General features: G+C 62.8%; 43 protein-coding genes (1 of these 43 running past the window's edge). 23 read left to right on the forward strand and 20 right to left on the reverse strand.

Annotated features, from left to right (window positions below):
- Both HMPREF2698_RS09820 and HMPREF2698_RS09825 read right to left on the reverse strand, forming a co-directional pair.
- Positions 1-855, reverse strand: partial view of an FtsX-like permease family protein gene (locus HMPREF2698_RS09820; protein ID WP_070564126.1) — the 5' portion only. The gene continues 546 nt to the left of window position 1, outside the view; the window shows 855 of its 1401 coding nt (coding positions 1-855); the start codon lies at positions 853-855; its stop codon lies off the left edge, out of view.
- The gene (locus tag HMPREF2698_RS09825; protein WP_070445863.1) at positions 852-1538 is read right to left on the reverse strand and encodes an ABC transporter ATP-binding protein; all 687 of its coding nucleotides are present in this window, start codon (positions 1536-1538) and stop codon (positions 852-854) included. The genes HMPREF2698_RS09820 and HMPREF2698_RS09825 overlap by 4 nt, the downstream gene beginning before the upstream one ends.
- A gap of 98 nt (positions 1539-1636) precedes the next feature.
- Between HMPREF2698_RS09825 and HMPREF2698_RS09830 the strand changes: the two genes are divergently transcribed.
- Both HMPREF2698_RS09830 and HMPREF2698_RS09835 read left to right on the forward strand, forming a co-directional pair.
- On the forward strand, positions 1637-2341 hold the full coding sequence (locus HMPREF2698_RS09830) for a sensor histidine kinase (RefSeq protein WP_070564129.1): 705 nt from the start codon (positions 1637-1639) through the stop codon (positions 2339-2341).
- Positions 2342-2344: 3 nt separating this feature from the next.
- On the forward strand, positions 2345-3001 hold the full coding sequence (locus HMPREF2698_RS09835; protein WP_070564132.1) for a LuxR C-terminal-related transcriptional regulator: 657 nt from the start codon (positions 2345-2347) through the stop codon (positions 2999-3001).
- 162 nt (positions 3002-3163) lie between these two features.
- On the opposite strand, the gene HMPREF2698_RS09840 is transcribed toward HMPREF2698_RS09835, so the two are convergent.
- The gene (locus tag HMPREF2698_RS09840; RefSeq protein WP_070564135.1) at positions 3164-3976 is read right to left on the reverse strand and encodes an endonuclease domain-containing protein; all 813 of its coding nucleotides are present in this window, start codon (positions 3974-3976) and stop codon (positions 3164-3166) included.
- A 91-nt stretch (positions 3977-4067) separates the two neighbouring features.
- Between HMPREF2698_RS09840 and HMPREF2698_RS09845 the strand changes: the two genes are divergently transcribed.
- From HMPREF2698_RS09845 to HMPREF2698_RS13450, 4 genes are all read left to right on the forward strand, one after another.
- The gene (locus tag HMPREF2698_RS09845; RefSeq protein ID WP_070564138.1) at positions 4068-4367 is read left to right on the forward strand and encodes a rhodanese-like domain-containing protein; all 300 of its coding nucleotides are present in this window, start codon (positions 4068-4070) and stop codon (positions 4365-4367) included.
- 54 nt (positions 4368-4421) lie between these two features.
- Positions 4422-4898 (forward strand): MarR family winged helix-turn-helix transcriptional regulator, encoded by a 477-nt coding sequence (locus HMPREF2698_RS09850; protein ID WP_070445848.1) that lies wholly within the window; start codon positions 4422-4424, stop codon positions 4896-4898.
- Complete coding sequence (locus HMPREF2698_RS09855) at positions 4899-8885, forward strand: Pls/PosA family non-ribosomal peptide synthetase (protein WP_070564141.1); 3987 nt, start codon at positions 4899-4901, stop codon at positions 8883-8885.
- Positions 8886-9255: 370 nt separating this feature from the next.
- Positions 9256-9402 carry a hypothetical protein gene (locus HMPREF2698_RS13450; protein WP_168164027.1) on the forward strand — a complete coding sequence of 49 codons (147 nt, stop codon included), beginning with the start codon at positions 9256-9258 and terminating at the stop codon, positions 9400-9402.
- Between the two features lie 94 nt (positions 9403-9496).
- Here the strand turns inward: HMPREF2698_RS13450 and ppk2 are convergent, their stop codons facing one another.
- From ppk2 to HMPREF2698_RS09875, 4 genes are all read right to left on the reverse strand, one after another.
- Positions 9497-10396, reverse strand: coding sequence for a polyphosphate kinase 2 (gene ppk2 / locus HMPREF2698_RS09860; protein WP_070564144.1), 900 nt, complete (start codon positions 10394-10396; stop codon positions 9497-9499).
- Positions 10397-10955: 559 nt separating this feature from the next.
- On the reverse strand, positions 10956-11138 hold the full coding sequence (locus HMPREF2698_RS09865) for a PorH family porin (RefSeq protein ID WP_070564148.1): 183 nt from the start codon (positions 11136-11138) through the stop codon (positions 10956-10958).
- A gap of 495 nt (positions 11139-11633) precedes the next feature.
- Positions 11634-13280 (reverse strand): chaperonin GroEL, encoded by a 1647-nt coding sequence (gene groL, locus HMPREF2698_RS09870; protein ID WP_070445838.1) that lies wholly within the window; start codon positions 13278-13280, stop codon positions 11634-11636.
- Positions 13281-13558: 278 nt separating this feature from the next.
- A complete protein-coding gene (locus HMPREF2698_RS09875) occupies positions 13559-15532 on the reverse strand; it encodes an OPT family oligopeptide transporter (RefSeq protein ID WP_070564151.1) in 1974 nt (657 codons plus the stop codon).
- Between the two features lie 96 nt (positions 15533-15628).
- Between HMPREF2698_RS09875 and HMPREF2698_RS09880 the strand changes: the two genes are divergently transcribed.
- The 8 genes from HMPREF2698_RS09880 (at position 15629) to HMPREF2698_RS09915 (ending at position 24911) form a co-directional block, all read left to right on the forward strand.
- A complete protein-coding gene (locus tag HMPREF2698_RS09880; protein WP_070564154.1) occupies positions 15629-16996 on the forward strand; it encodes a dipeptidase in 1368 nt (455 codons plus the stop codon).
- A 228-nt stretch (positions 16997-17224) separates the two neighbouring features.
- Positions 17225-20146 (forward strand): Na+/H+ antiporter subunit A, encoded by a 2922-nt coding sequence (locus HMPREF2698_RS09885; protein WP_070564157.1) that lies wholly within the window; start codon positions 17225-17227, stop codon positions 20144-20146.
- A complete protein-coding gene (locus HMPREF2698_RS09890) occupies positions 20146-20646 on the forward strand; it encodes a Na(+)/H(+) antiporter subunit C (protein WP_070564160.1) in 501 nt (166 codons plus the stop codon). The genes HMPREF2698_RS09885 and HMPREF2698_RS09890 overlap by 1 nt, the downstream gene beginning before the upstream one ends.
- Positions 20639-22435, forward strand: coding sequence for a Na+/H+ antiporter subunit D (locus tag HMPREF2698_RS09895; protein WP_070532193.1), 1797 nt, complete (start codon positions 20639-20641; stop codon positions 22433-22435). Before HMPREF2698_RS09890 ends, HMPREF2698_RS09895 begins: the two co-directional genes overlap by 8 nt.
- Positions 22432-22950 carry a Na+/H+ antiporter subunit E gene (locus tag HMPREF2698_RS09900; RefSeq protein WP_070532191.1) on the forward strand — a complete coding sequence of 173 codons (519 nt, stop codon included), beginning with the start codon at positions 22432-22434 and terminating at the stop codon, positions 22948-22950. Before HMPREF2698_RS09895 ends, HMPREF2698_RS09900 begins: the two co-directional genes overlap by 4 nt.
- Complete coding sequence (locus HMPREF2698_RS09905) at positions 22950-23222, forward strand: monovalent cation/H+ antiporter complex subunit F (RefSeq protein WP_010188770.1); 273 nt, start codon at positions 22950-22952, stop codon at positions 23220-23222. The genes HMPREF2698_RS09900 and HMPREF2698_RS09905 overlap by 1 nt, the downstream gene beginning before the upstream one ends.
- Entirely contained in the window at positions 23219-23599 is a 381-nt protein-coding gene (locus tag HMPREF2698_RS09910) for a monovalent cation/H(+) antiporter subunit G (protein WP_070522648.1), read from the forward strand. The genes HMPREF2698_RS09905 and HMPREF2698_RS09910 overlap by 4 nt, the downstream gene beginning before the upstream one ends.
- A gap of 88 nt (positions 23600-23687) precedes the next feature.
- Complete coding sequence (locus HMPREF2698_RS09915) at positions 23688-24911, forward strand: glycosyltransferase 87 family protein (RefSeq protein ID WP_070532189.1); 1224 nt, start codon at positions 23688-23690, stop codon at positions 24909-24911.
- A gap of 165 nt (positions 24912-25076) precedes the next feature.
- On the opposite strand, the gene HMPREF2698_RS09920 is transcribed toward HMPREF2698_RS09915, so the two are convergent.
- Genes HMPREF2698_RS09920 through HMPREF2698_RS09930 form a run of 3 tightly spaced genes read right to left on the reverse strand, consistent with a single transcriptional unit; the run spans position 25077 to position 27292 of the window.
- On the reverse strand, positions 25077-26213 hold the full coding sequence (locus tag HMPREF2698_RS09920; RefSeq protein ID WP_070564163.1) for a glutamate--cysteine ligase: 1137 nt from the start codon (positions 26211-26213) through the stop codon (positions 25077-25079).
- Positions 26214-26261: 48 nt separating this feature from the next.
- Positions 26262-27011 carry a LytR C-terminal domain-containing protein gene (locus tag HMPREF2698_RS09925; RefSeq protein WP_070564231.1) on the reverse strand — a complete coding sequence of 250 codons (750 nt, stop codon included), beginning with the start codon at positions 27009-27011 and terminating at the stop codon, positions 26262-26264.
- 26 nt (positions 27012-27037) lie between these two features.
- On the reverse strand, positions 27038-27292 hold the full coding sequence (locus tag HMPREF2698_RS09930) for a DUF3263 domain-containing protein (RefSeq protein WP_070564166.1): 255 nt from the start codon (positions 27290-27292) through the stop codon (positions 27038-27040).
- Positions 27293-27308: 16 nt separating this feature from the next.
- On the opposite strand from HMPREF2698_RS09930, the gene HMPREF2698_RS09935 reads away from it, so the two are divergent.
- From HMPREF2698_RS09935 to cls, 4 genes are read left to right on the forward strand one after another with little or no spacing between them, the layout of a single operon-like run.
- The gene (locus HMPREF2698_RS09935) at positions 27309-27923 is read left to right on the forward strand and encodes a peptide deformylase (RefSeq protein WP_070522995.1); all 615 of its coding nucleotides are present in this window, start codon (positions 27309-27311) and stop codon (positions 27921-27923) included.
- The gene (locus tag HMPREF2698_RS09940; RefSeq protein WP_070564169.1) at positions 27923-28921 is read left to right on the forward strand and encodes an N-acetylglutamate synthase, CG3035 family; all 999 of its coding nucleotides are present in this window, start codon (positions 27923-27925) and stop codon (positions 28919-28921) included. Before HMPREF2698_RS09935 ends, HMPREF2698_RS09940 begins: the two co-directional genes overlap by 1 nt.
- Before the next feature lie 5 nt (positions 28922-28926).
- A complete protein-coding gene (locus HMPREF2698_RS09945) occupies positions 28927-29736 on the forward strand; it encodes an exodeoxyribonuclease III (RefSeq protein WP_070564172.1) in 810 nt (269 codons plus the stop codon).
- A 6-nt stretch (positions 29737-29742) separates the two neighbouring features.
- A complete protein-coding gene (cls, locus tag HMPREF2698_RS09950; protein WP_070564175.1) occupies positions 29743-31206 on the forward strand; it encodes a cardiolipin synthase in 1464 nt (487 codons plus the stop codon).
- A 101-nt stretch (positions 31207-31307) separates the two neighbouring features.
- On the opposite strand, the gene HMPREF2698_RS09955 is transcribed toward cls, so the two are convergent.
- Genes HMPREF2698_RS09955 through HMPREF2698_RS09980 form a run of 6 tightly spaced genes read right to left on the reverse strand, consistent with a single transcriptional unit; the run spans position 31308 to position 36576 of the window.
- The gene (locus HMPREF2698_RS09955; RefSeq protein ID WP_070564178.1) at positions 31308-31772 is read right to left on the reverse strand and encodes a hypothetical protein; all 465 of its coding nucleotides are present in this window, start codon (positions 31770-31772) and stop codon (positions 31308-31310) included.
- Positions 31772-33121 carry an AAA family ATPase gene (locus tag HMPREF2698_RS09960; protein WP_070564233.1) on the reverse strand — a complete coding sequence of 450 codons (1350 nt, stop codon included), beginning with the start codon at positions 33119-33121 and terminating at the stop codon, positions 31772-31774. The genes HMPREF2698_RS09955 and HMPREF2698_RS09960 overlap by 1 nt, the downstream gene beginning before the upstream one ends.
- A 52-nt stretch (positions 33122-33173) precedes the next feature.
- Complete coding sequence (locus tag HMPREF2698_RS09965) at positions 33174-34349, reverse strand: multidrug effflux MFS transporter (RefSeq protein WP_070564181.1); 1176 nt, start codon at positions 34347-34349, stop codon at positions 33174-33176.
- Entirely contained in the window at positions 34346-35110 is a 765-nt protein-coding gene (locus HMPREF2698_RS09970; protein WP_070564185.1) for an ABC transporter permease, read from the reverse strand. Before HMPREF2698_RS09970 ends, HMPREF2698_RS09965 begins: the two co-directional genes overlap by 4 nt.
- Entirely contained in the window at positions 35110-36048 is a 939-nt protein-coding gene (locus HMPREF2698_RS09975; protein ID WP_070564186.1) for an ABC transporter ATP-binding protein, read from the reverse strand. Before HMPREF2698_RS09975 ends, HMPREF2698_RS09970 begins: the two co-directional genes overlap by 1 nt.
- Positions 36049-36087: 39 nt before the next feature.
- A complete protein-coding gene (locus HMPREF2698_RS09980; RefSeq protein WP_070564189.1) occupies positions 36088-36576 on the reverse strand; it encodes an NUDIX domain-containing protein in 489 nt (162 codons plus the stop codon).
- A gap of 84 nt (positions 36577-36660) precedes the next feature.
- Between HMPREF2698_RS09980 and HMPREF2698_RS09985 the strand changes: the two genes are divergently transcribed.
- From HMPREF2698_RS09985 to HMPREF2698_RS09995, 3 genes are read left to right on the forward strand one after another with little or no spacing between them, the layout of a single operon-like run.
- The gene (locus HMPREF2698_RS09985) at positions 36661-38097 is read left to right on the forward strand and encodes a hypothetical protein (protein ID WP_070564192.1); all 1437 of its coding nucleotides are present in this window, start codon (positions 36661-36663) and stop codon (positions 38095-38097) included.
- A complete protein-coding gene (locus HMPREF2698_RS09990) occupies positions 38097-39188 on the forward strand; it encodes a glutamate ABC transporter substrate-binding protein (RefSeq protein ID WP_070564196.1) in 1092 nt (363 codons plus the stop codon). The genes HMPREF2698_RS09985 and HMPREF2698_RS09990 overlap by 1 nt, the downstream gene beginning before the upstream one ends.
- A complete protein-coding gene (locus HMPREF2698_RS09995; RefSeq protein ID WP_070564199.1) occupies positions 39188-41806 on the forward strand; it encodes a tetratricopeptide repeat protein in 2619 nt (872 codons plus the stop codon). The genes HMPREF2698_RS09990 and HMPREF2698_RS09995 overlap by 1 nt, the downstream gene beginning before the upstream one ends.
- Before the next feature lie 12 nt (positions 41807-41818).
- Here HMPREF2698_RS09995 and HMPREF2698_RS10000 read toward each other — a convergent pair whose 3' ends face one another.
- The gene (locus tag HMPREF2698_RS10000) at positions 41819-43039 is read right to left on the reverse strand and encodes an acetate kinase (RefSeq protein ID WP_070564202.1); all 1221 of its coding nucleotides are present in this window, start codon (positions 43037-43039) and stop codon (positions 41819-41821) included.
- A complete protein-coding gene (gene pta / locus HMPREF2698_RS10005; protein WP_070564205.1) occupies positions 43040-44404 on the reverse strand; it encodes a phosphate acetyltransferase in 1365 nt (454 codons plus the stop codon).
- 348 nt (positions 44405-44752) lie between these two features.
- Between pta and HMPREF2698_RS10010 the strand changes: the two genes are divergently transcribed.
- Together HMPREF2698_RS10010 and HMPREF2698_RS10015 are read left to right on the forward strand one after the other, a co-directional pair.
- On the forward strand, positions 44753-46843 hold the full coding sequence (locus tag HMPREF2698_RS10010) for a glucose PTS transporter subunit IIA (RefSeq protein WP_070564208.1): 2091 nt from the start codon (positions 44753-44755) through the stop codon (positions 46841-46843).
- A 115-nt stretch (positions 46844-46958) separates the two neighbouring features.
- A complete protein-coding gene (locus HMPREF2698_RS10015) occupies positions 46959-47786 on the forward strand; it encodes a PRD domain-containing protein (RefSeq protein WP_070564211.1) in 828 nt (275 codons plus the stop codon).
- 34 nt (positions 47787-47820) lie between these two features.
- On the opposite strand, the gene HMPREF2698_RS10020 is transcribed toward HMPREF2698_RS10015, so the two are convergent.
- Positions 47821-48717 carry a class F sortase gene (locus tag HMPREF2698_RS10020; protein WP_070564214.1) on the reverse strand — a complete coding sequence of 299 codons (897 nt, stop codon included), beginning with the start codon at positions 48715-48717 and terminating at the stop codon, positions 47821-47823.
- A 204-nt stretch (positions 48718-48921) separates the two neighbouring features.
- Positions 48922-49360 (reverse strand): hypothetical protein (locus HMPREF2698_RS13455; protein ID WP_371325937.1); only part of this gene is annotated, 439 nt, incomplete at its 5' end.

Here is a 49360-nt window from a genome sequence, read left to right on the forward strand (position 1 = left end):
TCGCTGGCAGGCCACGAAGTGCGCGGTGCCAGGAAAGAGAGACATGATGTGTGCGCCGAGCTGCAAGATAAAAGGGGAAATGAGGTTGATGCTCATCACCATGCCAAACATGACGACGATGACCATGGCGGTCGGCGGGCCCGCCTTCCCGGAGAGCAACACACCACCGATACCCGCGATGATGAGGAAGACGATGACGCGCCACCAACGATAGGCCGCGGGCATCTGGCGCTTGGCCACACCCAGGGGGCTCACGCGCACGCGCTGCATGCCGACGAGTGCCGCACCGATGGCCAACACAAAGAGCACACCGGCCACGGCTAGATAACCCCACCACGGGAGAAGAATCTCGGATACAGCAATAGAACGCATCTGGAAGTCCACCTGCGTAAAGACCGGCGCGATGAGCAGGCTGATCAGCCCACCGAGCACGATGCCGATGATGGCTTGCAGGCCCGTCTCCACGATGGCCATGCGCTCCACCTGGCGGGAGCTCAACCCCAGAAGACGCAGGGTGGCCAGGCGCTGCTCCCGGCCGGAGGCGCCGAGGACGGCGGCTTGGGCTGTGAGGTTAAACAGCGCCGGAAGAATGAAGGCGCAGGCCAGCAGGGCCAGGGCAAACCAAGGATAAAGAAAGGCCTCCATCTCGTTACCGAAGGCCTCCTTGAGCGCGGGCGCGGCTTCCTCGACGTGCTGGGCGCGTTGCCAAAACATCCACGTACCGCCCGCGACGAGGAAGGCAATGGCGGAACCAATGGTCAGGCTCACAATGGCCAGCAAGGAAACAATTCCTGTTCCGGAGCGCGCACGAATGGATTCGCGCTGCAGGTCAAAGACTAAAGTCGCGGTGTTCATCGGATCACCTCGAGGCGGCGGTCATCGTGGATGATGCCATCGCGAATCTCCACGCGGCGCTGCATCCAGTCGGCCACCTTCGGGTCGTGCGTGACCATGACCAGGCTCGCCCCGGACTGGCGCACGATGGTGGTCAGCATCTGCATGACCTCGTGACCCGTGGATTGGTCCAGCGCACCGGTGGGCTCGTCGGCGAAGACGACGCCCGGATTGGCCACCAGCGCACGCGCGATAGTCACGCGCTGCGCCTGGCCACCGGACACCTGCGCCGGGCGGCGATCCGCCAGGCCGCCCAGGCCCAGCTGGTCCAGCAGCTCCATCGCGCGCTTGCGTGCAGCACTCCGACCCATACCGTTAAGCATGGCTGGCAGCGCCACGTTATCCACGTTGCTCAGCTCCGGCAGCAATTGACCATCCTGGAAGACGAAGCCGAAGTTGCGCAGGCGGAGGCGGGAGCGGGGGCCGTCGCCAAGCGCGGAGAGCTCCTCATCTCCGTAGTGCACGCTGCCGTGCGTGGGGGTGAGCACGCCGGACATGCAGTGCAGCAGCGTGGACTTGCCGGAGCCGGACGGCCCCATGACGGCCACGAGCTCGCCCGGCGCGATGTCGAGGGAGATTCCGGCGAGCACCGGGCCGCCGCCAAAATCCTTGGTGATGTCTGTCAGGGAAAGTGTCTGTGCCATGTCTCTCATTCCACCGTGAAGGGCCCGCAGAAAGAACAGCCCTAGCGTTGCTCTTTACGGTAGTGCCAGCACTACCCCTGTAGTCGGTGGCGCCCGTTATGCTGAAAGCCGTGTTCCGAAGAAAGCCCCAGCCCGCCAACCATGAGCAACAGCAAGCACAGAAGATTGCGCAGCTCACGGCCTCGCGCCGCGCCATCGCGGATGCCTATGAGGTGGAGCGCGCACGCATCGAGCGCGACCTGCACGACGGCGCGCAGCAATACCTCGTGGCCGCGAGCATGAAGTTGGGTGAGGCACTTCTCGACGCCCCCGCAGACCTCGCTGAGCTGCTTACCGCCGCCAAACAGGACGTGGAGCGCGGCCTGCACTCCCTGCGTGCCACGGTGCACGGCATCCACCCGCAGGTCCTGCAGGATCATGGTTTGGTGGCCGCGCTTGCCGACGTCTCCTCTTCCCACGGCCCCCACGTCAGCGTCTTCGCCCCGCATCCTTTGCCAAAGCTCTCCGCTTCCGTGCTGGCCTGCGGCTACTTCTTCGGCACGGAAGCTCTGACGAATGCGGCCAAGCACGCGCCCGGCGCGCCGGTCTCCGTTTTAGTGACCGCAGATGCCTCTTTAAAAATCACCGTGGTGGATGAGGGGCCGGGCGGCGCGCAGGTTGTACAAGGCCACGGCTTGGCGGGGATGGCCGAGCGCCTCGCCGCTTTCGGTGGCGAGATGACGCTGTCCTCTCCCCCGGGCGGGCCGACGAGGCTGGCGTGCTCGATTCCCCTTCTTCTCGATCGTGGACAGTCAGGAGTGTAAGAAATGGGTTTGAGAATCGTGGTGGCGGATGATTCCGCCATTCTGCGCGAGGGCCTAGCCGGCCTTTTGGAGCGCCGCGGGCATTCGATTGTGGGCCAGGCGGATTCCGCGCCGGCGCTCGAGGCCGTGGTGGACAAGCTGCGCGATGAGCTCCCGGATATCGTCATCACGGACGTGCGCATGCCACCAGGCATGGGCGATGATGGCTTGAAAGCCGCAGTGAACTTAAGAAACGCATACCCGGGTTTACCCGTCATGGTGCTCTCCCAGTATGTGGCCCCGGCATACGCGGTGGAACTCTTCGATTCCCCAGATGCCGGCACGGGCTACCTTTTGAAGGACCGCGTCTCCGAGGTGCGAGACTTCCTTTCCAGCCTCGACGTGGTGGCCCAGGGGGGCACCGTCATCGACCCCACCGTGGCGCAGGCTCTCATGAGTTCTGGGCGCAGCGGCTTGGGCGAGCTCACCCCGCGCGAGCGCGAGGTCCTCGAATTGATGTCGCGCGGCAAGTCCAACAAGGACATCGCCGCCGAGTTGGTCCTTTCTTCCGCCGCGGTGGCCAAGCACGTCTCCAATATTTTCACCAAGCTGCGTTTAGATCCCAGCGAAGACAACCGCCGCGTCAAGGCAATCTTGGAGTACCTCTCCGCGCACCGCTAAACCGGCCGCTGCCGTTTTGACCCCGTACTCCACACGGGTAGCAGCTGTATGCTTTCGCCCCTCGAGCACGTTATCTTGACTACGTTCACGGTAAATAAGGCCCAAATTTTCGCGATTTTTCGGCCTTATTTACCGTGAACGACATCAAACCCCCTCGCACACTCACACAAAGAACCGGTGCCACATCCACGGCGGGTCCAGATACCGTTTCGTCCCTTGTGCCACCCCGCGCACCTGCTCCACCACCTTGTCCAAATGATGCTCAATCGTGGTCGCGGTGAAGTGGAGGGGCGTATAGCCGCGATGCACCACATCATTCAACTTTTGGCGGTCAAGCTCGAACTGCCGGCGGTTTTCCCCGCGGTGATAAGCGTAGCCGTCGACCTCGATGGCAATCTTGTGCTCTTCCAAAAGGAGATCCCACCGGTAGGGGCCAATTTTCGCGTTGTTGAGCACCTTAAAGAAGGGCTCCAGAGCACGAGTAAGGGCCCGCTCGGGCACACTATCCGCACCGATGACTGCTTTCTCTAACACTCGCCGAGTGTGTTGCGGGAACCGCCGAAAGTCCATGGAGAGCAACTTCAGCCGCTTTTCCGCGTCCCTACCAGACAAGAACGTTTCCAGGAACTTCACCGCATGCGTTTCTTCTATGGCCTCCACCGCCTGCAGTGGATTGCAGACGTTTATCCCGTCATAGGGGAATACCCCCTTTGGGCGGGCACGGCGACCGACATAAAAGCGCGTATCCTCTAAGCCTTTTTCGCGAATGAGCTGCAGTGGAAAGCCAGGTTTCCGCTCAAGAAGCACCATCGCTGCGGAATATCCGTCCAACGCACTGTCTGGCCAATGCCGGCTGAGCACCTGCGCTAGCTCGTATGCCGTTGGTTCACGCGGTAGGTACAGCCCCCGCGTAATTTTGATCGCCTCACCTTTGGCCGCTGCCGCTGCGCCTGCGCGGCCGACAATCTCCTCCATTTAGCCCCCTCCGATTGATTACCCCACCCCGTACTCCTCACAGTAAAGTGCCCCAACCAGTCCCGCAAGAAAACCCCGTAAGCTGGTGCGCATGCAGAACGTACAACCCACTGAAGTACCTGAAAGCGCCCAGCTCATCGACGTCCGCGAGGGCCACGAGTGGAACACTGAGCATGCCCAAGGCGCCACGCACATCCCGATGGGAGACCTCGTAGAGCGCCTCGACGAGATTGACCCAGACCGCGATATCTACGTCATCTGCCATGCAGGCGGGCGCAGCATGCAGGTCTGCCAGTACCTCGAGCACGCGAAAGGCTGGGACGTCATCAACGTCGACGGCGGCACGGACGCATGGAAGGCCCAAGGCCGCCCCATGGTTTACCCAAACTAATGGGCCATAACCCATGATTTAAGTTTGCTACGGTAGGCGCGTAGTATCGTCGGCATGCCTACCTTTAACTCCGTATCGATTCCCACCTCGCTCCTCGAGTCCCCCTCCTTCCAGCTGGAGCGCCTCCGCCGCCGCACCCGCGAAGGCGTCGAGGCCGCACTACAAACGCAGAAGACCACCCTGCGCGAGTACTGGGTTCTCACCTGCCTGGTTGCGGAAGCCGCGTCCTCCCAGTCCGCACTATCGGAAACCTTGGCCATTGACGCTTCCGACATGGTGCGCCTGCTGGATTCACTGGAGTCTCGCAATTGGGTTAAGCGTGAGCGTGACTCCAAGGACCGCCGCCGCCAAATCATTGCCTCCACCAAGAAAGGCGTGAAGGCGCACAAAGAGCTCACCGTTTTGGTAGCGAAGGCCGAGGACGAAGCCCTCGACGCGTCCACCAACAAGCAGCTCAAGCACCTGCGCAAACTGGCCACCGCCATCATCGCAGCGGACGCACCGGCTGATGCAGAAAGCAGTGATGCTTAAATGACGGAACCCGATAATCTTCCCAGTACAGGGGGCCGCCACGCCCTGCACACAGACGAGCCCGAGATCCCAGTAATGCCCGAGGTCCCCGAGCACTACCTCCTTGGTGATGAGGCCGCACCGGCGCGCACCCTCTGGGACATCGTTAAGACCACAGCCGAGCACTTCCCCGAGGCCGCGGCCCTCGACGACGGTGAAATCCTCACCTACGCCGAACTGCTTGCCGACGTCTCCGCATGGGCCACCGAACTCCACGCCAGCGGTGTGCGCCGTGGCGACCGCATCGGCATCCGCATGACCTCGGGCAAGCGCGAGCTCTACCTGGCCATCCTGGCCACGCTCGCCGCCGGCGCGGCCTACGTGCCCGTCGATGCCGACGACCCCGACGAGCGCGCCGAGATGGTCTTCGGCGAGGCCGACATCGATGGTGTGTTCACCGACGAAGGTTTCCGCATGTTGCGGGAGGGCGGGGCGCGGATGGCGCGCCCCGCGTTCGACGAAAAGGATGGCGGTGGAGATGGCGTCCCCTTCGAGGAACCGCGACCCGAAGACACCGCGTGGATCATCTTCACCTCCGGCTCAACGGGTAAGCCCAAGGGCGTGGCCGTAAGCCACCGCTCCGCGGCCGCCTTCGTTGATGCCGAGGCTGCCCTCTTTTTGGTGGATAGCCCGCACGGTCCGCTCGGTCCGGAGGACCGCGTCCTGGCTGGCCTTTCTGTAGCCTTCGATGCCTCCTGCGAGGAAATGTGGCTGGCCTGGGGCCACGGTGCCTGCTTGGTTCCGGCCCCGCGCTCGCTGGTGCGCTCCGGCATGGACTTAGGTCCCTGGCTGATTCGCCGTGACATCACGGTGGTCTCCACCGTCCCAACCTTGGCCGGCCTCTGGCCCGCCGAGGCCCTGGACAACATCCGCCTCCTCATCGTCGGCGGCGAAGCCTGCTCCCAAGAGCTCACGGACCGCCTGGCCACCGAGGACCGCGAGATGTGGAATACCTACGGCCCCACCGAGGCCACGGTCGTGGCCTGCGCGCAGCGCATGCTGCCGGGCAAGCCCGTGTCGATTGGGTTGCCGCTGAAGGGCTGGGACCTGGTGGTCGTCGACAAGCACGGCGTCCCCGTGAACATCGGTGAGGTGGGCGAGCTCGTCATCGGTGGTGTGGGCCTGGCTGCTTACCTGGACCTGGTGAAGGATGCGGAGAAGTACGCGCCGCTGGAGTCCCTGGGCTGGGAGCGCGCCTACCGCACCGGTGACCACGTGCGCCTGGAAGAGGACGGCCTGTACTTTGTGGGTCGCGTCGATGACCAGGTCAAGATTGGTGGCCGCCGCATCGAGCTCGGTGAGGTCGAAGCTAACGTCGCCGCGTTGCCGAACGTGTACAACTCCGCCGTGGCCGTGCAGAAGACACCGGGCGGCGAGTCCGTACTCGTCGGTTACGTCTCCCTGGATGACCCGGATGCCGGATTCGACCACGAAGCCGCGCATGCCCGCCTGGCGGAATCCATGCCGGCAGCGCTCGTCCCGCGCATCTGCGTCATGGAGGAGCTGCCGATTCGCACCTCCGGCAAGGTGGATAAGAAGGCCCTGCCGTGGCCGCTGCCCGGCGTGGGCGTGGAGGCCGACGGCCTCAACCCCACAGAGCAGTGGTTGGCGGAGCTATGGGTGGACACTCTGGGTGTTTCCGTCGAGGACGTCAATGCTGACTTCTTCTCCCTCGGTGGCACCTCCCTGGCCGCGGCGACCTTGGTCGGCCGCATCCGCGAGCGCTTCCCCACCGTGGCTGTGCGCGATCTCTACGACCACCCGCGCCTCGGCTCCCTGGCGGAGCAGCTTTCCGACGCCGAGTCCGTCGAGGACGTCGGTCCCGCCCGCGAGGTCAAGCCCGTCGGCGCTGGCACGCGCATCGCGCAGACGCTCATCCAGATCCCCGTGATGACGCTGGCCGCTACGACATGGCTGGCCTGGCTGTTGTTGGGCTCCAATGTGGCGAACCTGCTCGGCGTGGAGTGGGCCATGACCACACCGTGGTGGCTGGTCATCCTGCTCCTCATCGTCTTCGTTACTCCCATCGGCCGCATCCCCATTGGCGGTTACGGCGCGCGGCTAATCACCGCCGGCATTAAGCCCGGCGAGTACCCGCGCGGCAGCTCCACGCACCTGCGTATTTGGGCAGCGGAGCGCTGGGCGGATGCTTCTGGCTCGCGCTCGATCGCGGGTGCGACGTGGGTCAACAACTATGCCCGCGCGCTGGGAGTGAAGATGGGCCGCGGAGTGGACCTGCACTCGCTGCCGCCTGTGACTGGCCTGCTGACCTTGGGCAAGCACGCTGCGATTGAGCCCGAGGTCGATCTCTCCGGCTACTGGCTCGACGGCGATATCCTGCGGGTTGGCGCCATCGAGGTCAAGGAAGGTGCTCGCGTGGGCGCGCGCTCGACGCTGCTTCCGGGCACCGTCGTGGGTAAGGATGCCCACGTCGAGGCCGGCTCCACCGTGACTGCCCGCAAGAAGATCAAGGACGGCCAGCGCTGGTCCGGCTCGCCCGCCAAGAAGGTGGGCCGCTCCAAGCACCGCTTCCCGTCACATGCCCCGAAGCGCCGCCCGTGGTGGGTGGCCATCTACGGTGCCACCTCCATCCTGCTGGCGCTTCAGCCGATTGTGGCACTCGCCGTGGGCGCAGCCGTGGTCGTTGCCCTCATCGCGGCCACCAACGGCTCCGCCTTCGTCGGCTCCATCTTCTTCGCCCCGCTGGGCGCGCTTGCGGCATTTGCTACCTTCATGCTGCAGACCTGGCTGGGCGTTCGCATCCTGTCACTGGGCATCAAGCCCGGCGTGGCACCGGTGCGCTCCGCCAAGGGCTGGCGCCTGTGGGCCATCGAGCGCCTCATGGACGAGGCCCGCACGCAGCTCTTCCCCATCTACGCCTCGCAGCTCACCCCGGCGTGGCTGCGTTCGCTGGGCGCGACGATTGGCAAGGACGTGGAGATTTCTACAGCCGTCATGGTGCCCAAGCTCACTGAGGTCAAGGACGGTGCCTTCCTGGCAGATGACACCATGATCGGCGGCTATGAGCTCGGCGGCGGTTGGATGCTCACGGGCGAGACCAAGGTGGGCAAGCGTTCCTTCGTGGGTAATTCCGGCATCACCGGACCGGGCCGCAAGCTGTCGAAGAACTCGCTGGTTGCCGTGCTTTCCTCGACGCCGAAGAAGACCAAGCCCGGCGCGAACTGGTGGGGTTCCCCGCCGGAGCGCATGCGCCGCGTTGAGGCCCACGTGGACGGTGTGGAGGGCGAATCCCTGACCTATAACCCGGGCTTTGGGGTCAAGGCCGCGCGTGGTGCGATTGAGACCATGCGCCTGTTGGCGCCGATGACCTCGGCCATGTTGCTGGCAGGAACCCTTGCATCGCTGTACGCGCTTGCCGACTCCCTCGGCATCGCCGCCGCCTGGGCCCTCGGTGGTGTCGTCCTCATGGTGGCAGGCGCCATCGCCATGACCATCACCGTCGCGGTGAAGTGGATCTGCGTGGGTACGCAAACCGCCGGCGACCACCCGCTGTGGTCCGCTTTCGTGTGGCTCAACGAGCTGCAGGACACCTTTGTTGAGGCTGTTGCTGCACCGTGGTTCTTTAGCCACACCTATGGCATGGGTGAAATCAACCAGGGCCTGCGCGCGCTGGGCGTGACGATTGGCCGCGGCGCGTGGATCGATTCTTACTGGTTCCCGGAAACGGACCTGTGTTTTGTGGGCGAAGGCGCTTCCGTCGGACCCGGCACCGTGGTGCAAACGCACCTCTTCCAGGACCGCGTGATGAGCCTGGACACCGTGACCATCAAGGCCGGGGCCACGCTTGCCTCGCATTCGGTGGCTCTACCGGCCTCAGTCATTGGCAGCGTGGCAACGGTGGGCCCTGGCTCCCTGGTGATGCGCGGCGACCAAGTCCCAGGCAACTCCGAGTGGCAGGGCAACCCGATTGAGCCCTGGAAGCACTAGGAAAACAGAGAACACGAGGCAGCCCCCGCTTGCACTGTATGCACCTGCGTACAGCGCTAAGCGGGGGTTTCCTTTTTCATTAACATCATTTACCTGCAGAAGAAGCACTGCGTGCTGACCCACCGGGTGTTATTCTGACAATGAAACTGAAGCAAGTTCAAGCCACGGTTTCGGTCTCACACTAACCCTCTAGCTCGCAAGGAGTTCAATAACAATGATCGGCACGCTCCTCTCCTCTTTCGGCCTCTACAACGTTCTCACCCGCTTGGGCCACATGGCAGAAATCCCGGCCATCGAGAACTTCGTACAGTCCTTCCACGTTTAAACTTTCCACCCGCATTTTTCTAATTCTCTCAAGGAGACTTTTCTTATGGGCACCGTAGCAACCATCATCAGCTCCATCATCGGTTCCGTCGCTAGCGCCGTTGGCCTTGGCCTTTCTTCCTTCGGCGTTTACTCCCTCCTGCTGGAAACCGGCCGTATCGCGCCGATCGTTCAGCTTGAGGCCCTCTTCTAAGCCGGCCAATACCAAAGCCCTAGCCCAGAAGTTGGGCTAGGGCGTTATTTCTATCCGCGGGACGAGGCTGGTACCCTCCCGCGAGATACGCTATTTAGTCACCGATCTGGTCGCGGCCGCGCTTCACAATCTTGTCATCCACCTGACCAACAACCTCATGGTCCTTGTTGGTGTATTCAAACTTGGAGAGTACGTAGCGCATAGCGTTGATGCGGGCGCGCTTCTTATCGTTGGACTTAATGGTGATCCACGGGGATTCTTCGGTATCCGTGTAGCGGAACTGCTCTTCCTTCGCGCGGGTGTAGTCATCCCACTTATCCAGGGAGGCCAGGTCCATGGGCGAAAGCTTCCACTGACGGACCGGGTCGATCTGGCGGATGGCGAAGCGCGTGCGCTGCTCCTTGCGGGTCACGGAGAACCACAGCTTGGTCAGGGAGATTCCCGAGCCCAAGATCATGTTCTCCAGCATCGGTACCTCGCGCAGGAACTCTGCGTGCTGGGACTCTGTGCAGAAGCCCATGACGCGCTCCACACCGGAGCGGTTGTACCAGGAGCGGTCGAAGAAAACGATTTCACCACCGGACGGGAAGTGCTGAATATAGCGCTGGAAGTACCACGCCGTGGACTCGCGCGGGGAAGGCTTCTCCAGCGCCACGGTGCGCGCACCACGCGGGTTGAGGTGCTCGTTGAAACGCTTAATGGTGCCGCCCTTACCCGCGGCATCGCGGCCCTCGAAGAGGATAATGTGGCGCTGGCCGGTTTCCTTCGTCCAGTTCTGCCATTTCAGCAGCTCAATCTGCAGGGCGCGCTTGATGGATTCGTACTCATCGCGCGTCATGCGCTCCTCGTACGGGTAGTTCTCGCGCCAAGTCTCGACAGGCGAGCCATCCGGCATGATCAGCGAGGGATCATCTTCATCAGAGTCATCGACGACGTAGCCGTCGGTCTGCGCAAGGTCGATCTCGGGGAGTTCGTCGTCTTTAATGTCAGCCATACCTTTAATTCTATCTAGGAAGCAGACATCTGGCGCGATAAAAGAAGTTGTAGCCGCGTGATTTACCCCCGTATGCCCGATGGGCGGCAGCATCCGCCCAGAATGTACGTTTCTAACAATTAGTGCCCCCGAAAGTTCTCGAAGATCTGGGGGCTTAAATGATCGTTTCGTACCCGCCGCGCGTACACGTTGGTACGTTTTCGCACGCAAGCTCATGAAACCGCCTGGTTTCGGGGGCTTATTTGCGAAAACGTACCATGCCACCGTGCTAGCCGGGCTCCATCCGGCGGCCCGGCCCTGGGCGTCCGTCCGGCGGCGAATTTCGGAAATGGGAAACCCCGCTGCCCAAATGGGTCAGCGGGGTTAGCGCTTAGTACTGCGTGAGCAGCGTGCTTTTTAGAGCAGGCCGATCAGCTTGGAAGCGCCGGAAGCCATGTCGCCCAGGTTGTAGAAAATGTTGAGCAGGAGGCCGATGATGCCGGAGGAAGAAAGGGTACCCATTTGAAATCTCCTTGGGATTGAAAGTGTGTGTTTAGTGCTGCCCTAAAGGGAAGCTAGTTTACTTCTTGGAGGACAGAGCCTCGAGAGCGGAGGTGTTCGGCTTAACAACGAAGGAGTCACCCTGCTGAGCAGCGCCGGAGATAGCGTCGAAGACGCCAGCGAAGCCGGTGAAGAGCTTCTTGATGCCGTCAGCGAAGGTAGCGAAGTTACCGAGCTGGTCACCGATGAAAGAAAGATCCATTGTGGTCTCCTCTTGTGAAGTCCGGGTAAAGAGATTGCCCGGAGGGGGTTTGCGGTTTTGCAGACACCCTCAGCGGGCGTCACAAGGAACTATTTTGGCACACCACTGACACATTGCAAGTGAATTCGTGGGTGATTTTTCGCGCAAAGCGCTCCGAAAATCAGAATCACTTTTCAGGTTATTAATTCATCTTCTATTAACCTAGCCTGCAATAACGCGCCTATCTGCAGAAATAGGGAGCGCTCGAAATGAAAGCTTAAGAAATCTTCCTCAGAACGTAACGTTAGCTCCCTGAACCACGATTCATAGGCTTGCTTTACAGAGTAAACTCGCGAAATATTTTTCGCAGGAGCTCCCCGAATTACCCCTATTCGGGGTGCTATAAGGACACAAAAGTGTCTCAAGAGGAAGAAAGCTCCCCACGGTCAACCGTGGGGAGCTCGTAATTTGCTAAGGCCTGAAGCCGCAATGCACTTCAGGCCGGGAAGCTAAGGACTAGAAGCCCATACCGCCCATTGCGTCAGCGTCCGGCATGCCAGCGCCTGCACCGGCCGGCTCCGGCTTATCAGCCACAACCGCCTCGGTGGTCAGGAACAGGGCTGCGATGGACGCAGCGTTCTGCAGCGCGGAGCGGGTGACCTTCACCGGGTCGTTGATGCCCGCAGCCATCAGGTCCACGTACTCGCCAGAAGCGGCGTTGAGTCCCTGGCCAGCCGGCAGGGAGGCAACCTTGTCAGCGACAACACCCGGCTCCAGACCAGCGTTCTGAGCAATCTGCTTCAGCGGAGCAGAGAGTGCCTCGCGCACGATCTTGACGCCAGTAGCCTCGTCACCGGTGAGGTCCGAGAGGGAATCCAGAACCTCGGCTGCCTGCAGCAGAGCCACGCCACCACCGGCGACGATGCCCTCCTCTACGGCAGCCTTAGCGTTGCGCACGGCATCCTCGATGCGGTGCTTGCGCTCCTTGAGCTCAACCTCGGTAGCGGCACCAACCTTGAGGACTGCCACGCCGCCGGCCAGCTTGGCCAGGCGCTCCTGCAGCTTCTCGCGGTCGTAGTCAGAGTCGGAGTTCTCGATCTCGGCACGGATCTGCTTGATACGGCCGTCGATCTGCTCCTGGGAGCCGGCACCCTGAACGATGGTGGTCTCATCCTTGGTCACGACAACCTTGCGTGCCTGGCCAAGGTACTCGATCTCAGCGGTCTCCAGGGAGAGGCCAACCTCTTCGGAGATAACCTGGCCGCCGGTGAGGATAGCCATGTCCTGCAGGGTGGCCTTGCGGCGGTCACCGAAGCCCGGTGCCTTCACAGCAACGGACTTGAAGGTGCCGCGGATCTTGTTGACCACGAGGGTGGACAGGGCCTCGCCCTCGACATCCTCAGCGATAATCAGCAGCGGCTTGCCGGTCTGCATGACCTTCTCCAACAGCGGGACGAGGTCCTTGATGTTGGAGATCTTGGAGGAAACCAGCAGGATGTACGGATCCTCGAGGACTGCCTCCTGGCGCTCCATGTCGGTAGCGAAGTAGCCGGAGATGTAGCCCTTGTCGAAGCGCATACCTTCAGTGACCTCAAGGTCCACGCCGAAGGTGTTGGACTCCTCAACGGTAATAACGGAATCCTTGTTCACGGAGCCGTTACCCACGGTGTACATAGCCTCGGCGATCTTCTCGCCGATTGCCGGGTCAGCGGCGGAGATGCCTGCGGTGGTGGCAATCTCTTCCTGGGTCTCTACTTCCTTTGCGGAGGAAAGCAGGGAGTCAACAACCTTCTTGGTGGCGGCCTCGATGCCGCGCTTGATGCCCATCGGGTTGGAACCAGCGGCTACGTTGCGCAGGCCCTCACGCACGAGAGCTTGTGCCAGAACGGTAGCGGTGGTGGTGCCATCACCGGCGACGTCATCGGTCTTCTTGGCTACTTCCTTGACCAGCTCAGCGCCGATCTTCTCGTACGGGTCCTCGAGCTCGATCTCGCGCGCGATGGAGACGCCGTCGTTGGTAATGGTCGGGGCGCCCCAGGACTTCTCCAGGACGACGTTGCGACCCTTGGGGCCGAGGGTGACCTTGACGGCGTCGGCAAGCGTGTTGAGACCACGCTCGAGGCCGCGACGTGCCTCTTCATCGAAGGCAATGATCTTTGCCATGTGTTTGTGCTCCTTAAGCTTTGTTGAGGACGACACTCACGTCTGATCTATGACGGACGCCCGCGACGGCACGGCTGGCGAGTGTTCTCCAGCCCCAACCACATAGATGATTCTGTTTATTTCTGGCACTTGCCATGTGGAAGTGCTAGCGACCATTCTGGCACTCAGCCCCCGCGACTGCAAGGTTCAACACGAACGGGCGGTGCATAAGCACCGCCCATCAAAGTAAACTGCCCGCTAAATCGAACCACTCGTTAAAAAGAACCAATCACACTGTCTTAGGAAGCAGCCTTCTTCGCCGTCCACTTGTATGCCGCAGCAATACCGCCAACGAAGAGGATGACGCCAACAACCTTGGCTGCCGTGCCGCCCTCGAAGATCTCCAGCGGGGACTCGCCGGCCGACGCCGCGATGATGCCCGCGTTGACCACGCCGAAGAGGGACTCGCCCACGATGAGGCCGGTGGCCAGCAGCGTGCCCATGCGCTTCACAAAGTCCGGCTTGGACTGGCGTGCCGCCCAGCGGTTGTAGAAGTAGCCCAAGAACGCACCAATCGGCACCACAATGGTGATGGCTGCCGGCAGGTACATGCCCATGCCCACTGCCAGCGGGGACAGGGAGTATTTGTCGGTGAAGTGGCGCAGGCACTCGTCCACGATGATGATGACGGCGCCGATCGCCGCGCCCAGACCAATCAGGTCCCACGGCAGGGAGTTATCGAAAATACCGGAGGCCACCGAGGACATCAGTGCAGCCTGCGGGGCAGCCAGCGCATCCTCGCCAGCACCTTCCATGCCCTGGAAACCAAAGCCGGTGAGCATAACCTGCAGAATCGGCGGAATCACCAAGGAGCCGAAGAGAACACCAATGATGAGCGCTACCTGCTGCTTCCATGGCGTCGCGCCAACCAGCTGACCGGTCTTGAGGTCCTGCAGATTGTCATTAGAAATAGTCGCAATGCCGAAGACGATGGCCGCGGTAAACAGCGTGTAGGCCACCAGCGAGAGCGGCTCTGCATCCGTGCCGCGGGTGACGGCGGCAATCAGGAGCGCAGCGGCAATGACCGCGATGATGCCGATGGAGGAAATCGGCGAATTAGACGCACCGATGAGGCCAGCCATGTAGCCGCACACCGATGCGATAACGAGGCCCACCAGCAAGGTGAAGAGCACGGAGACCGTAATCAGCACGCCCATGTGCTCATGAATATCGGTGCCGCGAACGAAGTTCCACAGCAGCAGTCCAATCGGAATCATCAGGACCAGGATGGTGCCAATGACATAGGGCGCTGGAATATCGCGCTCCTCCACTGCCACTTGCTGGCCGTCCTTGCGGTTGCGGGAGGAAGCAAAAGACTCTGCCATGCCCTTGGCAATCGGGCCCGTAATCTTAATCAGCGTCCATACGGCGGCAATCGCCATGGTGCCCACGCCGATGAAGCGGATCCTATCGGAGAAGACCGTATCGACGGTCTCCATGATGGCGGCCGGATCACCCAGGCCCTCACCACCGGTGAGGATGGGCAGCAGGATGAGGTAGGAAATGACCACGCCGACGAGCATGGCGATACCGACGGCCAGGCCCACGAGGTGGCCCACACCGACCAGTGCCAGTGAGAGGGAAGTACCCAGCGTCGTCGCGCCCGAGCCGAATTTGAAGTAGGTGGCTACCTCAGAGGCAGCAGCCTTCATTGCCGCAAGCAAAGCCATAAACGCGGACAAGATACCGCCAAAGACGATGACACGCAGGCCCTTCGCGTTCTCCTCGTGGGCAGCCTCGCCGTCCTCACCGGAGCTATCGCCCACCTTGAGGACCTCGGCCGCGGCCACGCCCTCCGGGTAGGGCAGGTCCGAGCCCGTCACCAGCGCGCGGCGCAGCGGAATGGAGTACATCACGCCGAGCACACCACCGATGGCGCAGACCGCGGCGGTATCAATGAAGGAAAATCCCTGCCAGTAGCCCACCATCACCAAGCCCGGGAGGACGAAGATGATGGCGGACAAAGTACCGGCTGCTGACGCGATGGTCTGCACAATGTTGTTCTCTTTGATGTTGTGCCCGGCAAAGCGGCGCAGCACCGCCATGGAAATCACGGCGGCAGGAATGGACGTGGCAAACGTCAGGCCCACCTTGAGGCCGAGGTACACGTTGGCGGCAGTAAAGATCAGTGTGATGAGTCCACCGATAACAATGCCGCGCAGCGTGAGCTCGCGGAGCGCGGACTGGGAACCTTCGGCGGTCGTCGTCGCCATGTCAGGTCCTTTCTAAGGAATAGTTACTAGAACCCGGAATATATTACTCCCTACTTGTCGATAGACCGATTCGGGGATACGAGTAGGTTGGAGGGCATGACCAAGATTTCTGAATTTGTCAGCACTGACCGCGATACCATTTTCCAGCAGCTCAAGGAGCTCGTCTCCTTTAATTCCGTCCACAACGAGCCGGGTCTGGAGGACCAGACCGCGAAGGCGGCGGAGTGGGTTCACGCCGCGCTTGTCGACGCCGGCTTCACCCCCGAGGCCATCACGACTGCTGATGGTTCCACGGCAATCGTCGCCAAGCGCCCCGGCAAGGAGGGCGCGAAGACGGTGCTGCTCTACTCGCACTACGACGTGGTGCCTGCCGGCAACCCGGAGGCCTGGGACTCCGATCCTTTCACCCTGACTGAGCGCGATGGCCGCTGGTACGGCCGCGGCGCCGCGGACTGCAAGGGCAACGTTGCTATGCACCTGGCGGCCCTGCGCGCGCTCGACGCGAACGGTGGAACCGACCTCAACCTCACCGTGCTTATCGAGGGCTCCGAGGAACGCGGCGGCGAGGGCCTGTCCGCGCTCATCGAGGAGCGCCCGGAGCTCTTTGCTGCCGACGCCATCCTCATCGCCGATGCCGGCAACGCTAAGGTGGGCGTGCCGACGCTGACGACCTCCCTTCGCGGCGGATCCCAGATCAACGTCAAGGTCTCCACCCTCCATTCTGCTGTGCACTCCGGCCAGTTCGGTGGCGCGGCTCCCGACGCCGTCAAGGCGCTCATGCGCGCGCTGGATTCCCTGACGGATGAGTACGGCCGCACGACTATCGACGGCGTCGATTGTGCGGGCACCTGGCCGCTGGCCGAGGGACAGGACACCGCCTACAGCGAGGAGAACTTCCGCTCGGATGCCCAGATGCTTGAGGGCACCGAGGTCATGGGCGCGAAGGACCCGGCCGGTGCCACCGCCATCGCGGATATGATTTGGGCCCGCCCGGCGGTTACCGTCACCGGTTTTACCTCCACCCCGGTGGCCGAGGCCGTCAATGCCGTGCCCGCTACCGCTGAGGCCAACATCAACCTGCGCACCCCCGCCACCATGGATCCCCGCGCCACCGCGGAGGCCGTGGCCGAGCACCTGAAGAAGCACGTTCCGTGGGGCGCGCACATCGAGGTCACCATCCTCGAGGCCAACCTGGGCTTCGAAACCGATCCGTCCAAGCCCGCCGTCGCCCTGCTCGGTGAGTGCCTGGGCGAGGCCTACGGTTCCGAGACCATCACCCAGGGCATGGGCGGCTCCATCCCGCTGACCGTGGAGCTGCAGGAGAAGCACCCGAACGCAGAGATTGCGCTCTTTGGTGTCGAGGAGCCGCAGTGCACCATCCACTCCGCTAACGAGTCGGTCGACCCGACTGAGATTGAGAAGATTGCGATCGCTGAGGCGCTCTTCCTCCAGCGTTTCGCTTAGGCGAAACGATCCCTGCCCGACCGCGCAATCCACTGGGCAGGGATCGTCTTCTTTTCAGTTGGCCGCTTGGCGACGTGGCGGAACGCCAACAGGAGACACAGATATAACTGTATGAAACGAAAATGTGAAAATTGGGATTTCAGACTGTATCGTGAGCACTAGTGAACGCCCGCCGCTGCGGTGGGTTTTGCCCAGTCCCCGACAAGGAAAGGACGCCACCGCAACCTCGTGCTCACTCTCTTCAGCGCCTTGGTACTTGCTACCATCGCCGCTCCATTCCTCCTTTTCTATCTCGGCCGCCGCGCCTTCGGCCTCCTTGCCGTCGTGCCCGCGGTGGGCTTCTTCTGGGTGCTCCAGCAGCTCACCACCGGAACGCTGCGCGACGGCAACCAGCTGGCATACGACCTCAACTGGATGCCCGCCGCGCACCTAACGATTAACCTGCGCATGGACGCGCTTTCCGCGCTGTTCAGCCTCATCATTTTGGGCGTGGGTGCGCTGGTCTTGCTGTATTGCTGGGGTTATTTCGACCACTCCCGGCGCCGCCTGGCCCTCTTCGGCAGCCAGATGGTGGGCTTTGCCACGGCCATGTACGGCCTGGTCATTTCCGATAATTTCCTGCTGCTTTATGTCTTCTGGGAAATCACCTCCCTGCTTTCCTTCCTCCTCGTGAGCTATTACGGCGAGCGCGCCTCATCCCGGCGCTCAGCGCAGCAGGCACTCATGGTCACCGTCCTCGGCGGCCTGGCCATGCTCGTGGGCATTACCCTCCTCGGCCGCCAGACCGGTGCGTGGTCCTTCAGCGATATCGCCGCCACCGAGGACCTGGCCAACACGCCTTTCCTCACCGTGGCCATCGTGCTGATTCTCTGCGGTGCGCTCTCCAAGTCCGCCATCGCCCCCGCGCACTTTTGGCTGCCCGGGGCCATGGCCGCGCCGACCCCGGTCTCTGCCTACCTACACTCCGCGGCGATGGTGAAGGCCGGCATCTACCTCGTCGCACGCCTAGCGCCTTCGGTACATGACATCCCCACCTGGCATCTCGTGGTCATCCCCTTGGGTGCGTTCACCATGCTGCTCGGCGGTTGGATGGCGCTCAAGCAGCGCGACCTGAAGCTGGTTCTGGCCTACGGTACCGTCTCGCAGCTGGGTTTTATCACCGCCATCATCGCCATCGGCTCCCGCGAGGCCATGCAGGCAGGCCTGGCGCTGACCTTTGCGCACTCCCTCTTCAAAGCAGCGCTCTTCATGATCGTCGGCGCCATTGACCACTCGGCGGGCACGAGGGACATCGACAAGCTGGCAGGCCTGGGCAAGAAGAAACCCGCGCTGTACATCCTGGCCATCCTCCCCGCGATGTCGATGGCCGGTATCCCGCCGCTGCTGGGCTTTGTGTCCAAGGAGGCCACGCTCGAGGCGATCATGCACGAGGAGCTCTTGGTCGGCATGCCACGCAACATGCTGCTCGTGACGGTCGTCGTCGGCTCCGCGCTGACCATGGCCTATGCGCTGCGCTTCCTCTGGGGTGCGTTCTCCTCGAAGGGGCAGGAGGAGCCCTCTGAGGCAGTAGCGAATATGCACCACATCGGCCCCTTCCTGTGGATCCCTCCGACGGTGCTGACTCTGCTGACCATCTTCTTTGGTCTGCTGCCACTGCCTTTGTCCCACGGCATCACGCAACACCTGGACAACACCTTTGGGGCGGAGCAGGCCTCCGAACTAGCGCTGTGGCATGGCTTCACCATCCCGCTGCTGCTCTCCGTGCTCATCATCGTGGCCGGTTCTCTCCTGCACTGGCAGCGCCAGGCCCTCACGAAGGCCCAGTTCACCTACCCGGCCTTGGGCTCGGCCGATGACTCCTACGACGCCGTCATCAACGCCCTGCGCCAACTCTCCCTGCGCATCACCGCCTCCACGCAGCGCGGTTCGCTGCAGTTCAACCTCACGGTCATCTTTGCCACGCTCATGGTGCTGCCCATCGTCATGCTCATCCGCGGCGACCTCACCAACGTGCACATGATCGTGGCCGAGAACCCCTGGCAGGCCATCGCCGCGGTGGTCATCATCATCGCCGCCATCGCCGCCACGGTGCTGGATAACCGCCTCTCCGGCGTCATCCTGGTCGGCGCGACGGGCTACGCCTTGTCCTTCATCTTTGCGCTTCACGGCGCGCCGGACTTGGCGCTGACGCAGCTCCTCGTGGAGACCATCATCATGGTGCTCTTCATGCTCGTGCTGCGCCGCATGCCGGCGAATACCGAGTGGAAGCAGGACCCCAAATCCGGCCGCCTGCGCGCGTGGCTGGCGGTGGGCGTGGGCCTGGCCGTCACCGTGGTGGGCATGTTCGCCATCAACGCCCGGCGCGAGGAACCCATCTCGCAGTACATGCCGGAATTGGCCAAGGAGATCGGCCACGGCGCCAACACGGTCAACGTCTTGCTCGTGGACCTGCGCGCGTGGGATACCTTCGGCGAAATCACGGTGCTCATCATCGCGGCGACGGGAATCGCCTCACTGATCTACCGCACGCAGAGCTTCACCCGCTCCTCCCGCCGCCCGACTTTGCAGGTCACCGGCCGCCGCTGGCTGGCCGCGGGTGTGGAATCGGAGAAGGCGCTCAACCGCTCGCTCATGGTGGACGTGAGCACCCGCATCCTCTTCCCCTCGATGATGGTGCTCTCCCTCTACTTCTTCTTCGGCGGCCACAACGCCCCCGGCGGCGGTTTTGCCGGCGGCCTCGTGGCGGCCTTGGCGCTGATTCTGCGCTACCTGGCCGGCGGGCGCGCGGAGCTCGATGAGGCGCTGCCTCTCGACGGCGGCCGCACCATGGCGGTCGGCCTGCTGCTCTCCCTCAGCGCAGTCATCACCCCGATGCTCTTGGGCTACCCGCCGCTGACCACCGGGTACACGAAGGTCGGCGTGCCACTCATCGGTGATGTGTCCCTGCCTTCGGCGCTGATTTTCGACGCCGGCGTCTACCTCATCGTCGTCGGCCTCACGCTCTACGTCCTGTCCTCCTTGGGCGCCAAGCTCGATGAGGAAGAAGAGATGCGTAAGCAACGCGCCCGCGACCGCGCTCGCTCCTTGGCACGCCGCACGAAAGAAAAAGAGAAAGAAAAAGCTGCCACCGCAGAGAAAGGACGCGCCTAATGGATGCCAACCTCATGCTCCTGCTCGCTGCGGGCGTGCTCTGCGGCGCCGGGGTCTACTTATTGCTGGACCGCGCGATGACCAAGATGCTGCTCGGCATCTTGTTGCTGGGCAATGGCGCGAACCTCTTCGTGCTCATGGCCGGCGGCAAGGCGGGCTCGCCGCCTATCGACGGCCGGACCTCCCTGCCCTATGGCGAAGAAATCGCCGATCCGCTGGCCCAGGCGATGATCCTCACCGCGATCGTCATTTCAATGGCGCTGACCGGCTTCATCCTCACGTTGGCCTACCGCCAATACCGCTACCGCACCGCGGACGTGATTGAGGATGACACCGAGGACACCGCCATCGCGGCGATTGCCTCGCGCCCGGGCAATGCCTCGGCCGCCCCCGACCACGACGCCTCCAATGATCCGACCACCGGCCGCACCACGAAGGAAGGCGATAAGTTTGGCCCCGAGTTCTTCGAGGCTCCCGTGAAGGAGGCCACCGATGAGTGAAACTATCTCACCCCTGGTGAACCTGCTGCTGCCCTACGTCAGCTTTCTGATCCCCCTTCCGATCATCATCCCCGCCCTGGCGGCCGCGCTGGCGATGCTCTTTGCGCGCAATGCTCATGCGCAGCGCCGCATCGCCTTCTTCTCCCTCCTCACGCTGGCCGCGGTCAACGCCGCCCTGATCTTCATCGCGGATACCACCGGCATCCAGACCCTCCAGGTGGGCGGCTGGGACGCCCCGGTGGGCATCACGCTCGTGGCGGACCGTTTGTCCACGGTCATGCTCTTTACCTCCTCCGTCGTCCTGTTCTCCGTCATGTGGTACGCCATCTCACAGGGCGTGCGCGATGGCACCAAGGACGAACCGGTGGCGGTATTCCTGCCTAATTACATGTTGCTGACCATGGGCGTGAACGTGTCCTTCCTGGCCGGTGACTTGTTCAACCTCTACGTAGGCTTCGAGATCTTCCTCGTGTCTTCCTACGTGCTGCTGACCCTCGGCGCATCGCCCGCACGTGTGCGGGCGGGCGTGGGCTACGTCATGGTCTCCATGGCTTCCTCGCTCATCTTTGTGCTGGCCTTGGCCTATGTGTACGCCGCGGTGGGCACGATGAACATGGCCCAGATCGGCCTCCGGATGGAGGACATCCCGGCCGGTACCCGCTCCGCGGTCTTCTCCGTGTTGCTCATCGCCTTCGGCATCAAGGCAGCCATCTTCCCGCTCGATGCCTGGTTGCCGGACTCCTACCCCACCGCGCCCTCGCTCGTCACCGCGGTCTTCGCGGGCCTGCTTACCAAGGTCGGTGTCTACGCCATCATCCGCGCGCGTACCTCCATCTTCACCGGCGGCGGCCTCGATGGCCTGCTCATGTGGGTCGCACTGGCCACGATGCTCGTGGGTATCTTGGGCGCCATCGCGCAATCGGATATCAAGCGCTTGCTGTCCTTCACCCTGGTCAGCCACATCGGCTACATGGTCTTCGGCGTTGCCCTCGGCACCGCGCAAGGTTTGTCGGGCGCCATCTTCTACGCCGTGCACCACATTCTGGTGCAGACCGCTCTCTTCCTGGTGGTAGGCCTCATCGAGCGCCAAGCCGGCACATCCTCGCTGCGGCGCTTGGGCTCGCTGATTTATTCCGCACCGCTCATCGCCATTTTGTACTTCATCCCGGCCATGAACCTGGGCGGCATCCCGCCCTTCTCCGGCTTCCTGGGCAAGATCATGTTGATCCAGGCCGGCGCGAACGAGGGTTCCTGGATGTCGTGGGTGCTCATCGGCGGCGCGGTCCTCACCTCGCTGTTGACCCTCTACGTCATGATCCTCGTGTGGACCAAGGGCTTCCTGCGTGACCGCAGGGATGCCCCCGAAGGCAACCTCGCCATGGCGCGGCCCTCCCCGCTCGGGGAGGTCACCGAGTACGTCGAATTGGAGGAGCGCGCCGATGTCGGCCGCGTGCCCTTCGGCATGCTGGCCTCCACGTCCCTGCTCGTCATTGCTTCAGTGTCGATGACCTTCCTCGCCGGCCCCATCTCCGGGGTCACCACCCGCGCGGCGACGTCCGCACAGGATGACTCCATCTACCGCTACGCCGTGCTGGGGGATTCCGCCGAGGACCCAACGCGGCACTTGGACCCCGCCGAACGCTACGAGGAGGGCGCCGATTCGCGGAAGAACCGCAGCGAGCCCCTCCCGGATCCGGAGCCGGTGGCGCCGACAACGAGGACGTCGCCAAGCGCCACGCCCGCATTGCCCACCTCCGTGGATAAGGAAGAAAAGGAGGTGTCCCGATGAGATTTTCCGGAGTTAAGCACCGCTTCCGCCCGTGGTTCATGGTGTGGATCATCGTCATGTGGTGCATGCTCATGGGCGAAGTCACCGTGGCGAACCTGGTGGGCGGTCTGCTGGCCAGCCTGTTCATCGTCTTCGCGCTACCGCTGCCGGCGATGCCCGTGGCGGGGATATCGGTGAGCTGGGGCAAACTCTTCATCTTCATGGTGCAGTGGTTTGTGGAGCTGATGGAAGCTTCTATCAAGGTGGGCTGGCTGGCGGTGCGCCCGCAGGAGGTGCCCAAGACGGCGATTGTCAGGCTCCCGATGCGCTTGGAGAATGAGTTCGTTCTGGCGCTGGCGGTCAGCCTGTACAACCTGCAGCCGGGCGGCACCGTGTCTGATATCGACATTGCGAATCGCATGCTCACCATCCACCTACTCGACGCCGATTCTGAAGCCCACCTAGAGCGTGAGATCGCGGCGGTGCGCAAGCTGGAGGCCGATATGATTGCCATCTTCGAAAGGAGCCACCCCTGATGGATACTGACGTGTATAACATCCTACTCACCGTGGCCGCGGGCTTCCTCGTGGTGGCCTTCCTCATCACCACGTGGCGCATCGTCATCGGGCCCAACTCGCTTGACCGGCTCATCGCCATGGACGGGCTCGTGGCCATGTTCCAATGCGCCCTGGCCACCTATATCTGTTGGACGCTGGACACGACGGTCTCCAACGCGATGTTGGTCGTGGCGCTCCTCGGGTTCATTTCGACGGTCTCCGTTACTCGCTTTAGGAAGAGGGACTCATGAGTTACGCAGTAGTTGCCGATATCCTCTCCATCATCCTCATCCTCCTTGGCTCGATACTCACCTTGGCGGCCGCGATTGGAGTGGCGCGTTTTAAGGACACGATGGCGCGCGTGCACGCCATTGCCAAACCCCAAACCACCGGGCTCATCTTCACGATTTTGGGTGCCATCATCAAGGTGACGGGTTCGGAGAGCTTCAGCGTGGCTGAGCGCGGCGACTTGGGCATCCTGGTGCTGCTCGTCCTTTTCGCCATGATCACCAGCCCGGTGACCGCGCAAAGAACCACGCGTATCGCCCGCCGTGAGGGCCTGTACGGCCCGCCGGAGTCAATGCTGCGCAATGAGGCCCCTGCCGCGCGTTCGATGCGCCGAAAGTAGGGACACGGGCGCCTTCTCCCAGGAAATGAGGGGGAATTAATATAGGCTGCAAAAGGCAATAATTGGTGGTCATCCGAGGAGAGTCGACGTGAAGAAGCTGCAAGGCGTACCAACGATATGCGCTGTCCTCGCGCTGTGCATCGCTGTGATGGTGTACAAGTTCAGCCAGTTCGATGGGCCCCATGCCTTCATCAATATCCTCCCCTTCGACCTCTCCATCTACCGCATGGCGGGCGAAGACCTCAACGCGGGCGGCCTGCTTTACGACGCCCCCTATATCTTCGAATTCCCCTTCACCTACCCGCCCTTTGCGGGTTTGCTGTTTAAGGTTTTGCCCTTCTTCAGCAAGGGTGCGCTGACCTTTATGTGGCCCTCGCTCATGTTCCTGGCGGTGTTGGCGATCATCATCATGATCTTCCGTGAGCGGGGCATGAAGGTGACCCCGGCGGCCGTCCTGGTAGCGGTGCTGCTCACCGCCCTGACCCCGGCGAATGAGGCGATGCACGGCTCGCTGTACTACGGGCAGGTCAACGTATTCTTGATGCTGCTCGTGGCCCTAGATTTCCTGCCGATTAAGCGCCGCCTGCCGGGCGTGGGTATTGGCTTGGCCGCGGGAATCAAGCTGACCCCGGCTTATATGGGGTTGGCTTTGCTCTTTGAGAAGCGCTGGTGGGCCGCCGCGGGGGCGGTCATTACCTTCCTGGTGACCGTCGTGCTCGGTTTCCTCTTCGTGCCCGATGCGATGGATTTTTGGACCGACGCCATGTTCAACTCCTCCCGCGTGGGCGAGCACGCCAACCCCGGCGCGAAGTCGCTGCGCTCGCTCATGTACCGCGTTCTAGGCGTCGACGGCGGCATCTGGTGGCTGCTGGCGGTCATCGTGGTCTTTGCGCTTACCTGCCTGGCGCTTCGCACCGCATACCTGCGCGGCAACCGCTCGGCGGCTTTCGCGTTGACGGGCCTGAGCACCTGCTTGGTCTCCCCCTTCTCGTGGTACCACCACTTCGTGTGGACCATCCCCTTCGTGGTCATGGTCTTCGTATCGGTCAACCAGGCGCTCAGCGCGCGCCTGTCCGGTAAGTTCGGCGAGCAACTCGCCGGCCTCGCCTCCGTGGCGGCACTGTTCGTGGTGTCGCTGCCGTTTATGTCGGTGCCAGTGTGGTTCACCATGTCCACGGCCAACCTCGATGCGATCGAGTCCTTCCAGCCGTGGGCGACCTCGCTGTGGACGCTGTCCTGCGTTGCCTTCATCGCCGTCTACGCGGTGTGGGGCTTCGTCGCGCCGCGCAAGCGCGCGGTGGCGGAGAGCTAGGGGACGTTTCGATCAAATAAGGGGGCAAAACCCGCCCGTTTTAGCGCACTATTTGATCGAAACGTCCTCGTCGAGGCGAGGCAGCTTCCCAAAAGGACGTTTCGATCAATTAAGGCCCGGAAAACCATCAGTTTCCGGGCCTTGATTGATCGTTCGGTACTCAGGCTAGAGCGGCAGCAGCTGCTCCATCTCATCCGCGGTGGCCTTGACCACCTTCTGCCAGCTGCCGGTCTCCTCGTACAGGCGGCGCTGGCGCTCGTAGCCCGCCCCGGAATCGATGATTTCCTGCACCAACTGCAGCTCCCGGGCACAGCCCAGCTCCTCGGACAGCGGGGCCAGCTCCACCAAGAGATCCGCCAGCTCATCCTTGATCCAACGCTCATCGGTCTCGCGTGAGGTGATGACCAGCGCGTCCATGCCATAGCGCGCACCGCGCCACTTATTCTCCGCCACGTGCCACGGCTGGAGAGTCGGCAGCTTCTCGCCCGCGTCGATCATGCGGTCATAGTGCACCACCAGGCAGTGCGTCAGCGCCACGATGGCGGAAAGCTCGCGGAGGTTGGAGGCAGCGTCGGAAATGCGCACCTCCACCGTGCCCCACTTGGAGGCCGGGCGAACATCGAAGTGCATCGAGCCGGTGTGGTTGATGACCCCCGAAATAGCCTGGTCCCGCATGTAGGCCTGCCACTGCTCCCAATTCTCAAACTGGTAGGGCATGCCCGCGGTGGGCAGCTGTTGGTAGAGCATCGTGCGGTTGGAGGCATAGCCAGTATCGAGCCCCTCCCACCCCGGCGAACAGGCAGAAATGGCCAGCAGGTGAGGGTACTTCGTCATCAGCGCGTTGATGATGGGCCACACGCGTTCCTCGTGGCTGATGCCGACGTGCACGTGCGTGCCCCACAGCAACATCTGCTGGCCCCAGTACTGGGTGCGGTTGATGATTTCGGAATAGCTCTCCTTGGCGGAGACGGGGTTCTTCCGGAAGTCCGTAAAAGGGTGCCCGCCCGAGGCCCACAGGCGCACGTCCATGGAATCGGCCGCCTCACGCACTGCGCTGAGCGACGCCCGAAGGTCCCCCATCGCCTCCGGCACCGTCCGGCACACCCCGGTCACCAGCTCCACCGTGTTTTGGAGGAATTCCTTTTCCAGGTGCACGGAGGGGTGGGAGGCGCGGACAACGTCGATAAGCTCGGCGCCGCGCGGCACGAGATCCCAGGTCACTGGGTCAACGAGGGCAACTTCCCACTCAACGCCCAGCGTGGGCTCGGGTGAACGGGCGAAGTTCTCTTCCGGAATATTCACCCATTCATCCTATCCACCAACAGGGTGAATTTAATAAGTTTTTATTCCCTAGGCTTGGGGAACGGCGAGGACCACGACGACGGCATCGCCCTTGGTGTAATCCCCGGTCAGCTCGGCCGGGTACGGCGCAATGGCTTCTGCCGGAACGTTGCCGCCGTAGTACTGGGCGGCGACTTCCTTAGCCAGGTTCTCGGCCGCGGCATCACCCTGCGGGAAGAAGATGGTGGTCTTCGGCGCGACGAGGACCTCATCGCTGATGTTTCCTACCTCGGCGACCTTAAACTTTTCGCTCTTGAGGCGCTCGGCCTCATCGGCGGCGTAGTTGACGCGGCCGGAGTTGTTGTAGACGTTGACGGGGATTTCCGCCTGCGGGCGATCGGCATTGCCTGCGGGTGCACCGGCCTCGGCGTTCTCACCATGCTCAGCGCCGGCCTCAGCAGCGTTCTCCGAGTCGGCGTCGGTATCAGCCGGGCGCTCGTTCTCGTCGGCGTCCTTGGTCTTGTCGGCTTCGCCCGCAGCGCCGCCGGTATGGGCGTCGCCCTCGGCGCCACCGGTGGCAGGTCCGGACACGGCGGCGTCGTTGGCGGGCGCGTCCTGGGCGGTGTCCTCGGAGCTATCCGAGGTCATGGCGTACAGAGCCCACATGCCGAGCATGACGGCCACGGCGATGAGTACCATGGCGACACCACGCAGCGGGAGCTTGCTAGCGGAGGCCGGGGCGGCGGCCGAGTCGGACTCGGCGGCGTGGCGCGCGCGGTCAGCGGACGAGGCAGAGTTTTCCGGATTCACATTAGTCACATTGGCCACTCTAGTATCTGCGAGCCCTAGTCCGGCGCATTGTCGCGTGCGGCGCGCCGGATGCCCTCGCGGGCGTCGCGAAGCCGGCGCAAACGGGTGACCAGCAACGGGTAGGAGGCGTGCGCGGCGGGGTTGTCGAGCAGCACGTTGAGGCGTTGGTGATAGCGCACCGGAGTAATGTCCAGCTGCGTGCGGATGGCCTCGTCCTTGGCGCCGATATCGCGCGGGGCGTGGGACTCGAACTCCAAAATCGCGGCGTCTAGGTCTGACAGGGAATGCATGCTTAAACTGTATTCCATGACTATTCGTCCCATCGTTATCCACGGCGACCCGGTCCTCCACAACCCCACCGAGCCGGTCACCGAGCCCATCGACTCCCCCGAGCTGCAGGAGCTCATCGCGGACATGCACGAAACCATGGATGCCGCACACGGAGTTGGCCTGGCCGCAAACCAAATCGGCGTGAACAAGCGCCTCTTTGTCTACCACTGCCCCGACACCGACGGGCCGGATGGCACCGAGCTTCCGGAAGGCGGCATGCGCCGCGGCTGCGTCATCAACCCGGTGCTGGAAACCTCCGAGATCCCGGAGACCATGCCGGCTGACGACGGCTCCGAGGACGAAGGCTGCCTCTCCGTTCCGGGCGAGGGCTTCCCCACCGGCCGCGCCGACTGGGCCCGCGTGACCGGCAAGAACGAAAAGGGCGAGGACATCTCCATCGAGGGCTATGGCTTCTTCGCGCGCATGCTGCAGCACGAAACCGGCCACCTCGACGGCTTCGTCTACACCGACGTGCTCACCGGCCGCTACAAGCGCCAGGCCAAAAAGGCCATTAAGCGCAACGGCTGGACCGAGGCCGGCCTCACCTGGGTTCCGGGCGAGGACGAAGACCCCTTCGGGCACGAGGACTAATGTCCCGCATCTTCCGCTCCGATGCCGTCCAGGTGGGCGAGCGCGTGGTGGCCCGGCGCGATTTCGGCGGCGTGCACAGCGATGTGATTGGGCACGTGCTCAGCGTCGATCCGCTGGTCATCCGCCCACAGGAGGTGGGCGGCTACCCCTCCTCGCTTGACGCAGTAGAGATCCCGCCGGAGCAGCTCAAGATTATTAAGCGCCTCTCCCCGCGCACGGTGCGCAACTCCGATATCCGCGCCGTCGAGGTGGCCACCGCAGCCGCTTTCCCGGGCAAGGAGCACACGTGGACCTCCGATGGCCAGTGGCTCATGCGCGCGGGCGATGGCGTGACGGGCCGCTCCAATTCGGCGGTGCCGCTGGGACCTTCTGCGGGTTTCCTTCCGGTGCCTTTCGATGAGATTGAAGCCTTCTATGCACGCCACGATCTTCCGGTGCGCTTGGCCATCCCGGAGCGCATCGGCAAGTCTGCTGAGAAGCTCGTGGCGGCATCGCCCGAAGCGTGGGAGCTCGAGCCGGAAATCCTGGTGATGGTCCGAGATCTGGATGAGCTGCCGGCGCTTTCCGACGTCCACTTCGTCATCGATGAGCAACCCGATGCCGAGTGGCTCAACCTCTATCACTTCCGCGGCCAAGCCCTGCCACCGCTGGCGCTGGAGTACCTGCGCAGCCACATTGAGGGCACGATGGGCTTCGGACGCCTCCTCTCCCCTGCTGGTGAGACCATCGCGATTACGCGCGGCACGCTCACCGAATCCGGTGACGGCACCGTGTGGCTGGGTTACTCCGCCGTGGAGGTGGCCGAAGGCTGGCGCCGCAAGGGCCTGGGCACCGCGCTGGGCGCGCACATGCTGGCCTGGGGCAAGGCACAGGGCGCAGAGAAGGCCTACCTGCAGGTCGTGGCGCACAACACGGCGGGAATTCGCCTCTACGAGAAGCTCGGCTTCTTAGAGCAGCACCGCCACCGTTACGCCCGCCGCCTGCCTCAAGTACCCTAAACCACATGCGCATCGCTACCTGGAACATCAACTCCGTTCGCACCCGCGCGCAGCGCGCGGTGGATCTTCTGGCCAAGCACGACATCGACGTGCTCTGCCTGCAAGAAACCAAGGTGGCGGATGCGAAGTTCCCCCGCGAGCCTTTTGAAGAGGCTGGCTACCACGTCACCTGCCACGGGCTGAACCAGTGGAATGGCGTGGCCATCCTGTCTAAGGAGGAGCCGGAGGAGGTCCAGACCTTCTTCCCCGGTCAGCCGGGGTTCCACAAAGATCCCGCTAAGGATCAGGCGCGCGAGGCCCGGGCGGTCTCGGCCCTCATACGCGGGATTGAAATCTGGTCCCTCTACGTTCCCAACGGGCGCGAAATCACGGACCGGCACTACGACTACAAGCTGGACTTCCTCTACGCGCTGGCACGCTATGTGGAAACCCGCGCGCAGTCGAAACTCTTGCTCACGGGTGACTTCAACATTGCTCCGCGCGATGAGGACGTCTGGGATATGTCCCTCTTCCGCGGCAAAACACACGTCACCGAACCGGAGCGCGCGGCCTTCCAGATGTTGGAGGAAGCCGGGCTTGAGGAAGTCACACGCCGCTTCACCGAGGAAGACCGCTGGACCTACTTTGATTACAAGTCCTTGCGCTTCCAGAAGAACGAGGGCATGCGCATCGATTTCCAGCTGGCCAGCGAGCCGCTTGCACACCTGGTCCAAGGTGCCCAGGTGGATATGGTTGAGCGCGCCGGCGACAAGACCTCCGACCACGTGCCACTGATCGCAGATTTCGATGTCCCCGATTTCGCATCGGTGCGCTAGCCTGCCATGAACCTCAACATCGATCTCTCCGTCTGGCAGCTTGTGCTGCTGATCATTGACTACGGCATCAAAATCATCGCCATCGGCGTGGTCCCCGAAGGCCGCCGCCCGTCTAGCTCCACCGCTTGGCTGCTGGCCATTCTGGTGCTGCCTATCGTAGGCCTGCCCCTGTTCTTGCTCATGGGCTCGCCCTATATCAACCGCCGGCGCCACCGCATCCAGCAAGAGGCCAACGCACTGCTTAACGACGTCACCGCCTCCACCCCCAACCACCCCTCCGGGCGCCTCTCCCCGGAGGTGGAATCCCTCATCCAGCTCAACCGCAACCTCACCGGGCACCCGGCTCTGATTGGGCATAACAAGGGCTTGCACGCTTCCTATGAGGAGGCCATCCTGGCCATGGCCCGTGCGGTGGACCGCGCTGAGAAATACGTGCTCATTGAAATCTACATCCAGTCCTGGGATGAGGTGACCGATGTCTTCTTCCAATCCCTCGCGCGCGCCCGCCAGCGCGGCGTGGAGGTCAAGCTGCTGCTGGATCAGATTGGCAGCCTGAAATACAAGGGTTACTTCACGCTGGGCAAGCGCCTTACCGAGATTGACGTCGATTGGCGGCTCATGCTTCCGCTGCAGCTGCACAAGGGCCGCTTCCGCCGCCCGGACCTGCGCAATCACCGCAAGATCGTGGTCATTGACGGCCACACGGGTTTCTTGGGCTCGATGAACATGATCAAGCGCGAATACAAGACGAAGGACCGCGCATGGATCGACTACATGGTCGAGATGACCGGCCCTGTGGTGACGTCCTTGGCCTCGGTGTTCGCGGTGGATTGGTACCTGGAATCGGAGGAACAGCTGTCCTTGGACATGCAGCCCTATGACGACGCTATGACGGCGGACTCCAACCACCTCCAGTTGGTCCCCTCTGGTCCCGGCTACACCACGGAACCTAACCTGCGCATGTTCAACTCGGTGGTGCACCACGCGAAGGAGAAGCTCATCCTTTGCTCGCCCTACTTCATTCCGGACGAGTCCCTCTTGGAAGCGGTCACCACCGCGTGCTACCGCGACGTCGAGGTGGAGCTCTTGGTTTCAGCGAAGGCGGACCAGTTCATGGTCAACCACGCGCAGTCCTCCTACTACCAAGCACTTTTGGAGGCTGGCGTGCGGATCTTCCAATTCCCCGAGCCCTTCGTGCTGCACTCCAAGTTCATCCTGGCGGACCCGAATCTTCCGGAGCGCGACCCACTGTGCATGTTTGGTTCCTCCAACATGGACATGCGTTCCTTCGGCCTCAACTATGAATCAACGATGCTGGTGGCCAAGGGAGACCTCATCGAGGATTTCACCCAGCTGGCCAGGAATTACAAGAAGGTCTGCCACGAGCTCACCCTCGAGGAGTGGAACGAGCGCGGCCTGCTGCGCCGCTACGTGGACAACGTCATGCGCCTGACCTCCGCCCTGCAGTAACAAGCACATGTGGGCCCGCACCTTGCTGCGGTAGGGCTGACTAGAACCATCTCTGATGGATGGCAAGAGCTCGCACTGCCTCACCAACGTTAGGACGTTTACTACCCAGAATATGCACTCAGAGCGGCATCGTACGTCCACACTTCTGCGGTAATTCCGGTAGCGCGCTTATACAACTCGCGCTCAGTCAGAATACAAAGATCGCCGCCACCAATCTGCTGAGTCATCATATCCACCATTGATAGACCCGCACGATGTCGTGAGACGAGCTCGGTGATGAACTCCTTGTTCCACTGAAAGTCATGCAGGATCCATGGGGATTGTTGATGGGCGGTCAACTCGAGCATCTGGGAAAATTTTTCCGCAATATTGCGTCTCACGTCGCCCTGCGGAAGCTGCGCAATGTGATTTCCGGTTTCAATTACCGCGGTAATCGGCAGGATGAACTTCGCGTTCTCGCTTTGGCGTTCCGCAAAATCGATCTTGGATTGCTCCTTAGCTTGGCATTTGTGAGGAATCGCAAGCAGGTTATCCAACACAGAGGTATCGATGAAGTAAACGCGCATCAGCTGATCCCAAAGAGTCGATTCATGTTCTCGAAACTAGTCTGCGTTTCGGTGTCATCGACTAATTCACCAGCGGTGACCGCAGCACCCAAGCTGTGCTTGGAAATGGATTCCACAAAATCCGGTAACTCCACCAAAGGCGAGAGCTCGCTTTGCCCGGTTCCGCTATCCCGGTAGCACACTGCTACCTGACTATTCTTCTCGCCAGAAATTTGGTCCAAGATGGCAGGACTGTGGGTCGTGACAAGAACCTGCGAGTCATGTTTGCGTGCGGATTCGCTAAGCATCTGCATAACTCTTTGTGCCTGCGAAGGGTGAAGCCCGTTTTCCATTTCTTCGACGACAATTTGAGCTACTGGGTTCTCTACGTCATCACCAAGTTCAAGAGGCTGCTCGATATCCAAGTCCTTGGGCGCTGTTTTGAGCGCCGTTGCAATTGCGAGGAACCGGAGGAGGCCATCACTCATTTCACGAGCAGGCGTTCTTTCCTGCTTTCCATCCTCGAAGTGTTCCACGAGGGTTAGCATGACTTCGTCCAACGGGGAGTCAATGAAGTCCAGTGTGGAATCCACTCCAGTCACATAAGCGGCCAGCTGTCCTAACTCTTGGAAAGTCTTGGGGGAATCCTTTTGCAGCTGCCACAGCACCGCCGAGAGGTTCTCACCGCTACGCTTCAGCTGCGTGCTCTTCCTTGGGACGTAATCCCGCATAAGGCTGGGGACTGGATCGAGGTGAAACACTGATCGAAGCGCCATGGACACAATCGACGCCCCTTTCAACACCGAATTCTCCGCACGGTTCTTTCCCGCTAGCACCGCCTTAATCTGTCCCAAAATAAGGCGAGAATCACGCAGAAGTGTGGTGGGGTTTGCCCCACGCTTTCCGCTAAAAATTAACGTGTAGATCCCAGCTCGGTTGTCTGCTGCCGGCTGGGTCTTAAACAACTCTGCATCGCTAGTGCGGGTGCCGCTCTTTACGGAATATCCGGTACCGATGAGGCTTTCTTTGACAACACGCAACTCCGGATACACCTGAACCTCGACGTCATAGCGGTACGTATCTCTCCCAGATTCAACGGTACAGCCCAGTTCAAAGCTCTCGGTACCATGCGGGGCGCAACCACGAGAGCCACCTCGGATTGGGCCGGTTTGGGTCATGCGCCCATCAAGTGCGTCTCCTAGTTCTGCCCCCGATGCCAAGCGGGACAAAACCTCCAGCCCATCCAAAGCATTCGACTTTCCGGAACTGTTTAAGCCAGTCAGAAAGGTGACTGGATGCAGAGTCAATACAGCATCATGGAAAGACTTGAACTTGCTCAGGCGAAGCTCGGCGAGACGTGGGGTAGCCATGCGGCCAATAATACGCATTAACGCTCTATGCGTTGTGCACATCTGTTGAACTTCACGCAGCGCCGCGGGCCAGCCGCGTGGACGCCACAAGGCCGCACAGCGAGATGAAGCTGCAGCACACCATGCCGATGGCCATCGTCAGCGCCGCATTTGAGCCCCATCCCATGAGCGGGCTGATGGCGCTGGCTAGCAAGGACTGGCCAAAGCCCATAATCGCGGAGACGCTGCCCGCGCGCGGGCGCATGAGGCCCGTCGCCAGCGCGGTGGCGTTGCCCATGATGAAGCCGGTCGGCGCCACACACGCAAAGAGCACGACGAGGCACACCCACACCGGGGCGCCGAACAGCACCGACAGCAGCAAGAGCACCCCACACGCAAGAACGCCGCAAACACCGATGCGCAGCATGACCGCCGGGGAGACCGAATCCATCGCCCGCGAATTCACCAGCGTGGCCATAAAGAGGCCCACGGAGTTGATGCCGAAAACCAGCGAATAGCCCAGCGGCGAAAAGCCCCACTGGTCTTGCACCACGAAGGCCGAGGCCGCGATGTAGCAGAACATCGAGCAGAAACCGAAGGCCATGGTCACCAGGTAGCCCCACACCCGGGCATTGGTCAGGACCGCCCAGTAGTTGCCCGCCACCGTGCGGAACAGCCCGGCGCGGGAGCGCCCACCCGCGGTTTCCGGAACGATGGCAATCGCCAGCACCAACTGCACCGCATGCAGCCCGGCGAGCACCCAAAAGATGCCGCGCCAGCCCAGCGGCTCCGCCAGAACACCGCCGAGCACTGGGGCCACCGCCGGCGCGATGCCCTGCAGCGCCATGAGCAGCGAATACGCCTTCGCGGCAGCCGCGCCGTGCACGAGGTCAGGTACCACCGCGCGGGCCAGTACCACGCACGCGCCGCCGCCGAGGCCCTGCAGCACGCGGGCGGCCACGAGCACGGTGGCGGTCGGAGCCAGCGCCGCCAACACGGAGGCCACTAGCGCGAGGCAGGCACCGGCGATGAGGAGGCGTTTGCGCCCGATGGCGTCGGAAAGCGGGCCCATCACCAGCTGTCCCACGCCCATGCCGATGAAGAAGCCTGAGATGGTCAGCTGGACCATCGCCCGGGTGGTGCCCAGATCGGCGAGGATCTCCGGCATCACCGGCAAGTACATATCAGTGGCAAAAGGCGCTGTTGCGGACAACAGCGCCAATGTAGCCAGGAGTGGAAAAGGAATCACGCGTCGCGCTGCTCCAGCACAATGACGCCGAAAATCCACAGCACCGCGGCCCAACCGAAGAAGACGAGGGCCTCAAATCCTACCGATGACCACGGCGCGTTCTCATCTACATAGTTCACCGCCCAGTTCTGGAAGGCAGTAAAGGGCATGAAGTGAATGGCCTTATCGCCCACCGTCGGCAGCACACGCACGATGTTTTCCAACCCCAAGTACAAGATGAGGGAAATCGCCACCGTGCCGGCGGTCTGCCGCAACAGCATGCCCAGGCCCTGCACGAAGGCAACCACGCCGAAGGCCGCGAGCGGGAAGGACCACAGCATGTATTTGCCGTCCTCGCTGGCAAAGGGCTGGAAAGCCTCCGCCGCCGATTCATTCGTCGTCATATCCGCCAACGCGAAGATGTACACCAGGCTCAAGAAAGCAATAATGGCCGCGATGACGCCGTAGAGCAGCAGCTTGGCGCAGGCCACTGTCCAGCGCTTCGGGTTGGTCATGAAGGTCAAGGATTGCGTCTTATAGCGGTATTCCGTGGTCACCACCATCGCGCCCTGGATCATTATGATCGGCATGCCCATGAGCAAGAGGATGGAGGCCAAGGCCCGCTCCTGCAGCGGGCTAATGCCCAGCACCGCCTCGCCCGCGTTCAGCGAGTTCAGCAGTGTCCAGCCCGTCACGATGAGAATGATGAGGGCCGTGGTCCACCAAAAGGACTTCGTCGTGCGCAGCTTCGTCCACTCCGCATGCACAGTGTTGAAAAACATTAGCGCTGTACCCCTTCCTTCGGTGCCGCCGCCTGGTACTGCACCGCGCGTTCCGTCATAGTCACGTAGGCCTCTTCCAGCGAGGCGCGGTGGAGCGTCAATTCCGTCAGCGGCACACCCGTGGAATAAGCCAGCTGACCCACGTAATCCGTGGTTTGGTTCGGAATAACCAAGGTGCGGCGCTGCTCCTCATCGACCGACTCGCTATACGGGATGCCGGCCTCCTTCAGTGCCGAGCCGAACTCGCGCAGGTGCTCCGAGCGCACGATAACCGAGGCACTGGAGTTTTCCTTGACAAAATCATAGGTGCGCTGATTAGCCAAGAGCCTGCCGCGGCCAATCACCACGAGGTGGTCCGCGGTTTGCGCCATCTCCGCCAGCAGGTGCGAGGAGATGAGCACCGTGCGGCCCTCCGCCGCCAGCGCCCGCACGAGCGAGCGCACCCAGCGAATACCTTCTGGGTCTAGGCCGTTGACCGGCTCATCCAGGATCAGCACGCCCGGATCCCCCAACAGGGCGGCCGCCAGGCCGAGGCGCTGGCCCATACCGAGGGAGAAGCCACCGGCCTTCTTGCCCGCAACATCGGCCAAGCCCACAAGACCCAGCACCTCGTCGACGCGGGAAGTAGGAATGCCATTAGCCTGCGCCATCCACGTCAGGTGGTTGGCGGCGGTGCGGTTGGCGTGGACGGCTTTGGCGTCGAGAAGCGCGCCCACCTCGCGCAGCGGGTTCTTCAGCTCGCGGTAGGGCTTGCCGTGCACCAGAGCAGTGCCAGCGGTGGGCTTGTCCAAACCCAGAATCATGCGCATCGTCGTTGATTTTCCAGCGCCGTTTGGTCCCAGAAAGCCGGTCACTTGTCCCGGCTTCACCTGGAAGGTGAGGTCATCGACGGCGCGGACAGACTTGTACTGTTTGGTCAGTCCGGCTACTTCAATCATGTCCTACAGCGTGCCACAGGTTCCCGCCGCGCGCCTGTATCAGCTGCTGATTTCCTCCCAGCGCTCCAGCAAACGCGGCAGCGCTTCCCGGAAGGGAGCCAAGAGCTCTAGCTCTTCTACCTGGTTAAACGGCACCCAGCGCAGCTCGGCGGACTCCGCATTGGCGGTTGTCTCCAGCCGCTGGCCCGAGACAGTCCGCGCCAACACCGTGGTATAGGTCCAGCCTTCCTCGAAAGGCCCGGAGGTGGCCAGCGCATCCAGCACCTCGACGTCCGAGGCCGAGATTCCGGTTTCCTCCGCCGTCTCCCTCAGCGCTGCCTGCTCCGGGGACTCCGGCTTATCCCGCGCCCCGCCCGGGATTCCCCAGGTCCCGCCATTATTCGTCCACGTGGCGCGGTGCTGGAGCAACACCTCATCCCCCGCCACCAAGAAAAGGCCAGCAGCTCCAAACTTGCCCCATACCGGCACCCCGCCCGGCCCCTTAGACCAGCCATCACCGGAGAGTTCTGGGTTTACGCGTGTACACATGCCTTCCACGATACGTCAGAAGCAGCCCGCGCCACCCTGCCCCAAATCATCGCGCGACGCGGTCGAGGGCGCTATCCTTAGGGAATGACCGGCCCGGCCACCGAACTGCGCGAGCACTCCCCCGAATCATGGGGCGATCACTGGCTCGATGAAGTCACCGAGCCCGCCAGCCCGGCATTTGGCCGCCCGACGCAGCTGGCCATGAGCTCCTTCGCCGGCCCCGCGCGCGTCATCCGGCGCCTCTATGGCTTCGCGGCCACCACGCCCGGCAAGCTTTTTACGGTCACCGTCATCCTCACCGTCGCGCTCGCGGCAGCCGGCTTTTCTATGTCCTCTTCCTCAGCCGCCCGGCACGATGACCTGGATACCTTGCTGACCTCCACCGAGCCGATGTCGAATGCGGCGCACCACCTCTACACCAACCTATCCCTGGCGGATACCGTGGCCACCACCGGCTTCGTGCAGGCGGGTGTGGAGCCGGAGGTGAACCGCAACCGCTATAACGAGGCCATCGATGCCGCCTCCGTCGCCGCCACGGAGGCCATCGTGGGCACCTCCGCGGAGGATGAGCGCGTGCGCGAGCTCGTCACGTTTATCCAACGCAAGCTGCCGGTGTATACCGCGCTCGTGGAAAAGGCCCGCGTCAATCACCGCGCGGGCCACGCCGTGGCGAATTCCTATATGTCGAACGCCTCGGCGCTCATGCGGACCCAGATCCTCCCCGCCGCCGCGGAGCTGTTCACCTTGACGTCGGAAAAGGTGAGCCAACAGCAGCAGCGCCTGACCCGCCCGCAGTGGGTGCCACTATCTGGTCTGGTCGCCGCGCTCATCTTCCTCGGCCTGGCGCAGTGGTGGCTATGGCGGCTGACCCGCCGCCGCTTCAACCGCGGTTTCGTGGTGGCCACGGGGCTGTTGTTCCTGGCGCTGGTGTGGGCCTCCGCCTCCAACTTCGCCACGTGGGCCTCGGGCCACCAGGGTTTCGAGACGGTATCGCGCCCCTGGGACTCGCTGACCGCCTCCCGCATCGAGGCCCAGCAGATGCGCACCTCGGAGACTCTCGCCTTGGTTCTGCGCTCCTCCCAGCAGGACATGTCCGTGCACTTTAATTCCACGGTGTACTCCGTCAACCAGGCTCTGCGGGACTATGAGCAGGCGCTTGTCGACGACGACTTCCCCTCCTCCGATCCCACCCTGATTCCCCGCGCGAAGCAGGCAGTGGAAGATTGGACGACTACGCACGAGAACTTCATGGAGGATCTCTCCATGGGTGACTACGATGCCGCGCTGTACCAGGCCACCGCCATCGATCCGGACGGTGACCCCACCGCCGCCAGTGCTTTCAACGCCGTGGATAATTCCTTGGCCGCGCTCATTGACCAGGCCCGCGACGCCATGCGCACCTACCTGGTCCAGGGGCTCAACGCCATGACAATGGTGTCCACTGGCGTGCTCCTGGCTACCTTCGGCGCGATTATCGCCGTGTGGTTGGGAATCCGTCCCCGTCTGCAGGAGTACCTGTGATGCGCCGCCCTACCACGAAACGCCCAGCCTGGACCGCGGCCCTGCTCGTGCTCAGCAGCGCCGTGGCACTCAGCGCTTGCGAGCCGGAGCCGCCCAGCGCGCCGGATCCCATCCTGCCGTCTACCGCGAACCTCGATTCCACGCCGGGCCCGCCGCTACCGGAGGATGCCATCATCGAGCCCGCCGGCAGCGGTGAGGTGTCCAAGCAAAGCGATGCCGAAGCCTACGGCTCCTACCGCCCGGACGATAAGACGCCGAAGGAGCGCGTGCCCGAGATCCTGGAGCGCGGCCGGCTCATCGTGGGCGTGGACCGCTCCAATAACCTGCTCAGCTACCGCGATACCGCCACCGGCGAGGTCCGCGGCTTCGAGGTCGACATCGCCCGCGAAATTGCACGCGATATCTTTGGGGATCCCAACAAGGTGGACTTCCGCTTCGTGGAAGCTTCCGAGCGCGCGCGTGCCCTCAACGACCGCACGGTGGACATCGTCATCCGCACCATGACGATCAGCCCCACACGCCAGCGCGAAGTCGCCTTCTCCATTCCCTATATGCAAACGGATGCCCGCTTGCTGGTGCTGAAGAACTCCGGCATTCACTCCATCGCGGATACCGCCGGGTTGACCTTGTGCGCGACGAAGGGTTCCACCATGGTGGACGCGATACGCAAGCACGCGGCCACCTCCGACATCTTGGAGACCCGCGCCTGGGGCGATTGCCTCATGGCGCTGCAGCTGGGGCAAACGGACGGCATCGTGGTGGATGATGCCCTGCTCTCCGGGATGCTGGCCCAGGATCGCTACACGGAGATCGTCGGCGATCCCCTCGAAAGCCAAAGCTACGGCGTGGCCGTGCGCAAGCCCGATGGCTCTTATGACTCGCGCCCGCTCATCCGCCAGGTCAACTCCACGCTGGAGCGCATCCGCAAAGACGGAACCTGGCAGCAGCTCTTTAACGAGTGGCTCGGGGATTACATGGATCAGCCCGTACTCCCGGCGCCGAAGTACCTCGACGAGTCCCCGCCTGCGACCGAATCGCAATCGAGTTCCCCAACCAGCAATCAGCCCGGTGAGAAGAAGGAGGGGCACTAATGTCGCACCGCTTCAGCGAGGATGAGCTCGACCACCTCACGCCCGAAGAGCACGAGACTGCGCAGCCCGAAGCCACAGATCCCGGAGCCGTGGAGCCCGAAGCTGCTGCTGACGCCACCCAGGCCGTGCGCTTCGATCCCTTCGCCGATGAGGAGGACGATTTTTCGGAGGACCACCACCTCACCACCTCGCCTGCGGAACCAGGTGATCCGGGAACAACGGCTTCCGGCGCCGACAACACGGATGCCTCCGACCGCACCGCGGCCGTACCTTTCGATCCTTTCGCCGATGACTACGAGGAAGATGACCCCACTGCCACCGGCGCCGTCCTATCCCCTTCCGGTCAGCCCGGCACGCACGGCACCGCGACGGGCAAACCCGACGACGGCGAATACGTCGATTCGGATAACATCGCGGCACTCATCGAGGAGCTGGGGCAGCTGCGTGATCGTCGCAAAGCAGAGGACCCCTCGCGGGCCTCGCGACGCCGCGCGCTCGATACCTTCCGCCAGCGCCGCGCCACCAAGCGCACCGACCGTGAGGTGGCCGATGGCATGGCCACCTTGCCCTTCGTGGTCCCGGTAGATCCCAGCGAGGCGCTCATCGATCCGAAGGATGCGCCCCGCGCCGCACCGCCGCAGCTCAAGCCGGGCGACATGGTAGCCGGCCAATATGAGATCCTCGGCGTGCTCGCGCATGGCGGGTTGGGGTGGATCTACCTGGCCAATGACCACTTCGTCTCCGGGCGCATCGTGGTGCTCAAGGGCATGCAATCCACCAATTCCGCGGAGGAGACCGCCACAGCGGAGGCGGAGCGCGAGTTCCTCGCGGACATCACGCACCCGAATATCGTGAAGATTTTCAACTTCATCGATGACCCCCGCGTGCCCGGCGGCTTCATCGTCATGGAATACGTGGGCGGCCCCTCGCTCAAGCAGCGCCGCAACGACCAGGTCAATGACCGCTTCCCGGTCGACACCGCGATTGCTTACATCCTGGAAATCCTCCCCGCCTTGGACTACCTGCACGCCCGCGGCGTGGTCTACAACGACTTGAAGCCCTCCAACATCATCGTCACCGAAGACCAGGTCAAGCTCATCGATCTGGGCGCGGTCTCTGGCATCGGCGCCTTCGGCCACATCTATGGCACGCAGGGTTTCCAGGCCCCGGAGATCGCCACCCAGGGCCCCTCGGTGGCCAGCGATATTTACTCCATCGGCCGCACACTGGCCTGCTTGACGTTGAAGCTGCCGGTGGAGGATGGCGTCTACAAGCCCGGCCTGCCCTCCCCCACCGAGGAACCGCTGCTGCGCCGCTACCTCTCCTTCTACCGCCTGTTGTTGCGCGCTACCGATCCGGACCCGGAGCAGCGTTTCGCGTCCGTGTCCGAGCTGCGCAACCAGCTCTTCGGAGTGCTGCGTGAGGTCATCGCGCTGCGCGACGGCATCCAGCACCCAGCCCAGCACTCTGTCTTCTCCCCGCAGCGTACGACCTTCGGCACGAAGCACCTGGTCTTCCGCACCGACCAGCTCATCGACGGCATCGACCGCACCGTGCGCATCACCGCCCCCGAGGTGGTCTCCGCGCTGCCCATCCCGCTCATCGTCCGCTCCGATATCGGCGCCCCGCTGCTGCAGGGTTCCTCCTACACCGAGCCGCAGGAAGCGCTGGAGACCCTGCGCCAGGCCATGCAGACTCCGGAGTACGAGGAGTCCGCGGAGATTCCCCTCGGCGTAGTGCGCGCCATGATTGATCTGGGATACATCGGCCAGGCACGCGAGTGGCTGACCTCCATCGAGGAGCGCTTGGGCAAGGACTGGCGCTTCCACTGGTACTCGGGCGTGACCGAGCTGCTGCTGGATAAGTACCGCGAGGCCCAGGCCCATTTCGCCCACGTCCTCGACGTGCTGCCCGGTGAGGCCGCCCCGAAGCTGGCCATCGGCGCGGTCAACGAGCTCATCCTGCAGCAGCTGGGTTTTTCAGAAGCCGCGCTTATCGACGCCTCCGTCGCCCGCGCCTGCGCCAACCTCACTACGTCGCTGGCGGATCTGCCCAACGATGCTTTCGAGGATCAGCCCGGCATCTGGGATCACGTCACCGATGATCCGGCCCACCTGCGCTTCAACTCTCTGCGCCTCTACGGCATCGTGTGGGCCACGAACCCGACGACGGTCTCCTCCGCCTTCGGCCTGGCCCGCCAGCTGCGCGCCGAGCACCAGGTTGAGCTCGCCGTGGCCACCTTGGATAAGGTGCCCAATGCGTCGCGCCATCACCGCATGGCCCGCTTGACCACGGTCCTGCAGCTCATCGTGCACGATCTCTCCGAGTCCCGCATCCGCCGTGCCGCCCGCCGCTTGGAGGAGATTCCGCAGAACGAGCCGCGCTTCTTGCAGATCAAGATTGCGGTCATCTCCGCCGGGCTGACCTTCCTACGCGAGGCAGACCTCGACGCCGCGGCCTCCCCCAACGATCTCTTCGAGTTCCCTTTTACCCAGCGCGGCCTGCGCTATGGCCTGGCGGATACCCTGCGGGCATTAGCCCGCCAGGCACCGTTCGCCCGCCACCGCTACGCGCTGGTGGACTTGGCCAACAAGGTCCGCCCGGTCACGATGTTCTAGCCGCCGCTCGACTTAGTACAGGCCCGCTTCCCGGGCCATGGCCGCAATGCCCGCGGACTTCTGCGCGATGGCCAGCTCCTCGTTGGTCGGCACCACGAAGACCTTGACCTGGGATTCCGCGGTCGAAATCATGCGCGGCTCCTTCGAGCGCACGAGGTTGGCTTCCTTATCGAAGTCAATGCCGTACATGTCCAGGTTGTACAGCGAATCCTGGCGGACCTCGGTATCGTTCTCCCCCACGCCGGCGGTAAACGTAATCGCGTCCACGCGGCCCAACGCAATCATGTACGCACCGATGAAGCGGCGCAGCTGGTGGATGTAGATGTTGTAAGCCAGCCAGGCGTCCTGGTCCTCGTTGTTGATGCGCTCGCGCAGCACGCGGAAATCGTTGACACCCGCAATACCCTTCACACCGGAGCGCTTATTCAGAAGGTTATCGATCTCATCGATCGACATCCCTGCCTCACGCGAGAGGTGGAAGATGATACCCGGGTCAATATCGCCCGAGCGCGTGCCCATGGCCAGACCCGCCAGCGGGGTCAGGCCCATCGAGGTATCGATCGGGCGGCCGTTGCGAATCGCCGCCGCCGAGGCACCGTTGCCCAGGTGCAGCGTGATCTGGTGGACGTGCCCCGGGTCGCGGTCCAAGAGCTTCGGCACCTGCTGCGAGACAAACTCGTGGGAGGTTCCGTGGAAGCCGTAACGGCGGATATCGTACTGCGAGGCCACATCGTTATTGATGGCATAGAGCGCGGCCGCCGGCGGCATGTGGTTGAAGAAGGCCGTATCGAAGACCGCCACGTGCGGGATGTCCGGCAGCAGCTTGCGCGCCACGCGGATGCCGTCCAGGTTGGCCGGGTTGTGCAGCGGCGCGAGCGGGATGAGGTCCTCAATCATGGACTCGATCTGATCCACGATGAGCTGCGGCTCGCTGAACAATCGCCCGCCGTGCACAACGCGGTGGCCCACGGCGATGACCTCGACATCCGTCGGGCCCACACCGTGCTCGTGCATGATGCTAAACGCGCGGTCCAAGCCGAAGGAGTGGGTGGGAATCTCCAGCTCTTCCTTGTATTCCTCACCGCCCGTCTTGACGGTCACCGCACCCTGTGGCTCACCGACCTGCTCCACCAAGCCGGAGACCAGCGGGGTATCCGTGGCCGAGCTTTCCGGGTCCACCAGCTGGAATTTAACCGAGGAGGAACCCGAGTTGAGAACGAGTACGTACGCCATCTACTTCACTCCTGCCTGGATAGCGGTAATAGCCACCGTGTTGATGATGTCCGGAACCGTCGCGCCGCGCGAGAGGTCATTGACCGGCTTGTTCAGGCCCTGCAGAATCGGGCCCACCGCCAGCGCGCCACCGGTGCGCTGCGCCGTCTTATAACCAATGTTGCCGGCCTCCAGGTCCGGGAAGACGAAGACCGTGGCCTTACCCGCAACGTCAGATTCCGGCGCCTTCTTGGCGGCCACGCCAGGGTCACAGGCAGCGTCGAACTGCAGCGGACCATCCACCGCCACGGAGGAATCGATGCCGCGAGCCACCTCGACGGCCTGCGTCACCTTCTCCACGTCCGGGCCAGCACCCGAGGTACCCGTGGAGTAGGACAGCAGCGCCACGCGCGGGTCTAGGCCAAACTGCGCGGCGGTCTGGGCAGACACGATGGCGATCTCGCCGAGCTGCTCCGGGGTCGGGTTCGGGTTCACCGCGCAATCACCGAACGCCCACAGGCGGCCCGGCATCACCATGAGGAAGATGGAGGAGACCACGGAGGCCTCCGGCTTGGTCTTAATGATCTGGAAGGAAGGCTTAATGGTGTGCGCCGTGGTGTGCGCCGCGCCGGAGACCATGCCATCGGCCAAGCCCTTGTGCACCATCATCGTGGCGAAGTAGGACACGTCCTTCATGGTCTCGCGCGCCTGCTCCAGCGTCACGCCCTTCTTCTTACGCAGCTCCGCAAAGTCCGCAGCGAATTCCTCCGCCAACGGGGATTCGAGGTGGTTGATGATCTCCACACCGCTCAGGTCGATCCCGAGTTCCTGGGCGCGCTTTTCGACGCCCCCGTCACCCAGAATCGTCAGCTTCGCCACCTTGCCCTTGATGAGCTCCCCCGCGGCCTGAAGGATGCGGTCATCCTCGCCCTCCGGCAGCACGATGTGCGCCCCGTTTTCGCGGGCCTGATCCAGAAGCTGCTTCTGGAAGAGCTCGGCGCACATATAGGGCTCGATGTCCTCCAGGGAGGAAATCGCACTGGGAACGGAGGAGACGTCGCCCACCGCGCCCACCACGGTGGCGCCTACCGAGCGCGCGTGCTCCAGCGCCAGCTCCGCGGCGCGGTCAGGCGCATCGGAAACCAGCACGAAGGGCAGGCCCAGAGCGGCCGCGGCCTTGGCGTCAAAGTCCATAACACCTGTGCCCTGAAGGACCAGGTTGCCCGCGGGGGCGTTGTCCAAAACCTCGCTGAGCGTGGTTCCCAAGTCATCGACCTGGGCGAAGGTGGCTCCTAGTTCCTGAGCCACAGCAGCAACGTCCAAGCCGTCGAAGCCGCGCCCGATGACGCTGATAAAGGCAGAATTGCGTGAGGACTTGGCGGTCATGACCAACCTTTCTCTGCATAGAAGGCGTGTACCCGGGATCACAATTTGGGGCACACAGTGACACTACGACACTTTCACAGTACGGGAACACAACCCTGCTCGCCGCCTGCTTAACGCTTTTCCTCATTAACTCCCCAGGCCACTGGCACCTCGTCCTAAAGCAAAGTGTGCTATCCCACAGTAACTTGTCTCCCGTGAGCACCCCGGAGTAGGCTCCTAACCAGGATTGTTACTTCGGGCAAGACCTAGGCTCCCCACTCTTAGCCGCGTGGGGATGGTTCGCTATGAACCATTGTGGCCTAGGTCTTTTGTGGTTTTCACAGGCCCTTAACTCGCGAAAGGATTCTCATGTCGACTGATATTCGCTCGGCAGCCGAGGCCATCCTGGATGGCATCGGCGGGGCGGAGAACATCACCTCTCTCACGCACTGCGCCACCCGCCTGCGCTTTGAGCTGGCTGATGCCTCCAAGGCAGACAAGGAAACACTCGAGGCCATCCCCAAGGTCATGGGTGCCGTGCCCCAGGGCGGCCGCAACTACCAGGTTGTCATCGGCGGTGACGTGGCCACGGTCTATGACGAGATCAAGGCCCTCCCGCAGATGAAGAACCGCAACCAGTCCGGCGGCCAATCTAATGACGATGTCAAGGCCGCCGCCCGTGCCAAGTCCAAGGGCAAGCTGCCGTGGATGGATGCCTTCTTCGAGTACCTCTCGGATTCCTTCCGCCCGATTCTGGGCGTGCTGCTGGGCGCTTCCCTCATCATCGCCTTCGCCTCCGTCCTGGATGCTTTCGGCGTCGTGGACTTCCGTTCCCCGGACAAGCCGGCCTCCTGGTTCTTCGTGGACGCCATGTGGCGCTCCGTGTTCTACTTCCTGCCGGTGATGGTGGCCTACAACGCTGGTAAGAAGCTGCGCATCGACCCGTGGGTCCCAGCCACCATCATGGCGGCGCTCTTCACCCCGGAGTTCCTGAATCTTTCGGAGAACCCCGCGGTCCAGTGCGTCACCAACGACACCCTCGGCGCTGAGCAGTGCTCCATCGAAATCTTCGGCATGACCATGCAGCTGCCGGAGTACGGCGGCAACGTCTTCGTCCCGCTCATCATGGCGGCCGTAGCGGCGCTCTTCTACAAGGGCTTCCAGAAGATCATCCCGTCTGCGGTGCACATGGTCTTCGTCCCCTTCCTCACCCTGCTCTTCGTCATCCCGCTGACGGCCTTCCTCATTGGTCCGTTCGGTGTGTGGGCCGGTAACGGCATTGGCGCTGGCCTGTCCTGGATGAATGACAACGTTCCGTTCGTCTTCGCCCTGGCTATCCCGATGCTCTACCCGTTCCTCGTCCCGCTGGGCCTGCACTGGCCGCTCAACGCCCTCATGCTGGTCAACATTCAAACCTTGGGCTATGACTTCATCCAGGGCCCGATGGGCGCATGGAACTTCGCCTGCTTCGGCGCTACCGCTGGCGTGCTGGCACTGTCCATCCGTGACCACGACACCGTGATGCGTCAGACCTCCGGCTCTGCACTCTTGGCTGGCCTGCTCGGCGGCGTGTCCGAGCCTTCCCTCTACGGTATCCACCTGCGCTACAAGAGGATTTACCCGCGCATGCTGGTGGGCTGCTTCGCTGGTGGCCTGACCGTGGCCCTGTTGACCCTGGGCACGAACGGCATTACTACCGACGCCTTCGTCTTCACCTCCCTGCTGACCATCCCGGTCTTCACCCCGATGGCCAAGTACGCCATCGCCATTGCAGTGGCCTTCTTCGTGGCCTTCTTCCTCATCCTGTTCACCGACTACCGCACCCCGGAGGAGCGCGCTGAGGCTAAGGCCGCCCGCGAGGCAGCCGAAAAGGCCGAGCTCGACAACGCCGCGCTTGCCGACGCCCCCGCAGCAACCGCCGCTGCCGGCGCTGGCGCCGGTGCCGCCACCGCAACCGCCACCAAGGCTGACGCCCCGGCCAAGGCCGCTGCGCCCGCCGCTGGCACCACCACCGACATTGCCTCCCCGGCTACCGGCAAGGTTGTCCCCATGGCTGAGATCGATGACCCGGTCTTCTCCGCCGGCACCCTGGGCGACGGCGTGGGCATCGTCCCCGAAAACAACGAGGTCTACGCCCCGGTCAGCGGCACCGTGATGAGTGCCATGAAGTCCGGCCACGCCTACGGCATCAAGACTGAGGACGGCGTGGAGGTCCTCGTCCACATCGGCATCAACACCGTGAAGATGAAGGGCGAAGGTTTTGCCCCGGCCGTCAAGAAGGGCGACACCGTCAAGCAGGGCGAGCTGCTTGCCACCGTTGACTTCGGCAAGGTCACCGAAGCCGGCTACGACACCACCATCGTCCTGGCCGTGACCAACACCAAGGCGCTGTCCGCCGTCACCCCGGCTGGTCTGAACCACGCCGCCGCTGGCGATACGGTCATCACCACGACCCGCTAAAGGACCCACTAGGGAACCTTTAGCACGCCTCTAACGAACCCTGACTAAGCTGGCTCGATGGAACCACCATCGTGGCCGGCTTTAGTCGTTTTAACCCCAACCAGAAAGGTGCCTTGTGCAACTGTTGCGAGTGTTCAATAACAACGTCGTGCTCGCACGCCGCGGCGCGGAGGACGTCATCGTCACCGGCCGCGGAATCGGCTTCCAGGCTCACCCCGGCACTGAGGTTGACCCGGCGAAGGTGGTCAAGGTCTTCGTCCCGGATTCTGGCCGCGACCCGGATCACCTGGCTGCCATGATCGCCGGCATTCCCGGCGAATACGTTCAGTTGGTCATCGACGCCATGCACTCCGTCGACATGTCTGAGGCGCTGCGCAGCAAGCTCACTTTGGTCGTCGCGATTGCGGACCACATCCACGGTGCCGTCAACCGCGGCAACGCCGTGTCTTATCCCCTCGAAGCCGAGGTGCGCCACCTCTACGCCGATGACTTTGCTCTCGCGCAGCAGCTACTCACGGCCATCAACGGCGGGCTCCATAAGCCACTGGCTCCCGACGAAGCCGTGGCCATCACACTGCACTTGGTCAACGCCGGCTTCGCAGTGGGGGATCTCTCCGGCACCTACCGCATGACGGGTCTGATCCAGCAGATCCTGGCCGTTATCGGCTCGCACATCGATACGGAGCTCATTAGCGAGGACATCTCCGTCGCCCGCTTCATCACGCACCTGCGCTACCTCTTCGTGCGCATGGCGGAGCACCAGCAGCTGGACTCGGACGACCGCCAAGTAGCCACCGCCATCTCCGCGCGCTACCCCGATGCCGTCGAGACCGCCCAAATGGTAGCTAACCTCATTGAGCTGCGCCTCGACAGCGCTCTAACCCCCGATGAGGTCTCCTACCTGACGCTGCACATCGCGCGCCTGGAGGAGGCCTCCGCCTAAGCCATCACCCCGCTTAGGCGATTCACCAACCAACCTAAGCCGCCGGCGCCTCAACAGCACCCTCAGCGGGCGCGTCAACAGCACCATCGACCGGCGCCTCAGCGCCGCCTTCCACGGGCGCCACCGGCTCTGCCACGGTGATGATGTTGTCCTCATAGCCCAACTCGCCGCCAACGAACTTGCCGCCGCAGGTGATGAGGACCAGGCGGTTATCTCCCTGAGCGTCGTTCACCACGTCCGGGAAGCCTGAGCCCTTCGGCAGACGGTACGGTGCCTCCGTCACGCGGAACTGGCGCTCCTCGCCGTCGATAAAGACGGTGAATTCCTGGCCCTGCTCCAGGGTGGTGAACTTCTCCGCAAAGCCCGTTCCCTGCCCCTGGTAGTTGATATGGCCGGTGATAACGCTGGAGCCAACCGGGCCAGCCTCGCCCGGTACTGCGGAGGCGGAATACCAACCCAAGCGCTGCACATCGCGCGGCGGGATCAGCATGCCGGTATCCGTAACCTGAATCGGGTCCACGGCGGCGAACTCATCGTTAATGCCCAGGGACATGGCACCAAAGCCACGGAACTCACCCGGTGCGGCATCAATCTCCTGATCCTGCTCACCGGAGTCATCCACGAAGGGATCATTGTTCGTCGTGGGTGCGGCAGACTCAGAGCTTTGCGACGTCTCCGCCGAATCCCCCGCATTGTCTTCCGCGGAATCATCGCCATTGCGGCCTGCATAGATCACCAGCTGCACGATGACCAAGATGATCGCAATGAGCGCCACCAGACCAATGAGGAGCTTCTTGTTGCCCTTCTTCGATTCGCCCGCTGCCTGCTCCTCACCGGCACGGTGCTTCCCCGCGGCTGTCTCCCCGGCAGCCTCGCCCGTGGAATCGGCGGGGTATTCCGGAATATCGTTCTGCTGGCTTTCGTCAGCCATAATCTCTGCTCCTTGTGACTGTCTTCTAGTTATGGGCGTCTAGCTTCTAAAAGTCTTCGCTATGGGGTTTCGATGTAAACAATAGTCTAAGGATCATATGACGAATCCCCTCCAGCGTTTTTCACCCTGGAGGGGATTGTCCTAATCATTTCCTGCCCCTACCATGCCCAGCCGGTGAGGGCCGGGATGGTGTTGCAGTGCGGACTACTTGATGAAGTCCTGCATGCCTGGGTCAAGCTGGGTTGCACCAGAAGGTACGTGCTTGATCTCCACGCGGTGCGTGTTGGACGGCACCGGCTGACCGAAGTCCTGCGGCTGGTTAGCAGCATCCTCCGGCGGGGTTGCGTCCAGGACGGTAACCTCGCGGTCATCGCGGCCGGTGTTGTCGTGGGACTCACCGTGGTTGTTGCCACCATCATGGCCACCATTGCCACCATCATGACCGCCGTTGCCACCGTTGTGGCCACCGTCGGCGATGATCTTGATCAGGCCCAGACCCGGGATGAGCAGCAGCCACCACGGCAGGTCCTTCTTCGAGCTGCCCTTGTCTCCATCATTGTCCTTGCCGTCGCCCTTATCCGGGGTATCGGAAGGCTTGTCGGAGTCAGAGGTAACCGTCTGGTTCTTGTCGTTGATGTCCTTG

It is taken from the genome of Corynebacterium sp. HMSC072A02 (genome assembly GCF_001810085.1).
Classification (GTDB): domain Bacteria; phylum Actinomycetota; class Actinomycetes; order Mycobacteriales; family Mycobacteriaceae; genus Corynebacterium; species Corynebacterium hesseae.

Excerpts from the sequence above, each read along its gene's own strand:
- HMPREF2698_RS09995 (WP_070564199.1), top strand. The coding sequence starts at position 39,188 with ATGTCGCACCGCTTCAGCGAGGATGAGCTCGACCACCTCACGCCCGAA.
- HMPREF2698_RS09875 (WP_070564151.1), bottom strand. The coding sequence starts at position 15,532 with ATGGCGACGACGACCGCCGAAGGTTCCCAGTCCGCGCTCCGCGAGCTC.
- HMPREF2698_RS09990 (WP_070564196.1), top strand. The coding sequence starts at position 38,097 with ATGCGCCGCCCTACCACGAAACGCCCAGCCTGGACCGCGGCCCTGCTC.
- HMPREF2698_RS09970 (WP_070564185.1), bottom strand. The coding sequence starts at position 35,110 with ATGTTTTTCAACACTGTGCATGCGGAGTGGACGAAGCTGCGCACGACG.
- HMPREF2698_RS09850 (WP_070445848.1), top strand. The coding sequence starts at position 4,422 with ATGCCTACCTTTAACTCCGTATCGATTCCCACCTCGCTCCTCGAGTCC.
- groL (WP_070445838.1), bottom strand. The coding sequence starts at position 13,280 with ATGGCAAAGATCATTGCCTTCGATGAAGAGGCACGTCGCGGCCTCGAG.
- cls (WP_070564175.1), top strand. The coding sequence starts at position 29,743 with ATGAACCTCAACATCGATCTCTCCGTCTGGCAGCTTGTGCTGCTGATC.
- HMPREF2698_RS09960 (WP_070564233.1), bottom strand. The coding sequence starts at position 33,121 with ATGGCTACCCCACGTCTCGCCGAGCTTCGCCTGAGCAAGTTCAAGTCT.
- HMPREF2698_RS09890 (WP_070564160.1), top strand. The coding sequence starts at position 20,146 with ATGGATGCCAACCTCATGCTCCTGCTCGCTGCGGGCGTGCTCTGCGGC.
- HMPREF2698_RS09930 (WP_070564166.1), bottom strand. The coding sequence starts at position 27,292 with ATGCATTCCCTGTCAGACCTAGACGCCGCGATTTTGGAGTTCGAGTCC.
- HMPREF2698_RS10000 (WP_070564202.1), bottom strand. The coding sequence starts at position 43,039 with ATGGCGTACGTACTCGTTCTCAACTCGGGTTCCTCCTCGGTTAAATTC.
- HMPREF2698_RS09955 (WP_070564178.1), bottom strand. The coding sequence starts at position 31,772 with ATGCGCGTTTACTTCATCGATACCTCTGTGTTGGATAACCTGCTTGCG.
- HMPREF2698_RS09900 (WP_070532191.1), top strand. The coding sequence starts at position 22,432 with ATGAGATTTTCCGGAGTTAAGCACCGCTTCCGCCCGTGGTTCATGGTG.
- HMPREF2698_RS09825 (WP_070445863.1), bottom strand. The coding sequence starts at position 1,538 with ATGGCACAGACACTTTCCCTGACAGACATCACCAAGGATTTTGGCGGC.
- HMPREF2698_RS10010 (WP_070564208.1), top strand. The coding sequence starts at position 44,753 with ATGTCGACTGATATTCGCTCGGCAGCCGAGGCCATCCTGGATGGCATC.
- HMPREF2698_RS09985 (WP_070564192.1), top strand. The coding sequence starts at position 36,661 with ATGACCGGCCCGGCCACCGAACTGCGCGAGCACTCCCCCGAATCATGG.
- HMPREF2698_RS09910 (WP_070522648.1), top strand. The coding sequence starts at position 23,219 with ATGAGTTACGCAGTAGTTGCCGATATCCTCTCCATCATCCTCATCCTC.
- HMPREF2698_RS09835 (WP_070564132.1), top strand. The coding sequence starts at position 2,345 with ATGGGTTTGAGAATCGTGGTGGCGGATGATTCCGCCATTCTGCGCGAG.
- HMPREF2698_RS09855 (WP_070564141.1), top strand. The coding sequence starts at position 4,899 with ATGACGGAACCCGATAATCTTCCCAGTACAGGGGGCCGCCACGCCCTG.
- HMPREF2698_RS09975 (WP_070564186.1), bottom strand. The coding sequence starts at position 36,048 with ATGATTGAAGTAGCCGGACTGACCAAACAGTACAAGTCTGTCCGCGCC.
- HMPREF2698_RS09865 (WP_070564148.1), bottom strand. The coding sequence starts at position 11,138 with ATGGATCTTTCTTTCATCGGTGACCAGCTCGGTAACTTCGCTACCTTC.
- HMPREF2698_RS09935 (WP_070522995.1), top strand. The coding sequence starts at position 27,309 with ATGACTATTCGTCCCATCGTTATCCACGGCGACCCGGTCCTCCACAAC.
- HMPREF2698_RS09905 (WP_010188770.1), top strand. The coding sequence starts at position 22,950 with ATGGATACTGACGTGTATAACATCCTACTCACCGTGGCCGCGGGCTTC.
- pta (WP_070564205.1), bottom strand. The coding sequence starts at position 44,404 with ATGACCGCCAAGTCCTCACGCAATTCTGCCTTTATCAGCGTCATCGGG.
- HMPREF2698_RS10020 (WP_070564214.1), bottom strand. The coding sequence starts at position 48,717 with ATGGCTGACGAAAGCCAGCAGAACGATATTCCGGAATACCCCGCCGAT.
- HMPREF2698_RS09845 (WP_070564138.1), top strand. The coding sequence starts at position 4,068 with ATGCAGAACGTACAACCCACTGAAGTACCTGAAAGCGCCCAGCTCATC.
- HMPREF2698_RS13450 (WP_168164027.1), top strand. The coding sequence starts at position 9,256 with ATGGGCACCGTAGCAACCATCATCAGCTCCATCATCGGTTCCGTCGCT.
- HMPREF2698_RS09830 (WP_070564129.1), top strand. The coding sequence starts at position 1,637 with ATGCTGAAAGCCGTGTTCCGAAGAAAGCCCCAGCCCGCCAACCATGAG.
- HMPREF2698_RS09980 (WP_070564189.1), bottom strand. The coding sequence starts at position 36,576 with ATGTGTACACGCGTAAACCCAGAACTCTCCGGTGATGGCTGGTCTAAG.
- HMPREF2698_RS09940 (WP_070564169.1), top strand. The coding sequence starts at position 27,923 with ATGTCCCGCATCTTCCGCTCCGATGCCGTCCAGGTGGGCGAGCGCGTG.
- HMPREF2698_RS09840 (WP_070564135.1), bottom strand. The coding sequence starts at position 3,976 with ATGGAGGAGATTGTCGGCCGCGCAGGCGCAGCGGCAGCGGCCAAAGGT.
- ppk2 (WP_070564144.1), bottom strand. The coding sequence starts at position 10,396 with ATGGCTGACATTAAAGACGACGAACTCCCCGAGATCGACCTTGCGCAG.
- HMPREF2698_RS09945 (WP_070564172.1), top strand. The coding sequence starts at position 28,927 with ATGCGCATCGCTACCTGGAACATCAACTCCGTTCGCACCCGCGCGCAG.
- HMPREF2698_RS09880 (WP_070564154.1), top strand. The coding sequence starts at position 15,629 with ATGACCAAGATTTCTGAATTTGTCAGCACTGACCGCGATACCATTTTC.
- HMPREF2698_RS09895 (WP_070532193.1), top strand. The coding sequence starts at position 20,639 with ATGAGTGAAACTATCTCACCCCTGGTGAACCTGCTGCTGCCCTACGTC.